Genomic DNA, 55,198 nt, shown 5'->3' on the forward strand with positions numbered 1-55,198 from the left:
GTGGGCCCCTACCTGGCGGTGGTCGACGGCTTCGACCTCGGCTCCTCCGCGCTTCACGAGCTCGACCCTCGCACGAGCTCGTGAGCGGTTTCACGGGGTGCCGGTCAGGGAGATCACGGTCGGCGAGAGTGCCTGGATCACCAGCCAGGTGATCCAGAATCCGGCGGCCAGGGCCAGCGGAATTCCCACGAAATTGATGAGCAGCTCTCGCTTTAGCCGCCCGCGCTTGAATGCCCCCATGGCGTTTCCCCCTTCGCTGGTAAGGAAGGTTTCCAGTCCCGCATTGACATGGGCGCAAAGACCTCCGTATAAATCCCGCTAAGGGGGTCCAAAGACGGGGGCGTCATGGATTTCAGGGTGCTCGGCCCTGTGGAGGCCGGCAGCCCGGCTACTCGGCTGTCGCCGAAGCCGTTGCTGCTGCTCGCCACGCTGCTGTGCGAGGCCAATACCCGCGTGGGGCACCACCGGCTGGTGGAGGCGCTGTGGGGCGCCAGGCCGCCGGAATCGGCGGCCAGCAGCATGCGGATCTACGTTTCGCAGGTGCGGCAGGCGTTACGCGATGACAGCAGGATCGTGGCGGAACGGGGTGGATATCGGATTCGCATAGATCCGGGGGAGCTCGATTCCCACGAGTTCGAGGAATTGGTGCGCCAGGCGGCCTCGGCCGACCCCGCCACCGCCGGGCGGTTGCTGGGCGAGGCGCTGCGGCTGTGGCGCGGTCCGGCGTTCGCCGACCTGGAGCACCACGGCAGCCTGAGTGCCACCGCGGTGCGGCTGGAGGAGCTGCGTGTCATGGCGACCGAGCAGTGGGTGGCGGCCGAGCTGGGTCAGGGGCGGCACCGCGAGATCCTCACCGAGCTGCAGACGCTCGTGCGCGCGCATCCGCTGCGGGAGCGGCTGTGCGGGCTGCTGATGCTGGCGCTGTACCGCTCGGGGCGCCAGGCCGAGGCCTTGGAGGCCTACGCGCGCACCGGTGCGCTGCTGGCCGAGGAACTCGGCGTGGATCCGGGGCCCGAGCTGCGGCGGGTGTACGAAGGGCTGCTGCGGGGCGACGAGGGCGTCGCCGCCGACCTGGGAATTCCGGGATCGGCTGCGGCTCCCGCCGCCCAGAGCCCGGTGCCGGTGGCGCCTGCCGTACCGAGGGAGCTGCCCGCTCCGGTGCCCGGCTTCACCGGCAGGCAGGCGGCGCTGGCGGCCCTGGACCGGCTGCTGCCCGGCGACGGCGCGAGCCCGCCGATGGCGATCTCCGCCATCGCGGGCGCGGTGGGCGTGGGCAAGACGGCCCTGGCGGTGCACTGGGCGCACCGGGTCGCCGGCCGTTTCCCCGACGGCCAGCTCTACGTCAACCTGCGCGGTTACGACCGCGCCCTGCCGATGCGGCCGCTCGACGCGCTGGCCGGATTCCTGCTGGCGCTGGGCGTGCCGCGGGAGAGCATCCCCGGCGAGGTGGAGTCCGCGGCGGCGCGGTTCCGTTCGGTGGTGGCCGGGCGCAGGATCCTGGTGCTGCTCGACAACGCCGGCTCCGCCGAGCAGGTGCGTCCTCTCCTGCCGGGCACGCCCGGCTGCCTGGTCCTGGTGACCAGCCGCGACCGGCTCACGGGCCTGCTGGCGCGCGAGGGGGCCAGCAGGGTGACGCTGGGCGTGCTGAGCCAGGACGGCGCCAGGGCGCTGCTGACCGAGGCACTGGGCCCGAGCCGGGTGGAGGCCGAGCCCGGAGCCACCGGCGAGCTGGCCGAGCTGTGCGGCAGGCTGCCGCTGGCCCTGCGGATCGCCACCGCCTACCTGTTCGACCATCCCGGCCAGACCATCGCCGACTACGTGCACACGCTGCGCACCGGCGACCCGATGACGGCGCTGGCGATCAGCGGCGAGCCCGACGCCGCGGTGCGGGCGGCCTTCGACCTGTCGTACGGCACGCTGGATCCGGCGGCGCGGCGGGTCTTCCGGCTGCTGGGCCTGGTGCCGTGCGACGACTTCGACCTGCGGAGCGCCGCGGTGCTGGCCGCGATGGCCGAGCAGGAGGCCGCGGGAGCGGTGGACCGGCTGGCCGACGCCCACCTGATCGAGTGGCACGGCGCCGAGGGCAGGGGCGGCCGCTTCGGCCTGCACGATCTGCTGCGCCGCTACGCGGGCGGGCTGGCGCGGCAGGAGGACAGCGACGCGGAGCGGGCGGCGGCCCGCCGTCGGCTGTTCACGTGGACGCGGGAGACCACGTCCACGGAGGCGCCGCCGTACCCGGGCTACACCGGCTGCCCGCGCTCGACCGCCTGCCGTCAGTGGACCTAGGCCCGCTGTCCATAGGATCACCCTTATGGGAGCTTTGAGTGGTATTCGGGTGATCGATGCGGCCACGTTGTTCGCGGGGCCGTCGGCGGCGATGATGCTGGGCGACTTCGGCGCCGACGTGATCAAGGTCGAGCACCCGCGCAGGCCCGATCCCTCGCGCGGGCACGGCGCCTCCTCGGGCGGGGTGGGCCTGTGGTGGAAGACGCTGGGCCGCAACAAGCGGGCCGCCGCGGTCGACCTGTCGAAGGCCGAGGGCCAGGAGATCCTCAAGCGCCTGGCCGAGCGCTCCGACGTGCTCGTCGAGAACTTCCGCCCTGGCACCCTGGAGCGCTGGAACCTGGCGCCCGAGGTCCTGCAGGAGCTCAACCCGCGCCTGGTGGTGGCGCGCATGACGGGGTTCGGCCAGGTGGGTCCCATGGCCTCGCGGCCGGGGTTCGGCACGCTGGCCGAGGCGATGAGCGGGTTCGCGGCGATGACGGGGGAGCCCGACGGGCCGCCGACGTTGCCGCCGCTGGCGATGGCCGACGGGATCGCGGGGCTGGCCATGGCGTACGCGGTCATGGTGGCCCTGCACGCCCGCGAGGAGACGGGGCGGGGCCAGGTGATCGACATGGCGATCATCGAGCCGATCCTGGGGCTGCTCGGGCCGCAGATGACGGCCTTCAAGGAGCTGGGGGTGGTGCCGCAGCGCACCGGCAACCGCTCCAGCAGCAACGCGCCGCGCAACACCTACCGCACCAGGGACGGGCGGTGGGTGGCCATCTCCACCAGCGCGCAGAGCATCGCCGAGCGGGTGATGCGGCTGGTGGGGCGCGAGGACCTGGTGACGGAGCCGTGGTTCGCCACGGGGGCCGGGCGGGTGGCCCACGTGGAGGAGCTGGACGCCGCGGTGGGCTCGTGGATCGGCGAGCGGGACGCGGCGGAGGTGATCGCGCGTTTCGAGGAGGCCGACGCGGCGGTTGCGATGATCTACAATGTAAAGGACATCGCTGACGACAAGCAGTATGAAGCGCTCAACACCTTCATCGAACTCCCCGACGAGGAGCTCGGCTCGGTGACCATGCAGAACGTGATGTTCCGCATGTCGGAGACGCCCGGACAGGTGCGCTGGCCCGGCGCGCCGCACGGGCGGCACACCGACGAGGTGCTGGGGGAGCTGGGCTACGACGCCCCGCTGATCGCGCGGCTGCGGGCCGACGGGGTGATCGCATGATCGTGACGTGGCTGTACGTGCCGGGGGACCGGCCCGAGCGTTTCGCCAAGGCGGCGGCGTCGGGCGCGGACGTGGTGATCATCGACCTGGAGGACGCGGTCGCCCCCGACGGCAAGGACGCGGCACGTGAGAACACGCTGGCCTACCTGGCGGCGCGTGAGGCGGGCGGGCCCGCGGTCCACGTGCGGGTCAACGACCTGGCGACCCCGCGCGGCCGCGACGACGTCGGGGCGCTGGCGGGCAGCGGGGTCGACGGGGTCCGGGTGCCGAAGGTGGAGGCGCCCGACGTGCTGGACCTGCTGGGCGACCTGCCGGGCTACGCGCTGCTGGAGTCGGCCAGGGGAGTGCTCGCGGCCTCGGCGATCGCCGCGCACCCGAACGTGGCGGGGATCGCGCTGGGGGAGCAGGACCTGGCGGCGGAGTTGTCGATCACGGCGGAGAGCGCGATGGACCACCTGCGGTTGCAGGTGGTCCTGGCCGCGGCGGCGGCCGGCCTCCCGCAGGTGCCGATGTCGGTCTATCCGGACGTGCGTGACAAGGCTGGGCTGCTGGCCTCGTCGGCGCGCGGGCGTTCGATCGGTCTGTACGGCAGGGCGGCCATCCACCCGCGCCAGCTTCCCGTCATCCGCGAGGCCTTCCGGCCGGGCGAGCAGGAGATCGCGCGGGCGCGGGAGGTGGTGGCGCTGGCCGGGCAGGGGGCGAGCGCGTTGCCCGACGGGCGGTTCGTGGACGCGCCGGTCATCGCCCGGGCGCGCCAGGTGTTGCGGCTGGCCGGTGAGGAGATCGAGATCTAGCCCTTGTAGACCCACCGCTGCTCGATCTCCTCGCGGGAGGGCGGTGGGCCGGGGAGAGGGATGGTGCCGGGCGCCTTGAGCGAGTCGAGGGCGAGGGCCAGGTAGCGCAGGCGCAGGTGGGCCGAGCGCTCGTCGTCGCCGAACTTGATCGACGACAGCTGTTCGAAGAGCGCGGCGAGGTCGTCGACGACGATGTCGGGGCGGATGGCGCCGGCTTGCTGGGCCCGGTCGAAGAGCTGGATGGTGAGCTCGTTGGCCAGGACCGAGGCGTGGTAGAGCTCCTCGGTGGGCTGGAAGGTGCCGGCCAGGGCGATGGTGAGGGCGTTGGTGTCGTAGACGACGACGCCGCGCAGGAACTCGGCGAAGCCGTCCCAGGGGTCGTCGATGGCCAGGCCGTCGTGGGCGGACTTGATGTAGAGCTGCAGGCCGTCGTAGCAGAGCTTGCGCAGGAGCTCTTCCTTGCTGGAGTAGCGGCGGTAGAGTGCGCTGATCCCGACGCCCGCCCGTTCGGCCACGGCGGCGATCGGGGCGCCCGGGTCGGCGGTGAAGACCGCGCGGGCGGCCTCGAGGATCAGCTCGTCGTTGCGCGCGGCCTGCTTGCGGCGGCCGCTCAGGGGTTGGGACGTCATGGACCCACTATACATGGAACAGATAATTCCGTTCTAGTCCCATCTCTCGTCAAGAGGTAAGTATGTCTTGACAAAGCGTTCACCGGACGTTCATTTTTGAGGCACCTCGGGGCACGCTCTGCCGAAGGAGCCCTACATGCGTACCGTTCCGGCCGTCTTATCGGCCCTGCTGCTGCTCACCGCCTGCGCCCCCTCCACCACGGGCGCCTCGCCCGCGCCGGCCGCGCCCAAGCCCGCCGCCTCGCAGGACCAGGCCTTCGACCTCAACCAGCTGATCACGGCGGCCAAGGCCGAGGGCAGCGTGGTCGTCTACGACTCCAGCGGCGACATCGAGGACGTCGCCAAGGCCTTCACCGCCAAATACGGCATCGCCATGGAGGGGGTCAAGTCCGACTCCCCCGAGACCGCGGAGAAGATGATCCGCGAGCACGCCGCCGACAACGTCACCATCGACGCCACCATGTACGAGGACGGCGGCGTGCTGGTCGGCCAGCTGCTGCCGCAGCAGGTCGTGCACACCTGGATCCCCGGCGACCTGGCCGGCGACATCCCGGCCGAGAACCGCAACCCGCTGATGGCCCTGGCCAAGGCGACGATCTTCGCCTACAACACCACGGCCTCGCCCGGCGGCTGCCCGGTCAAGAACATCTGGGACCTGACCGAACCCGAATGGCGCGGCAAGCTCGTCATGCAGGACCCGCTGGGCAAGCCGACCGTGCTGTCGTTCTTCACCCAGCTCGACGCGCACGGCAACCAGGCGCTGGAGCAGGCCTACCAGGCCAGGTACGGCAAGCCGCTGCAGACCTCCGAGAAGAGCGCCACCTTCGAGCTCATCAAGCGCCTGGCCGCCAACGACCCGGTGCTCACCGGCGCCGACGAGGACATCTCCGGGGCCGTCGGGCCGAAGGACGTCAAGGACGTGAAGATCGGCCTGATGTCGATCTCGAAGTTCCGCAACAACCAGGACAAGGGTTACACCCAGGCCGCCTGCACCGGCATGCAGCCGTTCGCGGGCTTCAGCTACCCGAAGTACGCGATGATCGCCACCAAGAGCAAGCACCCGAACGCCGCCAAGCTCTTCGTGCACTTCATCATGACCGAGGAGGGCATCAAGCACGAGATCGCCGAGGGCGGCGTCTCCGGCAACGCCACGGTCAGGCCCCTGGTCACGCCCGAAGGGCTGAAGGACTGGAAGAGCGACCTGTTCCACACCGACTCGGCGCAGTTGCTGGCCGACTTCCAGAACCGGCAGGTCGTGTCGGACTTCTGGCGCGTCAACCACGGGTGATGGGGTGGGGACTCCTCATCGCGGTGCCGTTCGTGCTCGTGTGCGGGGCCAACGACGGCGCGGTCCTGCTCGGCCTGGCCCTGCGCGCGGGGCTGGGCAGGACGGCGACGCTGCTGGCGCCGTTGACGCTGGTGCTGTCGCTGGTGGCGGTGCCGGTGCTGTTCGGGTACGGCGTGGCGGGCACGTTCACCGGCGGGCTGGCCGGGCTGACCGGCGGGCCCTTCCTGGGCGGGGTGATCGCCTCGCTGGTGGTGGTCGGCGTGCTCAGCCGGCGCGGGCTGCCGACGAGTCTGACGCTGGCCCTGGTGGGCGGGCTCACCGGCGCGGCGCTCGGCGGCGGGCTGGCGGTGTCGTGGGAGCGGGTCGCCGTGGTGCTGGCGGCCGGGCTGGGAGCCCCGGCGGCGGGGCTCGTGCTGGGCTACCTGCTGGGCGCGGGCTCGCACCGGGTGCCCGGCTCCTCCCGCATGCCGGCGGTGGCGCGGGTCCTCGGGGCGGGCAGTTACGCCCTGCAGTGCGCCGCGTACGCGGCCAACGACGGTCAGAAGATGTTCGCCGTGCTGGCGGTGGCCCTCGGCGGCACGCCCGGATGGGGGTGGCTGGTGGCGGTGGCGCTGGTGTTCTGCCTGGGGGCGCTGCCGTCGGTGGCCGGGGTGGGGGAGCGGCTGGGGCGCGGGCTGGCGTTGCTGCGGCCGGTGCACGTGATGTCGGCGCAGGGCGCGTGCGCGGCCGCGGTGCTGGCGGGGTCGGCGCTGGGGAGCCCGGTGAGCATGACGCAGTCGCTGTCGGCGGGCGCTGTGGGCGTGGCGGCCAGCGAGGGCGTGCGGCGGGTGCGCTGGCCTCAGGTGATGCGGCTCGGGCTGGCCTGGGTGCTCACCCTGCCCTCGGCCCTGGCTCTGGGTGTCCTGGCGGGCCTGCTCACCCGCACGGCCTGGTGACGGCCCCGGGTGCGACGGCCGCCCGGCCGGGTGGCGGGTGGGCGCCGTGAGCCGGGCACGGCGTTCCGGGCGGCTGAGGCGGGCATGGGACGACCTGCGCGGCGCCTCGGGCCCGCGGATCGTGGCGCTGGTGGCCGCCCAGATCGCCACCGCCCGTTCCGGCGCCGTCCTGGCGCTGGAGACCGCTCACGGCCGGGTGGCGCCCCCGGCGGCCAGGGCGCGCATGGCCCGCATCGAGCACGAGGGCGACGCGGCCAGGGCCGAGCTGGTCAAGGCCCTGCGCGGCAGCCTGGCCACCCCGATCGACCGCGAGGACCTCTACCGCCTGTCGCGCAGCGTCGACGACGTCCTGGACCACCTGCGCGACTACGTGCGCGAGGGCGACCTGTTCGGCCCCACCGGCCCGACGGACGGCACGGGTGCCGGTGGCGCCCGCTTCGCCGTCGAGCCTCTGCGGGCGATCATCGACGGTCTCGACGGGCTGGAGGTCGCTCTCGGGCGGGTGCTGGCCGACCCCGCCTCGGTGACCTCCTGCGCGCTGGCGGCGCGCAAGGCGGGTGGCCGGGTGCGCCAGCACTACCAGGCGGAGCTGGCCAGGCTGTTCGCCGGTCCGCTGGAGATGGAGGTGCTGCGCCGCCGTGAGTTGCTGGCGCGGCTGGACACGGTGGGCAGGCGGCTGGGCGAGGCGGCCGACGCTCTGGCGGACGCGATGTTGAAGAGGAGCATGTGATGTTCAAGTCCAGACCCCGCATCCGGTACCGGTTACAGGTGCTGCGCCACGATCCGACGGCGGCGATGGGGCTCGTCCTGGCGGTGCTGCTGGTGTACCTGGTGGTGGCGCCGCTGGGCGCGGTGCTGTCGGACGCCTTCCGGGTGCAGTTCGGCGACCAGGTCCATGCCGGCCAGCAGCCGGGGGAGTGGACCGGCTACTACCTGTGGCGGGTGTTCCGTTCGCGGATCGCCGAGCTGATCTTCTGGGAGCCGCTGCTGAACACGGTGGTGGTGAGCCTGGGCACGGTGGCGTTCGCGCTGCTGGTGGGCGGCGGCATGGCGCTGCTGGTGGCCAGGACCGACGTGCCGGGCAGGCGCTTCCTGGCCGGTGCGCTGGTCGTGCCGTACATGCTGCCGTCGTGGACGTTCTCGCTGGCGTGGCTGACGTTGTTCAAGAACGAGCGGGCGGGCGGGCAGCCGGGGGTGCTGCAGGCGGCGGGCGTCCGGACGCCGGACTGGCTGGCCTACGGCGCGGTCCCGATCATCGTGACGCTGGGGCTGCACTACTTCCCGTTCGTCTTCCTGCTGGTGGGCAATGCGTTGCGGCGCATCGACTCGCAGCTGGAGGACTCGGCGCGCATCCTGGGCGCCTCGCGGGCGACGGTGTTGCGGCGGATCACCGGGCCGCTGCTGCTGCCGGCGTTGTCGAGTGCGGTGCTGCTGGTGGTCGGGCGGGTACTGGGGACCTTCGGCACGCCGTACATCCTGGGGTTGCCCGCCGACTACCGGGTGTTGTCGACGGGCCTGTACCAGTCGATCCGTGACCGCAGCACCGGCGTGGCGTCGGTGCTGGCCGGGGTGATCGTGATCATCGGGGTGCTGGTCGTGCTGGTCGACATGCGGCTGATGCGTGAGCAGCGGCGTTTCGTGACCGTGGGCGGCAAGGGCGCGATGGACCGCGTCGGTCACCTGCGGCGCGGGCGCTGGCCGTTGTGGTCGGTGGCGGCCGGGGTGCTGATCCTGTCGGTGGTGGTGCCGATCATGACGTTGCTGCTGTCGACGGTGATGCGCACGCCGGGGGTGTGGCGGCTCGACAACTTCACGCTCGACTTCTGGCTGGCCGAATCCCTGCCGGGTGCGGTGGGGTTCCCGCACGGGGTGCTGCGCGGGGGCGAGTTGTGGGAGGCGGCCTACAACAGCCTGGTCATCGTGGGCCTGGCCTCGGTGATCTGCGGGGTGCTCGGGCTGCTGGTCGGCTATGTGGTGGTCAGGGGTACGGCGCCGCGGGTGGCGGCGTTCCTGCGGCAGGTGTCGTTCCTGCCGTACCTGATTCCGGGCATCGCCTTCGCGGCGGCGTCGTTGTCGTTGTTCGCGGTGCAGCGTGGTCCCGTCCCGGCGTTGTACGGCACGACGGCGCTGCTGGTGCTGGTGATGGCGGTCACGCACCTGCCGTACTCCTCGCGCTCGGGCATCGCGGCGATGACGCAGCTGGGGCGCGAGCCGGAGGAGGCGGCGCAGATCTGCGGCGCGTCGTGGCCGGCGCGGATGCGGCGCATCGTCTTCCCGATCCAGAAGGGCGCGCTGGTGACGGGGGTGGTGCTGCCGTTCGTCTCGGGGCTGAAGGAGCTGAGCATCGTGATCATGCTCACCACCACCGGCACCCAGCTGCTCACGACGTTGTCGATCACGCTGGTCGACTACGGCTACACCCAGCTCGCCAACGCGGTCGTGCTGATGATCGCGCTGGTGTCGTTCACCATGACCTACCTGGCCCAGCGACTGACCCGGAGCAGCCTGGCTTCCGGGCTCGGAGGATGAGTTGATCACTTTACGTGGCGTGTCGAAGAGCTACGGCGGTTCCGACCTGGCGGTGCGGGATCTGGATCTGGTGATCCCGACCGGTTCGTTCATGTGCCTGCTGGGTCCCTCCGGCTGCGGCAAGACCACCACCCTGCGCATGATCGCCGGGCTGGAGCAGCCGTCGTCGGGGACGATCGAGGTCGACGGCAGGGTCCTGGACTCGGTCGAGCGCGGCCTCTACGTGCCGCCGGAGAAGCGGCGGATGGGCCTGGTCTTCCAGAACTACGCGCTGTGGCCGCACCTGACCGTGCTGGGCAACACCGAGTTCGGGCTGCGCATGCGCAAGGTGCCCGCGGCCGAGCGGCGCGAGCGCGCGATCGAGGCCCTGCGGATGGTGCGCGTGGACGACGCCATGGAGCGCTACCCGGCGCAGCTGTCGGGCGGCCAGCAGCAGCGGGTCGCGCTGGCCCGCATGCTGGCGATCAATCCGTCGGTGCTGCTGCTGGACGAGCCGCTGTCGAACCTGGACGCCCGGTTGCGGCTGGAGATGCGCGCGGAGCTGAAGCGTATCCACGAGGAGTCGGGCACGACCGTCGTCTTCGTCACCCACGACCAGCTCGAGGCGATGACGATGGCGACCGACGTGGCGGTCATGGAGGCGGGGCGGTTGCAGCAGGTGGCGCCGCCGATGGAGATGTACCACCGTCCGGCGAACCGGTTCGTCGCCGAGTTCGTCGGCAGCCCGCCGATGAACCTGCCCTCGGGCGCGCTGGCCGAGTCGCTGCTGCGGTGCGCGGGCGCCGGCTCAGGGGTGGGTGTGCGGCCCGAGGCGCTGCGCCTGGGCGATCCGGAGCCGGGGGCCTGGCAGGAGGAGGCGGTGGTGGAGGCGGTGCTGCCCGCGGGCTCGTCGTGGACGGTGCGGCTGCGGGTGCTCGACGGGGAGCTGTTCGCCCTGTCGTTCCGTGAGCTGGACGTTGAGGCGGGCCAGAAGGTGCGTGTGTGGGCGCGCCGTGGCCAGGTGCACGTGTTCGATGCCGAGGGGGTGCGGGTGTGAAGGCGCTGCTGCTGGACTTCGGCGGGGTCCTGGTCCAGACCTCCAAGCGGCCGTCGTGGGCGGCCGAGCTGGCCAAGGAGGTGCACCAGCGGCTGGCGCGCGCGGGGTTCGGCGGGCTGGAGGCCGAGGAGATCGAGGTCGACATCAGGGCCGGCGCCGACGCCGACCGGTACTGGAAGGACGCCATGTCGCGCCTGGCGGCCCCGGTCGAGATGACCCATCGGGGGTTCTGGGGGGATTTCGTGGCCTCCGACTGGCCGGCGGCGGCGCGGGAGCTGGTGAGGGCCGAGGCAAGCGCGTTGTGCAGGCGCATGGGGGAGCTGCGGCAGGAGCGGGTGGTACGGCCGGGCATGCGCGCGTTGCTGGAGCGCTGCCAGGTGCCGGTGGCGGTGGTCAGCAACGCGTTGTGCGGTGCGGTGCATCGTGACTTCCTGGCGGCGGCGGGGGTGGAGGTGGCGTTGCAGGTGTACAGCGACGAGGTGGGGGTGCGTAAGCCGAACCCGGAGATGATCTGGATCGCGACGCGGGCGCTGGGGGTGGATCCGTCGCAGGTCTGGTACGTGGGCGACAACTACGACCGGGACGGGCTGTGCGGGGTGCGGGCGGGTGTGGGCACCACGGTGATCATGCGGTCGGACAGCACCGACACGATCCCCTACCGGGTGCGCCAGCGGCCGTCGGCCGTGGTCGACGACGCGGCGGGGCTGCTGCGGCTGATGGAGGCGTCATGAGCGAGGAGCTGATGCGGGTGGCCGTGGAGGCGGCGCTGGCCGTGGGGGAGCCGTTGCGCGCGGCCTTCCGCTCGCGGCCGGCGACGACGGCCAAGCGGGACTTCCAGGATCCGGTGACCGAGCACGACCGGGCGTGCGAGGAGATCATCCGCGGCGTGATCGCGGCCCGTGTTCCGGGGAGCGTCGTGGTGGGCGAGGAGGGCGGCACCACCGGCCCGGTCCCCGGCCCGGTCCCCGGCCCGGTCCCCGGCGCGGCTTCCGGCGCGGCTCTCGGCCCGGCTCTCGGGCCGGTTGCGGGTTCGGGGGCGGGTCTGGTGGCGGGCGCGGTCGACGGGCGGGTGACGTGGTTCGTCGATCCGATCGACGGCACCGCCAACTTCGCCGCCGGGCTGCCGTTCTTCTGCGTCTCGATCGCGGCGGCCGTCGGCGGCGAGCTGGTGGCGGGTGTGGTGTACGACCCGGTGCGCGAGCAGCTGTTCACCGCCGGCGGCGAGGGCGCGTGGTGCGACGGGGTGCCGCTGCGCAGCACCGGCGCGTCGGCCGATCGGGAGGCGATGTTGCTGACCAGCTTCCCGGCGCCGCGAACGCTGGCCGCCGACGGTCAGCATGCGCTGGACGGCTTCGCCCGGCTGCTGGCCTCGTTCGCGGCGTTGCGCCGGCCGGGCAGCGCCGCGCTCAAGCTCGCGCACGTGGCGGCCGGGTGGGCCGATGTCGCCTACGGCAGGCAGGCCAGTGCGTGGGACGTGGCGGCGGGCGCGTTGCTGGTACGGCGGGCGGGCGGGGTGTTCCTGGGCGACCCGCTGTCCGGCGGCGACTATCTGGCGCACGTGGCGGGCTTCGACCTGTCCGGCTCGGCGCTGGCCGAGGTCGCCGGGGACGTGCTCGGCCCGGTGAGGCCGGTGAGTCCGGTCAGTCCGGTCAGTCCGGTCAGTCCGATGAGTCCGGAGAGGCCGGTGAGCCGGTGAGCCGTGTGGTGGCGGGGCCGATCGAGTGGATCGTCACCGATCTGGACGGCACGCTGGTGGGGCGGGACCTGCGGATGGTGGAGGCGAGCAGGGCGGCGCTGGGGCGTTTCGCGAAGGCGGGTGGCCGGGTGGTCATCGCCACGGGGCGCAGCGAGGCGTCGGCTCGCCGCTACTACGACGAGCTGCGGCTACGTGGTCCCGCGATCCTCTACAACGGGGCCCGCACGGTGGATCTGGGCACGGGGGAGGTGCTCCACGAGCGCACGCTGCCGGCGCACGCGCTGCCGTACCTGGTGGAGAGCCTGCCGGAGGGGCTGTATCCGGTGGCGTTCGTGGAGGGGCGCGCCTATGCAGCCCACGACGTGCCGCAGCTGCGGGAGTACGCGCGGCGTGACGGGTTGCGGCTGGAGCGGGCGTGCTGGGCGGAGCTGGCGCGCCGGCCGGTGACGAAGGTGATGCTGATCGGCGAGCCCGGCGTGCCGCCGGTGGTGGAGGGCACGACGGCGGTGCGGTCGGAGCGCACCTACCTGGAGTTCCTGCCGGAGGGGACGAGCAAGGGCGGTGCCCTGCGGGAGCTGGCGGCGCGGGAGGGGGTGCCGATGGAGCGGGTGGCGGCGATCGGTGACAATCCCAACGATCTGGACATGATCGAGGCGGCGGGGCTGGGGGTGGCGGTCGGGGACGGGCACCGGGTGGTGCGCGAGGCGGCCGACAGGGTGGTGGCGGGCTGCGCGCAGGGCGCGGTGGCCGAGCTGGTGGCGCTGGCGCTCGACGGGTGAGCCGGCGAGGGACGGCCCCGGCTCGGACGTTCGAGCCGGGGCCGTCCACTGCCTGCCGGGGCCGTTCGACCGGGGTCGGCGGGTCGGCGGTGTCTCGGCGGCGTCGGTGGGCAGGGTCAGTCGTCGAGGTCGAGGGGGTCGCTGACCTCGTCCCAGTCGACGAACTTGAAGTTCGTCGACTCCCGCTCGCCCTCGCCCGGCGTGTCGGCGCCGTCGTGCACGACCAGCAGCCCGTCGGGGTAGCGCGAGCCGAGCGGGGAGGTGACGACCATCGCCCCGTCGCTGGTCTGGGCGCCGTCGATGGGGCCGCCGTGTACTCGGAACTGCGCCACGTAGTGGTTGCCGCTCTCGCGCTCGTAGACGGCGAAGGTGTCGTCGCCCTGGCTGGAGGCCAGCAGGTAGCCGTCTCCGTCGTCGCCGTAGGCGATGGTCAGGCCTTCAGCGTCGGCCGACAGGTGCTGTCCGCCGTAGCCGGGGTCGGGGCCGGGTGTGCACTCCTCGGTGTCGGGGTCGTAGGTGCCCGGCCTGCCGTACTCCTTGACCTTGTCCATGAGCACGGGTGCGCCGGTGAGGTCGGCGCGCATGCGCCAGACGCCGACGTCCTCCTGGGCGGCGTAGAGCACGTCGCGGTCGCGGTCGACGACCATGCCCTCGACCTGGGGCAGCTCGCCGGGCTCCAGGCAGGGGGTCCAGGGGGTGCCGTTGGGCAGGGTGAAGGCGGCGGGCAGGTCGAGGGTGCGCACGAGGGTGTAGGAGACGCGCCCGCCGGCGGTGGCGGTCAGCCTGGCCAGGCCGATGCGGGTCTGGTGGCGGCGGCTGACCAGGGCGAAGGTGCCGGTGCGGTCCTGCCATGTCGCCAGGCCGTAGGCGGTCTCGGCCTCGTTGACCTGCTCCTGGGTGCTGTTGAAGACGTACGGCACGGCGGGATCGGTGAGGTCGGTGAGCTGGCCGGTGGAGGGGTCGATGCGGTAGAAGCGCAGGTGGTCGCGGCCGCGGTCGGAGACGACGGCCAGGTCGGCGGCGGCGCCGGTCGACAGGCGGAAGCCGTAGACGAGGTCGACGTTGTTGAAGCGGCCGGGCTCGTCGTCGGGTCCGGGCGGGGCGGGGGCGGGGATGTGCTGGCGCTGGGCGCCGGTCAGGTCGTAGACGTACAGGCCGCCTTCCTTGGCGGTGGCGATGACGAGGCTTCGGCCTGGCCGGGTGGGGTGGACCCAGATGGCCGGGTCGTCACCGTTGGCGTTGCCTCCTGCCTCGTCGTCGAAGAGGGCGGGGGTCTCGGCGTCGGCGGGTGCCTCGGTGATGCCGCTGGTGGGTGATAACCAGGTGGTGATGGCCAGAGCGGCTGCTAACAGGGGGCGCATGGCGACTCCACGGGTTGGATGTGACGTCACGATGTCATGACATATGAGTGAATACAAGGTGAACAAATGAGCTCGCAGGTCCGCATGTCTATACATAGCGTTGACGAGCTCGTTAATCGGCGGTTACATCGGTTCATGAAGCGAACCCCGATCTTTGTGGCGTTAGCCCTGGTTCTGGCCGCGTGCAGCAGCGGGGGACAGGAACCGGCGGCCCAGCAGCAGACCCAGCAGTCAGCGCCCGCCGCGGGTTCGGCCGCGGGCGCGACCTTCGCCGTGATCACCCACGCCTCGGCGGGCGACTCCTTCTGGGACGTGGTCAAGAACGGCGCGGAGGCCGCGGGCAAGGCCTACGGCGACACCGTGACGTACCAGGGCGACGGCGACCCGGGCAAGCAGTCGCAGCTCATCGACCAGGCCGTCTCGCAGAAGGTCGACGGGATCGTGGTCTCCATGGCCAACCCCGACGCGCTCAAGGAGGCCATCGGCAAGGCGGTGGCCGCCAAGATCCCGGTCGTCACCATCAACTCGGGCGCCGACCGCTCCAAGGAGTTCGGCGCGCTGACGCACGTGGGGCAGTCCGAGGACGTGGCCGGCCGGGGCGCGGGCGAGCAGTTGAAGGCCGCGGGCGTGACCAAGCTGCTGTGCGTCATCCACGAGGCCGGCAACGTCGGCCTGGACCAGCGGTGCAAGGGCGCCGAGGAGACGCTGGGCGGCACGGTGGAGCGGCTGCAGGTCGACATCGCGAACCTGGCGGACGTGACCTCGAAGGTGGCGGCCAAGCTGCAGTCCGACAGCGCGGTGACCGGGGTGTTGGCGCTGAACCCGGGCGTGGCGGTGGCGGCGCGCGACGCGATCCGCGACGCCGGCTCGCAGGCCAAGCTGGCCACCTTCGACCTGTCGGCGGACGTGGTGACGGCGATCAAGGACGGGCAGATCCTGTTCGCGGTGGACCAGCAGCAGTACCTGCAGGGCTGGCTGCCGATCACCTTCCTGCACCTGTACAAGGCGAACCTGAACACGGTCGGCGGCGGGCTGCCGGTCAACACCGGTCCCGGCTTCGTCACCAAGGACACCGCGGAGCAGGTGGCCAAGCTGACCGAGGCCGGCACCCGATGACGGGTCCGTGGCCTGGCGGGGCGGGTTCGCGGTGACGGTCGCCGCGCCGGCGGACGAGCGGCTGGCCAGGGCCGGGGTGCTGCGCCGGCTGCTCATCCGCCCCGAGCTCGGCGCGGTGGTGGGGGCGCTGGTGGTCTTCGCCTTCTTCGCCACCCAGTCGCCGGTCTTCCGCTCGGTCGACGGGGTCGCCAACTGGCTGGATCCGGCGGCCACGCTGGGCATCATGGCGGTGGCCGTCGCGCTGCTGATGATCGGCGGCGAGTTCGACCTGTCGGCCGGGGTGCTGACCGGCACCAGCGGGCTGGTGCTGGTCACCCTGGCCACGCGCTACGGGCTGAACGTGTGGCTGGCGATGGCGGCCGGGCTCGTGGTGGCCCTGGCGGTCGGGCTGGTCAACGGGCTGGTGGTGACGCGCACCAGGCTGCCGAGCTTCATCGTCACCCTGGGCACCTTCCTGATGCTGCAAGGCGTCAACCTGGGCGTCACCAAGGCGCTGACCGGCACCGTGCAGGTCAGCGGCCTGGCCAGGGCCGACGGCTACGAGGTGGCGCGGGCGATCTTCGGCGGCACGATCGTGATCGGCGGCACCCCGTTCCGGGTGGCGATCCTGTGGTGGATCGGCCTGACGGTGCTGGCGACGTGGGTGCTGATGCGCACCCGCGCGGGCAACTGGATCTTCGCCGTGGGCGGCAACGACCAGGCGGCGCGCGCGGTCGGGGTGCCGGCGGCCCGGGTGAAGATCGGCCTGTTCATGACGACGGCGGTGGCGGCCTGGCTGGTGGGTTCGATGATGGCGCTGCGCTACACCAGCGTGCAGGCCAACATCGGCATCGGGCAGGAGTTCATCTACATCATCGCGGCGGTGATCGGCGGCTGCCTGCTCACGGGCGGGTACGGCTCGGCGATCGGTGCCGCGATCGGTGCGGTGATCTTCGGGATGGCCGACAAGGGCATCGTCTTCCTCGGCTGGGACGCCGACTGGTTCAAGTTCTTCCTGGGCGCGATGTTGCTGCTGGCCACGCTGGCCAACCGGCTGGTGCGCCGTTACGCCGAGCAGGTGAGGCATTGATCCTGGAGACGCGGGAGATCGGTAAGTCGTTCGGCTCGGTGCTGGCGCTGCGCGGGGTGTCGATGCGGGTGGAGCCCGGCAGCGTCACGTGCGTGCTGGGCGACAACGGGGCGGGCAAGTCGACTCTCATCAAGATCCTGTCGGGGGTGCACAGGCACGACAGCGGGGAGTATCTCCTCGACGGGGTGCCGACCGTGCTCGACAGCCCTCGCCAGGCCCTCGACCTGGGCATCGCCACCGTCTTCCAGGACCTGGCGATGATCCCGCTCATGTCGGTGTGGCGCAACTTCTTCCTGGGGTCCGAGCCGCGCAGGTCGCTGGGCCGGTTCGACGTGGCGGCGGCCAGGCGCATCGCGCGTGAGGAACTGCGCGCGATGGGCATCGACATCCGCGACGTGGACCAGCCGGTGGGCACGCTGTCGGGCGGCGAGCGGCAGTCGGTGGCGATCGCGCGGGCGGTGTACCTGGGGGCGAAGATCCTCATCCTGGACGAGCCGACCTCGGCGCTGGGGGTCAAGCAGGCGGGCGTGGTCCTGCGCTACATCGTGCGGGCCAGGCAGCGGGGGCTGGGAGTGGTGTTCATCACGCACAACCCGCATCACGCCTACCCGGTGGGGGATCGGTTCCTGCTGCTGAACCGGGGGGTGAGTCTGGGGGAGTACGCCAAGGAGGAGATCGCGCTGCAGGAGCTGACCACGCTGATGGCGGGAGGGGCGGAGCTGGAGCAGCTCGAGCACGAACTACGCAGTCAGTGATCTACATTGTAAAGGCGGGTGGCTTTTCTTAAAACTCCTGACGACAACCCCAAAAACCGGCTCCCTAGGATGAGAGCGTGGCCAAGCCGTACCTGACCTTGACATCGGTGTTCGAGCACGAGACGGAGGTGCGGCGTTCGCGGTTCGTGTGCGCCGTCGCCCCGGCGGGCAGCGTGGAGGAGGCGGCCGCGTTCATCGCCCGGCGCCGTGCGTCGCACGCGGGTGCGACGCACAACTGCAGCGCCTATGTGATCGGTGAGCGGGTGCAGAAGGGCGACGACGACGGCGAGCCGGGCGGTACGGCCGGTACGCCGATGGTGCAGGCGCTCGTGGGGCGGGGCTTCGCCGATGTGGTGGCGGTGGTGACGCGGTATTTCGGCGGGGTGTTGCTGGGTGCGGGCGGGTTGGTGCGGGCTTATGGCGGGGCGGTGACGGAGACGCTGGATCGGGTGGAGCCGGTACGGATGGTTCCGGCTCGGGTGATTCGCGTGTCGGTGGCGCACGATCAGGCGGGACGGGTGGAGAGTGATCTTCGGGGGTCGCGGTTCTCCGTGCGTGAGGTCGTCTATGGCGCTGACGTGCGGTTCGTGGTCGCGGTGGGGGTCGATGAGGTGGAGGGTTTCACTGATTGGGTGGCGGGGCTGACGGCGGGACGCGCAAAGGTGTGGGTGGAGGGTGACATCCACGTGCTATCGTGAACGCGATGCTTTGTTGTACCCATGAAACGTGCGAGCGCCTGGTGGACGAAGTCCCCTCGGGCGCTTTTTGTTTGCCGGTTCTGTCCGGATGTGGGGCACATAGCTCAATCGGGGGCGCGCACGGTGCACGCTTCCAAGTGCCCTATCAAAGGAGATAGACATGGCTACCGGAACTGTGAAGTGGTTCAACTCGGAAAAGGGCTTCGGCTTCATCGCCCAGGACGGCGGTGGCGCTGACGTCTTCGCTCACTACTCCAACATCGCCAGCTCGGGTTACCGCGAGCTGCACGAGGGTCAGCGCGTCTCGTTCGAGGTCACGCAGGGTCAGAAGGGCCCGCAGGCCGAGAACATCGTGCCTGAGTAAATAGTTGGGAAAAAGGGGGCCTTCGGGCCCCCTTTTTTTCATCCCTCCAGGGCGTACTGCATGACGCGGAATTTGGTCTGGGCTTCCGCGAGCTCGGCGGCCGGGTCGGAGTCGCCCATGATGCCGCAGCCGGCGAACAGGCGGGCGCGGCGGCCGCTGATGTGGCCCGAGCGCAGGGCGATGCCCCATTCGCCGTCGCCTGCGGAGTCGATCCAGCCGACGGGGCCCGCGTAGCCGGCGCGGTCCATGCCTTCGATGTCGCGGATGAGCTGGACGGCCTTGTCGGTGGGGGTGCCGCCGACGGCCGCGGTGGGGTGCATGGCGGCGACGACGTCGAGGACGGAGGCGCCGTCGGCCAGGCGGCCGGTGACGTGGCTGGCCAGGTGTTGCAGGTTGGGCAGGACGAGCAGTTCTGGTTCGTCGGGGGTGTGCAGGACCGCGCAGAGTGGCGCGAGGGTCTGGCGGACCGAGGCGATGGCGTATTCGTGCTCGTGGCGGTCCTTGGCGGAGGCGAGCAGGGCTTGGCCTCGGCGGTGGTCGTCGTCGGGGTCGGTTCCGCGGGCGGTGGTGCCGGCCAGGACGAGGGATTCGATCTCGGTGCCGGTGCGGCGGATGAGGAGTTCGGGGGTGGCGCCGATGAGTCCCGCGACGGAGAAGGTGTAGCAGTCGGGGTATCGGCTGGCCAGGCGGCTGAGCAGGAGTCGGGCGTCGATGGGGTGCTCGGCGGTGGCGACGAGGTCGCGGGCGAGGACGACTTTGTCGAGGTCGCCGTGGCGGATGCGGGCCGAGGCCTGGGCGACGATGTGCTGCCAGGCGGGTGCGGTGAGGCTGCCGTCGCCGTAGCTGATGCGGCCGGGCGTGGTGACGGGTGTGGCGTGGTTGAGTGCGGGGTCGCCGATGGTGGTGAGCCAGGTCTGGCCGTCGCGGCGGGTGAGGGTGGCCTGGGGGATGACCAGGACGGAGCCTGGGGTGGCGGGGTCGAAGGTGAAGCTGCCGAAGGCGGCGGGCCGGGGTGCGCCTGGTTCGGTGGGCAGGTCGGCGAAGGCGTCGGTGAGCCACTGCCGGGCCCAGGCGAAGCGGCCGGGTCCGGTGGGCACGTTCACGCGGGCGGCCTCGCCCCACCCGACCAGGCCCTGGCCGTGCCGTACCCAGGCGTATGGTGCCGGGGTCGGCAGTGCCTTGAGCAGGTCACCGGGGTCGCGGACCGTGGTGGTGCGAACCGGCAATGGGTGGGTTGTTCCCAGTGCGACACTCACTCAAGACACTCTATGCGGAATCTGAACACGTTCGACTTCCGGCCCCCGGTCTGTCAAGAAGCGATGCGAAGTGGGTTCGGCGCGTACGCGGGGGCTGGGGTGGTCTCTACCGTCGGATCATGTTCGCTCATCTGGCGGTCGCCGCCGTTGTCGTGTCGTCGTCCCTGCAGCCGCTTCCGTCGGCTCCTTCGGTGATGGCGGCGTTGGGGGATTCGATTTCCGCAGGGTTCAACGCGTGTGGGTGGTATGTGGCGTGTACGTCGCGGTCGTGGGCGGTGGGTGATGATCGTGAGGTGAACAGTCATTTCGTACGGCTGGGCATGCGGGAGGGCAATCTCACCTTCGCGGTGCCGGGGGCGACGTCGGCGGATCTGGGCGGTCAGGTGCGTCAGGCGGTGGACGCGGGTGCGGGATATGTGACGGTGCTGATCGGGGCGCAGGACGCGTGCGTGTCGAGTGAGCGGAAGATGACGCCGGTGTCGGTGTACCGGGATCGGGTGGCTCGGGCGTTGTGGGCGTTGAAGGGTGGGGCGCCGGGGGTGCGGGTGTTCGTGGCGAGCATTCCGGATCTGCGGCGGTTGTGGCAGGCGGGTAAGGACAACGTGGTCGCGCGGACGTTCTGGGCGGTGGGGCGGATCTGCCAGGCGATGCTGGCCGAGCCGACGTCGACGGCGCGGGTGGATGTGGAGCGGCGGGCGCGGGTGCGGGCGCGGGTGGTGGCCTACAACGAGGTGCTGGCGGAGTTGTGCGCGCGGTTCGGGCCGAACTGCAGGTTCGACGGGGGTGCGGTGTTCGCGTATCCGTACACGTTGAAGCACATCAGCAAATGGGATTTCTTCCATCCGAACGCGGCGGGGCAGAAGGCGCTGGCGGAGGTGACGTACAAGAGGGGCTTCGACTGGCTCAGCGGCATTGGCGCAGCATGACGCTCTTGTCGCCGGGGGTGACGGGGAGTTTGTACTTGAGGGCGACCTGGGCGAAGCGCACGGCGTAGGCGCAGCGGATGGCGCGGCGTGGTGGGAGCCAGGCGGCGGGTCCCGAGCCGTCCTTGTCCTCGTTGGCGGTGCCGAGGACGGGCAGGAGGTTGAGGGGGTCCTGGGCGAAGTCGAGGCGTTTGTTCATGCGCCAGGTGCGGGCTCCCATGTACCAGGCGTAGGACAGGGGGACGACGTGGTCGACCTGGATGTCGGCGGGGCGGGTGATGGTCTGGCCGGTGTAGGGGTCGTCGAGGCGGATGGCGGTGACGGTGCATCCGTCGCGGGTGACGTCGTGGCCGTCGCGGGCCAGGAGGTCGTCTCGGGTGCGGCAGCCGTTGTGGGCGTAGGGCACGCCGGGGGCGGTGTCGGTCCAGTTGTCGCCGTAGCGCAGGCGGTCGTAGCCGCGTCTGGCGCCCATGGGGCGGGTGCGGAGGGTGGCGATGAGGTCGGCGGCTTGGCGGCGTTCCGTGGTGGTGGTGAGGGGGGCCAGGCCTGAGCGGACGCCGTCGCCGTTATGCAGGGGGCTGGCGGCGGCGGCTTGGGGGCTGGAGTGGGACTGTCCGAGCAGTGAGGCGATGATGACGGCGCCGGCCAGGACGGCGACCGCGTCGCGGGTGCTCAATCGCGCCTCCTTCCTCCAGCAGTGTCGATGAGGTGGGCGATTCCGTCCAGCAGGCGGTTGAGGCCGTGGTCGAAGAGGCTGTCGAGGTTGTAGTCGAGGGCCGGGTCGGCGATGAGTGCGGTGAGGTTGGGGTGGTCGCCGTCGTCGAGGATGGCGTGGAGTTGTGGTTCCTGGCCGGCGAGCCATTGTTCGTCGTCGAGGCCGCTGTCCTGGGTGAAGGTGGCTTCTGTTTCGAGGTTGACGGCGACGCCGCGGACGTAGGTGGCCAGGCAGAGGGCGGCGTGGAAGGTGTCGTTGGGTGGCAGGCCGAGGTGGTTGAGGGCGCGCAGGGCCCATTCGGTGTGGGCCATGCCGGCGCGGGCGAACATGGGGCGGGTGAAGGAGATGACCTGGGCGAGCCAGGGGTGGCGGCGGTAGGTGGCCCATTGGAGGCGGGCGAGGGTGTCGAGTTGGGCGCGCCAGCCGGGTGGTGGGGGGTCGGGCAGGGGGATCTCGCCGAGGGCGGTGTCGGTCATGTGGAGGATGAGGGTGTCCTTGTCGCGGATGTGGCGGTAGAGCGACATGGTGGGCAGGCCGAGTTCGGTGGCCAGGCGGCGCATGGTGAGGGCGGCCAGTCCTTCGGTGTCGGCGATGTGGAGTGCGGTGGCGAGCAGGTGCTGCTTTTCCGCGGCGGGGCGTGGCGTGGCGTGGTGGTCGCTGACGACGGTGCCGACGCCGGGCAGGGCGTGGACGAGGCCCTGGTGCTGGAGGGTGGTGAGGACTTTGGTGGCGGTGGCCATGGCGACGCCGTAGTCCTTGGCGATCTGGCGGGTGGAGGGGATGCGGTCGCCTGGGTGGAGGCGGGCGATGTCGCGGGTGAGGTCGGCGACGATGCGCAGGTAGGGCGCGGTCACACTAGTGCACTGTAGCAGTGCACTAGTGCGCTTAGCCATTTACCGCGCTCGTTGGGCGTTTGTACGTTGTACGCATGGATGTTGTGATCTCGGGGGCCGGGATAGCCGGTCCGGCGCTGGCGTGGTGGCTGGCGCGAAGCGGGCATCGGGTGTGCGTGGTGGAGCGGGCGGCGTCGCTGCGTTGCGGCGGTCAGGCGGTGGATTTCCGCGGCCGGGTCCAGCTCGGGGTGCTGGAGCGGATGGGGCTGCTGGAGGCGGTGCGCGAGCGCCGGACGCGCATGCGGGCGATCACGATCGTCGACGCGCGGGGGCGGAGGGTGTCGTCGCTGCCGGTGGAGTTGTTCGCCGGGGATGTGGAGATCCTGCGCGGCGATCTGGTGCGGGTGTTGTACGAGGCGACGCGGGACGACGTCGACTACGTGTTCGGTGACGTCATCGTGGAGATCGGTGGGGGGCGGGTGCGCCTGGCGTCGGGGGGTGAGCGGCCGGCGGACCTGGTGGTGGGCGCCGACGGGCTGCGCTCGGGGGTGCGGAGGCTGGTGTTCGGGCCGGTGGAGCCGTGGCATCTGGGGATGTACAGCGCGTTGTTCACGGTGGCGGGCTCGGGTGAGGCGGGGACGGCGACGATGTTCAACGCGCCGGGGGTGGGGGCGGCGCTCTTCCACTACGAGGGGCGCAGCGTGGGCGGCCTGGACTTCGCCTCGCCGGTGGTGGCCGATCCGCGTGCGGTGCTGGCCGAGCGGCTGGCGGGGGCGGGGTGGCGGGTGCCGGAGTTGCTGGCGCATGCGTTGCGGGCGGGCGATCTGTATCTGGACGCGGCGGCGCAGATGCGGCTGGCGCGGTGGTCGGCGGGCCGGGTGGTGCTGGTGGGGGATGCGGCCTGGAGTCCTGGTCCCGGCGGGATGGGGACGGGGCTGGGTGTGGTGGGCGCCTACGTGCTGGCCGGGGAGCTGGCGCGGGGGGTGGAGGGGTTCGCGGGGCGCTACGAGGCGGCGATGCGGCCGTATGTGGAGGTGTGCCAGAAGCAGGCGCAGGGGTCGGCGGCGTTTCTGGTGCCGGGGACGCGGCGTGCGATCTGGGGGCGCAACCAGATGTTCCGCATGGTGCCGTACGTGCCGTGGCGGGGGGTGGTGCGGTGGATGGCGACGAAGACGGCGGAGAAGGTCTCGCTCGCCGACTACGCGCCGGGGTGAGAAAACCTGGAGCGAGTGGAGGGAAAGTCCGGAACGGGTGCAGTGATCGCAGTAACTTTGCGCCTATGCCTGGTGACGCTCAGAACGCCTCAAAAGCAACGTTGATCGCCGCGGGAATTGGGGCGTTGGCCACCGTTGCGGCCGCGATCATCGCTGCGGTCGCCGCCAGCGATGCCGACTCATCGCCCCCGGGCGCGGTTCCCACGTCGGTCGTTGGGAGCACGGCCCCTGCGACTTCGGCTCCCTCCGTTCAGCCGCCCACCGGCGATGAGCCCGTACGGTTTCAGGGCGCTGTACGGCTGACCGCGAGTGGTCTGGATCTCGACCATGTGCCGCCGAGCGCCAGCTGGGAAGAGCTTCGCTTCGACCCGGCCGGCAAGGGCCTGTCGGTCGGTCCTGCGGCTTCGTCGGCGGCCTGGAGTGGGACGTCTCCTGCGACTCGACGGCATTGCACGCAGGCACTTGCCTTGAATCCGCACGAGCCCGGCTTTTCGTTCGGCGCGCTCCAGGCGGGAACGGCTTTCTGCCTGCGAACCAACGTCGGGCGTGTGGCCTTCCTGCGAGTTCGGCAGGTCATCGAGGACGTTGCCGTGCTCGACGCCTTGATCTGGGAGCAACGGGACTAGTCACCGTGTTGCTGGCTGCATCCGGGTGGAGTCGCCGGGGCGCATCGCGCAGAGCTTGCAGTGTCTGGGGTTCGCCGAGGCGATCGGGCGGCCGTTGCCTGTCATGGTGTTCCGCAACGGCCGCCCCTGGGTGTGGTCGCCGAGCCGGTGGCGCTGTGGGGGGTGGCGCTGAGGGTTCAGGCCTGGGTGTCGGAGGTCTCGGCGGGTTTGGCGGGCCGTACGTAGGTGCCGTTGCGGCGGGCCAGGAGTTCTTCGAAGAGCGCCTCCCATTGGGCGCCGACGGCCTCGACGTCGTAGGTCTTGGCGGTGTCGAGGGCTCCGGCGGCCAGGTCGGCGCGTAGTTGCTCGTCTTCGATGACGCGGTTGAGCGCGGCGGCGAGGTTGTCTTCGGTGCGGGGTTTGACCAGGAGCCCGTCGAACTCGTGGGTGATCATTTCCTTGGGTCCGTGGGGGCTGGCGAAGCTGACGACGGCCAGGCCCTTGGCCATGGCTTCGAGGATCGTCATGGGGAAGCCCTCGTGGCGGGAGGACAGCACGAAGACGGAGGCCTGTTCGAGGGCGGCGTAGACGTCGGGGGTGGGGCCCATCATCTCGACCTTGCCGGTCAGGCCCTGTTCCTCGATCTGGGCGCGCAGGTTCTCCTCCTGCGGGCCGGCGCCGTAGATGCGCAGTTTCCAGTCGGGGTGGACGGCGGCGACCTGGCGCCAGCAGCTGATGAGGCGGTGGAAGCCCTTGAGCCGGGTCAGGCGGCCGACGGTGACGACGGTTTTGCTGTCGAGTTTGGCCAGGCTGCCGGTCATGGGCGGGACGGCGTTGGGGATGCGGGTGAGCTTCTTGGGTTTCTTGGTCAGGGCTTCGCGGTAGTCGCGCAGGTCGGCCTTGGTGAGGGTGACCAGGGCGTCGAAGCGGCGGTAGCGCCACTTGATGAGTTCCTGGATGGGTTCGGCCTGGGTGCGGAAGGCGACGTGTTCCTGTCCGATGGTGATGACGCTGGGCGGGGTGAGCTGGGCCATGGCGAGGTTGAGTCCCGGCCGGGTGGCGATGAGCACGCCGGTCTGCAGGGAGCGCAGGTAGCGGGCCAGCTGGATGTCGGTCCAGACGTTGAAGCGGTGGAAGGCCGTCTCCTCTTCGGGGATCAGGAGGCTGGGCAGCTTGGACAGCTGTCCGCGCAGGCCCGTGCGTTCGGTGAGGCGGTCGTCGAGGAAGCGGAACTTCACGCGCGGGTCGATGGGGAAGAACGGCTCCTCGGCCTCTTTGAGGATGGAGACGATCTCCACGTCGTGGCCGATGGAGGCCAGGTGGCTGGCCTGGTTGAAGACGGTGCGGATGGTGCCGCCCATGCCGTGGGCGTGCAGGAGCAGGAAGCGTACCTCCTGGATGGAGGGGGGTGGTGCGTTGCGTGCCCGTCTGCGGTTGATGCCGTTGTAGAGCCGTCTGACCGCTGCTTTGCCCTTGCGTGCCACTCCGCGCACCGGTGGAGTCCCCCTTGGTCTGGACACTGTGTGGAGCCGGAGGGTGTGCTCCGGCTGCTCCCGTGGTCGGCGGGTCGGTGGCCGGTCGTTCCCCGTGGCCTGCTTCCCCGCCTGTGCCCCTTTAGACGCGGAAATGTCGGTCAAGGTTGCATGCGCGGGCGAGGTGAACGGTCGGGTGTGTGCGGCGGGCGGCGTTCCAGGCGTTCGAGTGCGACGCGGATGGCGGTCTCGAGCTGGGTGTCGATGCCTTGGGCGTAATCCTGCGGGGTGATGTCGACTTCGATGTCGGGGTCGGTGCCGTGGTTCTCGACCTGCCAGCCGCTCTCGTCGGGGTTGTCGCCGAGGTTGTCGCCGGGGTTCTTGTCGAAGGTGAAGGAGAATTCCGGCTGGGTGGTGAGGGTGCCGTCGGCCAGGGTGTGGCGGGGCCAGATGCCGACGACGCCGCCCCAGGTGCGTTTGCCGACCAGGGGTCCCAGGCCGAGGAGTTTGAAGGTGTGGGCGAAGATGTCGCCGTCGCTGCCGGCGTATTCGTTGGCGACGGCGACCAGGACGCCGCGTGGTGACTGCGGCGGGTAGGGCTCGGGGTCGCCCCAGCGCGGGTAGTCGTAGCCGATGCGGCGGCGGGAGAGTTTCTCGATGAGCAGGGCCGAGACGTTGCCGCCCGCGTTGAAGCGCACGTCGACGATGAGGGCCTGGCGGTCGTATTCGGCCAGGAAGCCGCGGTGGAATTCGGCGAAGCCGTCGGTGCCCATGTCGGGCACGTGCAGGTAGCCGACGCGGCCGCCGGACTGCTGGTGGCAGCGCAGGCGGTTGAGGTTGACCCAGTCGCGGTAGCGTCCCGGGCGTTCGTCGGCGATGGCTTTGACGCAGACGTGGAAGATCTCCTGGCCGCGCTGGAGGGTGAGTTCGACTTCCTGTCCGGCCTGGTTGACCAGGCGCTGGTTGGGGGTGATGCCGTCGCCGCCCGGCTGGGCGCCGATGGGGGCGCCGTTGATGGCCAGGACGGCGTCGCCGGGCCGTACGCTGACGCCGAGCCGGTTGAGGGGTGAGGTGGCCTGGGGGTCCCAGGGGTCGCCGTGGACGAGGGCGCCGATGTGGTAGCGGCCGTCGTGGTAGTCCCAGTCGACGCCGAGTTTGCCTTGGACGTAGTCGGGTCCTGGCCGGTATTCGCCGCCGCTTTCGTAGGCGTGGCTGGTGCCGAGTTCGCCTTGCAGTTCCCACAGCAGGTCGGAGAACTCGCTGCGGGTGGTGACGTGTTCGAGCAGGGGGCGGTAGCGGTCGTGGACGGCTTCCCAGTCGAGTCCGGACATGTCGTGGCTCCAGAAGTGTTCGCGTTGCAGGCGCCAGGCTTCGCGGAACATCTGGCGCCATTCGGCTTCGGGGCATACCGAGACCTTGACGCGGTCGAGGTCGAGCCAGCCGCTCTGGCGTCCGGGGGGGTCGTCGTCGTGTTCTGGGACTTCGCCGGCTTTGACGACGCGCAGGCGGTCGCCGGTGCGGTAGAGGAGGGTCTTGTGGTCGCGGCCGAGTTCGAAGTCGGTGACGTCGTCGGCGAGGGTTTCGGTGGTGGCCTTGTCGATGTCGTAGAGCTGGAGGGTGGATTCGTCCTGGTTGAGGGCGCTGGTTTGGAGGATGGCCTTGCCGCGCAGGGCGGCGATGCGGTCGTAGCGGGCTTCGGGCAGGGGGAAGGCGGTGACGCGGCGGGTGAGGCCTTCGGTGTCGATGACCAGGCCGTCGGGTTCGGACGGTTCGGCTGGTTCGCCGGGTTCGGTGTCTTCGTCGTCCTTGTGGTCGAGGGGGCGCGGTTGGGGGACGAACGGGTCGGGTGCGTCGGCCTGCAGGGAGATCGCGTACGGCTTGGCTCCGAGGGGGAAGCCGAGGTCGAACTGGAGGGCGTCGTGGACGGGGCTGAAGCATCGGCGGCCGATGAAGTACAGGTAGCGGCCCTGGGGGTCGAAGGTGGGGGCGGCGTCGCGCAGGACCGGTTCGGTGGCGTGCAGGGTCTGGCCGGTGGCCGGGTGGTGCAGCTTGATGACGGTGGTCTGGGCGGTGGTGGCGGCGGCGTAGGCGAGCCAGGTGCCGTCGTGTGACCAGGCCAGGTCGGCGGGGCAGGCGTGCGGGTTGGCCTCGACGAGGGTGGTGGCTTTGTCCCTCTGGCCCGTCGGGTGGGTCAGGTCGACCAGGTGGAGTTCGTTGCGGTGGTTGGTGACGGCCAGCCGGTCGTGGACGGGGTCGGGGGCCAGTTCCACGATGCGGCCGAGGGTGGCCAGGACGGTGTGGCCGTGCTGGCGTCCGTCGAGCAGGACCAGGTGCTCGTCGCCGGTGTCGCCGCTGGCGGCGGCGACCAGGCGGCGGCCGTCGTTGAGGAAGGTGAGCAGGCGGTAGCGCTCGCCGTCGTTGTCGCCGTGCTGGCGGACCGGGCCCTCCCAGTTGGCCAGGGTGTAGGCCTTGCCGCGGGTGGTGAGGGCGACGGCGGTGCCGTCGGGGGCCAGGGTGGCGCTGTCGAGGTAGTCGGCGGCCTCGACGAAGCGGCGGTTGCGCTGGGTGCGCGAGCTGGCCAGCCGTACCTCGACGTGGTGTGGCCCGCTGTCGCAGTCGAGCAGGTACAGCTCGCCGCCGGCGTGGTAGACCAGGCGCCGTCCGTCGCTGGACAGGTTGCGGGCGTAGAAGTCGGTGTGGTGGGTGTGCCGGCGCAGGTCGTCGCCGTCGGGGGTGCAGGAGTAGACGTTGCCGACGCCTTCGTGGTCGGACAGGAAGCACACGCGCTCGCCGGCCCAGCAGGGGGCGGCGAGGTTGCCGGGCAGGGAGATGAGGCGCCGGAAGGTGCCTTCGCCGCGGGTGTCGATCCACAGGTCGCCGACGGTGCCGCCGCGGTAGCGTTTCCAGCGGGCGGGGTCGGCGGTGTTGCGGCCGAGCACGATCATGTCGCTGGGGCCGTGCGCGATGGAGTTGGCCGGGCCGTACGGCAGGCGTTCGGGGTGGCCGCCGGGCACGACGCGGTGCAGCCATTTGCGGCCTTCGAAGGGCTGGCACTGGTCGCTGGCGTACAGGACGGCTCCTGCGGGGTCCCAGCCGGTGACGGTGCAGCGGGCGCCGTGGAAGGTGACGCGTCGGGCGGCTCCGCCTTCGGCGGGCATGACGTAGACCTCTTCCGGGCCTTCTTCTCGGCCGACGAAGGCGATCTGGTCGCCGCGGGGGGAGAAGCGCGGGTAGGCGGCTTCTGCCACGCCGGCGGTCAGGCGGAAGGCGCGGCCTCCCGTGGCGGAGACCATCCAGAGGTCGTCCTCGGCGGTGAAGACGACCACGTCGCCGAGGATGGCGGGAAAGCGCAGGTAGGCGGGCATGAAGGTTCCGTTTCGACGAGCCGGCAGCCGGGGTTGTACCCCGGCTGCCGGTTCAATCCGCCTGAATCAGACCTCGGGCTCCTTGCGGGCCTGCTTCTTGGCGCTCTTGGCGGCGCGGGTCGACTTGATGGCGGCCTTCTTGGCCTTGCCGGACTTGGCCGCGGGTTTCTTCCTCGCGTCTGTCATGGTGCTTCCCCCGATGATGAAGAATGCCCTGTTTGGGCATCCGTGAGTTGAATACCCACTATGTCGCGATGTGTAGCCAGGGAATTGGCCGAAAGGATGACCGCTGGGGCCGCACAACCCTGCTTTCGGTTCAGGGGCGGCCCCGGCGGGCTTCGCGACGATGTGGCGCATGCTTCCCCTCCACCACGCGCCCTCCCCGCAGACGCCGGCGCGGCTGCACTGGCTCGACGTGATGCGCGGATTCGCGCTGTGCGGAATCCTGCTGGCCAACGTGCGGCCCATCGCCAACGCCGGCGAACTCGTCATCGCCGGCGACCCCGCCCCGGTCTCCTTCGGGCAGCTGTGGCCCGGACTCTTCGTCGACCAGCGCTTCTACCCGATCTTCTCCCTGCTGTTCGGCATCGGCTTCGCGCTGCTGTTCGGCTCGGCCCAGACGCGGACCGCGCGTCCCCGGCTCGTCCTGCTGCGCCGGCTGCTGGTGCTGCTCGCGCTCGGCCTCGTGCACATGTTCCTGCTGTGGCGCGGCGACGTGCTCACCATCTACGCCGTGGCGGGGCTGGTGGCGCTGCTGCCGTCGACCTGGCTGCCCCGCTGGGCGGTCGCGGCGCTCGGCGCGGCCGTCGTGGTCGCCTCGCTGGCGCTGTCGGGCGGTGCGTTCACGCTCGTGCCGGGGCTGTTCCTGGTGGGCGCGGCACTGGTGCGCTACGGCCTCGTCGAGGCGGCCGAACGTTCGCCCCGCGCGGCCGTGGCGGGGGTGACCGGGGCGGCGGCTTTCGCCGTGGCGGCGGTGCCGCTGCTGGTGTGGCAGGTGTCGCTGGACCCCGCCGACCCCGCCTTCTCGCGGGCGTTCGCACTCGCCGGGCTGGCGGTGGCCGGGGTGTACGTGTGCGCGGTGGTCGCGCTCATGAACACGGGGGCGCGGCGGGTGCTGGAGGCGGTGTTCGCGCCGCTGGGGCGGATGGCGCTCACCAACTACCTGAGCGCCACCCTCATCGTGCTCGCCGTACGCCCCCTGGTCGGCGGGACGGCCGACCAGTGGGGGCAGGGGACGGTCGTGGTGATCGCGGGCGCCGTGCTGGCGGCGCAGTGGGCGTGGTCGAGGTGGTGGCTGGGACGCTATCGGCAGGGGCCGCTGGAATGGCTGTGGCGCTGGGCCACCTGGGGCCACCGCCCGACCTTCAGACGAACGGCACCGGCCACCACACGCTGACCTCCCCGCGTGCCAGACCGCCGCGTTCCTGACGTCCTCGTGCTGACGGCCGCGTGCTGGCTCCGCGTGCCTGGCCGCCTGCCTGACGGCCGAGTGCCTGACGGCGGCGTGGCTGGCTGCCTACCACCGGCCCGCCTACCACCGGCCCGCCTACCACCGGCCACGCTCGGCGGCCATACTCGGCGGCCCGATGGCCTCACCGGCGCAACCAGTGGTCACACCCGGCGCAACCAGTGGTCACACCCGGCGGACGGTGATGCGCCCGTAGCCGGTGCGGGCGCGCAGGCGGACGGTCTGCGCGCCCTCGGGCGGCGACGTGGCGGCAGGCCGCGGCACCTCCACCTCGCCGTAACTGGAGCTCACATCCAGCCACGCGGCGCTCCCGGCCTCGATGCCGACGTCCAGATCCCCCGAGGCGGTCTCCAGCGACACCGTCCCCCGCACCACCTGCCCGACTCGGATGCTGCCGTGGGCGGTCTTGGCCGTCAGCCCCGCCAGGGCGCGCTCGACGTCGATGCTGCCCGAGGCGGTGTTCAACCGCAGGTCGCCGGCGGCGGTGCCGATCTCGATGTCGCCGTTGGCGTTCTTGGCCACCGCCGAGGAGGCCAGCTCGCCTGCCCGGATGCGCCCGTTGTGGGTGGTCAGGTCGGCGTGCCCGGTCGCCCGCTCGATCTCGATGTCGCCCGATGAGGTGCTCAGCCGCGTCTTGCCGCTCTCCTCCACCAGGATCGCCCCGTAGGCGGTGTCGAGCACGCACTCGCCCAGCGCCCCGTCGGCGCGGATGTCGGTGGTGGCCTGGGCGTTGACCCGCGAGCCCGCCGGGAGACCGACCGTCAGCTCCACCAGCGAGCCCCAGCCGAACCACGATCGGGACTTGGGCGACTTGACGCGCAGGCGCCCCCCGATGAACTCCACCCTGGTCTGCTCCACGGCCAGGAGGCTGCTCTTGTCGCCGGGGTCGGCCGGCCGTACCTCGACCACGGTGTCGCCGCGCTCGGAGGCGCTCAGCCGGATCGAACCGGAGCCGATCTCGATCAGGGCGGAGATCGGGCCCGGGGTGTCGAACGTGGTCATCGGCCTCAGCCCACCCAGCCGGTGTAGCTCTGGCCGCCGCGTTCGCGCCGGGACTGCTTGGGCGGGCCGCTGTCGAGCGCGGCCGACACCACGCGTACCAGCCAGGAGTTGACCGACAGGCCCTCGCGTCCCGCGGCCTCGTCGATGCGGGGCTTGAGGTGCTCGGGCACGCGCAGCGCCACTCGCACCACCGCCCCTTCCTCGGCCTCCGCGCTCGCGGCCGCCGGCGGGGTGGGGGCGGCTGTGCGGGGGGTCGGCTCGTCGAAGGCGTCGTCGGCTCGGGAGGTGGGGGGCGGGGTGACGACGAAGTGCGGGTCGCGCCCGCGCAGCCGTACGTCGACGGAGCCGGGGGCCAGGTCCCGGGTGATCTCGTCGGCGGCGGCCGACAGCGCTTCCAGCAGGGCCAGGCGGGTGGCGGACTCGATGGTCGCGGCCAGGCGCTCGGCCAGCGCCCGGGCTTCCTCGCCGGTCGCCTCCGCTGCCAGGGCCAGTTCGCGGCGCAGGCTGTCGATGTACGGCGAAAGGTCCATGACACCAGTATGACGCCACCCGGCACCACGCGCCGGATCACGCGCCCAGGGCACGCGGCTGAGCCGCCGCGCCCCGTCCCCTTCACAACAACGTCAGCTGCTCCGGCCCCGCCGCCGCCACCGCCACCGCCGGCGGTGTGATGCGGTGGGATCCGCTGCGCCGATGACGGCCGATCCCGTGGCGGGCGGCCGCCTCCCGCACCTGGGCCGCGATGCGCTCCTGGTAGGCCTTGGGCGCGTACGCCCCGCGGCCGTACAGCTCGAGGTAGCGGGGCACGAGCCGCGGGTGGGCATGCCCCAGCCATCCGAGGAACCATTCCCTTGCCCCCGGCCGCAGGTGCAGCACGATGGGTGAGACGTGGGTGGCTCCCGCCTGCGCGATCGCCCGCACGGTCTCCTCCAGCTGCGCCGGGGAGTCGGTGAGGTACGGCAGGACGGGCGCCATCAGCACCCCGCACGGGATCCCGGCGGCGTTGAGGGTACGGCACGCCTCCAGGCGGCGGAGGGGATGCGGGGTGCCGGGTTCGACGGCCCGCCACATGTCGGCGTCGACGAAGCCGACCGACACCGCGGTGCTCACGTCTGTCACCGCCGCGGCGGCGGTGAGCAGGTCGAGGTCGCGCAGGATGAGCGTGCCCTTGGTGAGGATCGAGAAGGGGGTCGCCGTGTCGGTGAGCGCCTGGATGATGCCCGGCATCAGCGTGTAGCGGCCTTCGGCGCGCTGGTAGCAGTCGACGTTGGTGCCCATCGCGATGGAGCGCCCCTGCCCCCGCCATCGGGGTGAGGCGAGCTCGCGCCGGGCCAGGTCGGGGGCGTTGACCTTCACCACGACCTTGGAGTCGAAGTCGAGCCCGGCGTCGAGGTCGAGGTAGGTGTGGGTGTTGCGGGCGAAGCAGTTGTGGGAGACGACGCCGTCGGCGATGAAGTCGCCGGTGCCGGTGGTGATGTCGTAGAGCGGCAGCACCAGGCCGAGGGGTTCCACGGCGACGACCTGGAGATCGGCGGACGTCTTGACGGCGGCGCCTTCGAGGGAGCGTCCGCGGGTGACGGCGGGGTCGACCGTGTGCAGGAAGCGCAGCCGCTCGGGCAGGCCTCCCCGCAGGCGGAGGACGCCTGGCCGCTCGCTGACGTGGGCGAAGCCGAACGTGTCGAGGCACTCCGCGATCTGGTCGAGGAGGGCGGGATCCGAGGCGGTGATCGTGAGGTCGTCGATCGTGAGGTCGGCGTCGGGCGCCCGGCCGAGGCCACCGTCGGACGCCCGGCCGAGGCCGCAGTGCGCAGAGCCAAGATCACCGCCCGCCGGGCCGAGGTCGCCGCCCGCGTCGAAGGCGCCTGCCAGGAAGCCTTTCCTCCAGCTGCTGGTGGGGGAGCCCAGGTCGTGGGGCGCGTCGGCGTGGCGGAGGAAGGCCGCTGCGCGCTGGAGCGCCTCGGCGTCGGTGGGGGCCAGGCGCGTCGTGGCGTGCAGATAGCCGCGGCGGTAGTCGTCGTCGATCTTCGGCCGCTCGGCGAACCGGCCGCTGCCCATCAGGTGCTGGCCGCTGGTCAGGAACGGGCGCCGGTGCCGGGGCGAGTCGGTGACGTAGGACCAGCCGTGGTCGGTGAGGAAGCGGTGGTCGGCGCCGGCGACGAGGCGGGTGCCGTCGGCCAGAGTGACGCGGTGGGCGAGCTTCTGCGTCGACCAGTGGGCGAGCACTTCGGTGATGACGTAGCGGCGGTGGGCGCCCTGCTGTCGCGTGCCGTAGATGCGGTCGCCGACCTTCAGTTCGGCGATGGGCGCGGTCCGGCCGTCGGCCATCAGGATGGGGGTGTCGCCCTGCAAGCAGTAGGTGCAGGCGTGTCCGCATCCCCGGTAGGGGTTGATCGTGTAGTCGAAGGGGACGTGGCTGGCGGCCGGGACGCGGTTGATGATGGAGCGTGCCCGGATCTCGTAGAAGGTCATCCCGCGGAAGGCGGGCGTGTCGAAGGTGCGCGTGACCGCGCCGAAAAGGGGCACGGCAGGGGTGTCTGCCGCGCCGTCGGGTCGGAGGTTGTCCCAGCGCACGCCATGATTAGAACAGGCGTTCGACGATGATCGCAACTGAAAAGGTCGCGCAATTACCTGACCATGGAGTGGCTAATGATCTTCATGGTTGGGCAGAACCTCGGCACAGTGCTTGCGTTCCGGAGGTGCACCATGGCCTGGTCGCAGGACGAGGAGCGGTTGCTCGCGCAGATCGAGCAGCGCCTCGTCGATGAGGATCCACGGCTCGTCGCGCGGCTGGAGTCCTTCAACAGGCGTGCCGGGAAGAGCGAGACCCGCGCCAAGGGGCCGCGCCGCCGGCTGAGGCGCTCGACCGTCATCATCGCGGTGAGCTGGTTGCTGATCGCGACCCTGGTGGCCACGCTGCTGATCCTGGTGCTGCGGCACGAGGCCGCGGCGATGGCCCTGCTGTAGAACGGCGGGACTGCGGCGATGGCCCTGCCGTAGGCGGGACTGCGGGCCGGCTGCGGGCCCGACCGGGCCGGCGCTGTAGGGCGGGCCTGACGGGCCGGCCTCGCCTGGAACCTGCCGACAACCTCGCGGGGCCCGGTTGGCATCCCCGGACACCCGCCGACAGCCTCGCGCGACCTGATTGGCGTCCTCAGGCGCCTGCCGATAGCCTCGCGCGCGTGGACCTGCGCGCGGTGGTGTTCGATCTCGACGGCACGCTGCTCGACACGATGGCCATCTCGCCGCGCGTCTACGTCGACACGGTCTCGGCTCTGGGCGGCCCGCGCTTCACTCCTGACGACGTGGTGGCGATGTGGCACATCGGGCCGAGCCCGGTGGTGCTGGCCCGGCTGCTGGGCCGTACGCTGCGCGAGGGCGATATGGAGTGCTACTACGCCCACGTGGAGCGTGCCGTACGGCAGGCCAGGGCCTTTCCCGGGGTGCCCGAGGCGGTGGCGGGGCTGGCCGCGCGCGGGGTGCGCACGGCGGTGTACACGGCGGCCACGCGCCGGGCGGCGGAGCTGAAGCTGGCGGCGGCCGGCATGGGCGGCGCCTTCGACGTGATCGTCTGCGGCGACGAGGTGGCCGCGCCGAAGCCGGCGCCCGACGGGTTGTGGCGCGCGCTGGAGCTGCTCGGGGTGGAGCCGGCGCGGGCCGCCTACGTCGGCGACGGCGCGGTGGATCTGGGCTGCGCCAGGGGGGCGGGCGCGCACGGGGTGCACGCCTGCTGGGGTACGGCACAGCAGGGCGAGTGCGGGTTGCCGGAGCCTGGCGCGCACGCGGGCTCGCCCGCCGCGCTGGCCGATCACCTGGCCGATCATCTGGGCGGGCCACACAAGCAAGACACAGCCGGCTGAATCACGACAGCAAGGCACAACCGGGTGAACCACGCCGGCAAGACGCGGTAGCCCGTGCTGGCAAGACGCAACGTTGCGTATAGTCGCTCCATGACTCCGAACCCGGCCCGTCGCAGCGAACGTTCCCGCATCGCCATCCTGGCCGCAGCGCTGGAACTGGTGCGCGAGGTGGGCTACGGCAAGCTGACGGTCGAGGCGATCGCCGCCCGGGCGGGTGTCGGCAAGCAGACGATCTACCGGTGGTGGCCGTCGAAGGCGGCGGTGATCTTCGACGCCTTCCTGCAGCACAACCAGACCCCCGCCGCCGGCGAGGTCGTGCTGCCCGACACCGGCGACTTCGCCGCCGACATGCGCCTGGTGCTGCACGCCACGGTCGCCGAGTTCAACGACCCGACCTTCGCCTCGGCCTACCGCGCGCTCAACACCGACGTCCAGGACGACCCCGAGCTGGCCGAGCAGATGCTGGCCCGGGTGCTCAAGCCGACGCTGGAGGCCGTCGGGGAACGTTTCCGCGCGGCGCAGCGCGCCGGCCAGATCGCCGGCGGCGTCGACCTGGAGGTGGCGGTGGAGGCGCTGTTCGGCCCGATCTACTACCGCTGGCTGCTGCGCACGGCGCCGCTGACGACCGGCTACGCCGACGCCGTGCTGGAGCAGCTCCTGCGGGGCTGGCAGGCCTACAGGCCGTGAAGGAAGCGGGCCCCCACCGGCGCGGCGACCTTGCCGCCGCCTCCGCCTCCCTCGACGATGACCGCGAAGGCGACGTCGCCGCGGTAGCCCATGAACCAGGCGTGCGATCCGGCGACGGGGTTGCCGTATTCGGCTGTGCCGGTCTTGCCGTAGGTGCTCGAGGGCAGCCCGGCGTCCTTGGCGGTCCCCTTGACCACGACCGCCCGCATCATCTGCCTGAGCGCCCGCACGGCGTCGGCGGGCAGCTCGTGCGGCTGGGCCTCCTGCTTGCGCCCTTCGACGAGGGTCGGCGGGCGCCAGGTGCCGTCGGCGATCGCGGCGGCCACCGAGGCCATGGTCAGGGGCGTGGCCACCAGGCGGGCCTGGCCGAAGGAGGAGGCGGCCAGCTCGGCGTCGGACTCGGGGGCCGGGAAGCTCGGCTGCCGGGCGGGCACGCCGATCTTCAGCGGCTGGTTGAAGCCGACGCTCTCGGCGGCCGCCTTGAGTTTGTCGCCGCCGAGCTTGTCCTGGGCCAGCGGGGCGAAGCTGGTGTTGCAGGAGTGGGCGAAGGAGTCGGAGAAGCTGAGCGAGCCGAAGGAGGCGTGCTCGGAGTTGCGGATCTTCAGCCCGCCGACGGTGGCGTACTGCGGGCACTGCACGGTCTCGTCCGCCTTGACGCCTTCGGTGAGCAGGGCCAGCGCGGTGACGGCCTTGAACGTCGAGCCGGGCGCGTACTGTCCGTCGAGGGCGCGGTTCATGTCGCCGCGGTTGTTGACGACGGCCAGGATGCCGCCGGTCGAGGGCTTGATCGCCACGATGGAGGTGGGTTTGTCCATCTGGTCGACGGCGGCCACGGCGGCTCGCTGCACGCTCGGGTCGAGCGTGGTCTCCAGGGGCTTGCCGGTGGCGCCCTTGAGGGTGGACAGCGTCTTGTCGCCGAGCTTGATGTCGGTGGCCGGGGTGCCGGCCAGGCGTTGCTGGAAGGTGGCCTGCAGTCCGCCGCGCCCGATCGCCTGGCCGGTCTTGTACGGCGGGCCGTACTTCTTGACGTCGTCGTCGGTGGCCTTGTCGAGGAAGCCGACGAGTTGCTGGATGGAGCCGCCCGCGCTGCCGTCGTCGATGCGGCGCCCGTCGGCGTCGGTGATGGCGGCGCGCTGCGGCCAGCGGCTCTTCAGGGAGAAGCCGGCGCCGGGGGTGAGGTCGGGGTGGAGGGTGGAGGGTTTCCAGTCGACCTTCCAGGCGCGTTCGTGCACGACGAGGTCGATGGTGCCCTGGTAGCTCCACTGGCCGGCGTTGGCCAGGGTGAGGGTGGCGGTGTACGGCACGGCGGCGCGGTCGTCGCCTTCGCGCACGGCGCCGAGGGTGACCTTGGTGGCGGTGACGCCCAGGCCCTTGCGCAGCTGGTCGTAGGCGGCCAGCGACTGCGGCCGGGCCAGCTCTGCGCTCATGGTCGCGGTGTTGCCCGCCTGCCATCCGGCGGCGAAGCGGGCGGCGCTCTCGGCGGGTGTTCCCCGGGTGTGCAGCAGGTAGTAGGCGCCGCCCGCCGCGGCGCCCACCACCAGGACGCTCGTCGCTGAGACGAGCACGATCGTACGGCCACGCGCCACTGGTCGCCCCCTGACAAGTGATGGCTGGGACCAGAAGCTTAGCCGTGACAAATCATGACTTGTCTGGATTCGCCTTGACTGACGTCGCGTACTGCGCCACGTACTCCTGACCGGACAACTTCTGGATCGCCGCCATGATCTCGTCGGTGACGCGGCGCCGGTCGCGGGCACTGGTGTGCTCGCCCTCGAAGTGCAGCGGCTCGCCGATCTTGATGCCGATGGTCACCGGCCGCGGCAGCTTCGACCCGGCCGGCATCGCCCGGTCGGTGCCCGACAACGCCACCGGCAGCACCGGCGCCCCCGTCTTCAGCGCCAGCCACGCCACGCCCACCTTGCCCCGGTACAGCCGTCCGTCGGGCGAGCGCGTGCCCTCGGGGTGGATGCCGAACAGCTCACCCGACTCCAGCAGCTCGGCGGCGCCGTCGAGCATCGCCTGGGCCGCCCCCGCGCTCTCGCGGTCGATCGGCAGGCTGCCACCCAGGCGCATGAAGAACTGCGAGAGCGGGTTGCCGTTGAAGTACTCGTTCTTGGCCGTGAAGGTCACGTGCCGCGGCAGCAGCGCCGGCAGCAGGAAGGAGTCGATGATCGACAAGTGGTTGGCGGCCAGGATGCCCGGACCCTTGGCCGGCACGTTCGCCGCTCCGGAGATGTGCGGACGCCACAACACGTGCGCTGTGGGCGCGGCGACGAACTTGACCATCTCGTACAGCAACGCATCTCTCCCGGGGTTCGTGGGGACGGCGCACCCACCATAAAGCGCAGGGGTCCCGTCGTGTGACGGGACCCCTGCGATGCCTTAAGGCCGCTGTGGCGGTCGCCTCCTCGGCGAGAGGCACAACACGGCTCCAGCCGAACGGTATTCCGTGAAGGCGGTAATTTGCGGCCCGGGGGACACAAACCACAGCGGCAGAATTGAGTTAAGCACACGGTTCGCCGAGAGAGGTAATCATGCCCCCCGCCTTGCCGCCCCTTGACTCTGCCCCTCCACCGGTGGCAGCCATCTACGACCGCGCCAGCAAAGACAGCCGCCGAACCCAGAAATCGGTCACCGACCAGCACGACGCCAACGTACAAACCTGCGAGCGTCACGGCTGGACCGTGGGCGAAACCTAAACCGACAACCACCGCAGCACCTCCAGGTTCGCGACCTGTTGATCAACCACGAGCACGAGGGCGGGATCGCGTTCTTCGCGCGCTGCCCAGCGGTGCGCACCGTGGCGGCGTTCTGGCGCTATGCGCGCGCCTTCACCGACTGGCTCGTCCTGCGCGGCATCACCCGGTTCGGCCAAGGCACCGCCGGGGACCTGGACGAGTACGCCAGCCATGTCAAGAACGCTCCGATCTCCCACTCGATGCGCGAGGACATGCCGGCTGCGGTGATACGCACCTGGACGATGCGTTACCTGATGCCCGAACACGACCGGCTGCCACCCGCACCGCCCTGGGGAGGCGAACGTGTCGGTGATGTCCTGGAAAGACGCCGCGTCTTCGAGGAGAACAAGACTCCGCGCATCCACCCGGCACCATGACCGCCTTGCTGGCCTGGTGCCTGCGCCTGGTGGAGGACTTCGCCGACGACATCATCGCCGCCTTCAACGAGTACAAGTTCCTATCCACCCGCAACCAGGTCAGCCGCCTGCGTACCTCCAGACCGGTCAACCCCGCCAATCGGCGGGCCCCGACACCCTTCCGCTCCTGCTGTCCGACCTTCTGGAGGACTACCGCGCCCGTGGCCAGGCACTGCCCGGCCGCACCACCGCCGACGGCCGTCTGATCGTCAACACCTACTTCCTCGGCCTGCAACTGGACGCGCAACTGTCGACCAAACGCACCGCGGAGATCGCCACCGCCTCCGGGCTACCTATCGATGACGACGCCTACCTGACCACATCGTCCTCCACGACGGTGTGGTTCTACGGGCCGGCGGTTATGTGGCAGGTCACCGACGAGGGCATAGAAGCCGCCTCTTCAGTGTGCGTTTCCGCTTGCTGAAGTTCTACGGTGACTATCAGCTGATCAAGACATCGAAGGGTTCCGCATGAAACAAGCAGGAGTTCGTCACCGAGTTGCACGCTCGCCTCGTGGCTTCCCGGGGTGGAGGTGCCGAGCAAGGTAGCGGCCATGCGTGCGGCGGAGCAGGTGCTCGACCTCTTCGTCGTCGAGCTGGCCGCGAGGTCCGGATCGACGGCTGGAGCTCGTTCAAGCCGGTGCTTCAGTACGGGCGTGACCACCGGAATCCCGTCAACGGGGAGCGGGTCGTCACCGAGGACAGGATCGTGCAGCGCTTCAAGGCCGGGAAGGCGTTCAAGGAGGCTGTGACCGCCCGTGAGAGCGGCGTGGTCTAGGGGGCGCGGCTGGTGGCGGCTTGCGCCCCCTTGGCATCTCGTGACTCTCTCGTTAGTAGCGTTCAGGTAGCGCCTAGCCACCATCCGGGTATGATCCGGGTATGACCTCTCAGGACCTCGCGCCCGACGCCGAACCAGAAGTCACCACCCGCAAACCAAAGATCGCCATCACGGTCACACCCGAAGTGAAAAGCTACGTAGACCAGCTCGTCCAAGCAGGCAGCGCCGAATCCGCCTCTGCCGTCTTCGAGGCCGCCGTCCGCGAATACATGCACACCCGCCGCCGACGCCACACCCTCTGGCAGGAGCGCGCCGCCGCAGCCAACCCAGACCGTGTCCAACGCATGATGGCCCACGTGGAGAGCCAGCGCGACCAGTGAGCCCCCACAGGCCGACCCCCTACATCCTCGCCACCGACGTCCTCGTCGAGATCGCCCGCGGCGACAGCGACCTCATCGGCCTCGTCCAGGGCTACGACGCCATCGGGCAGCCGATGATCGCCCCCGCGCTCGCCATCACGGGAGCCTCCCTCGATGTCCGCACCGAGGAAGGCGACGACCTGCTGGCCAGCCTCGACCTGCTCCCCCAGGTGCTCGTCGCCCCCCTCAAGGGCGCCGAGCAGGCCACAGCGCTCGCGTCCATGATTGCGCGTACCAGCCTGTCGCCGTGGGATGCGCACGTCGCCGCCATCGCGGACGTGGCCGTGTGCCCGATCCTGACGCTCGACGCGATCCGCTGGGCCAACGCGTCCGAGGCGCTGGAGGAGCCGCTGCACACGCTGGAGATCCGCGACCCGGAGGAGTAGGGCCGCTGGGTCGCTACCTGAAACGGAGTGTCATGTCTGACAAAAAGCTTCACTGCCACTTATGCGACGCGATGAGAGACCACGTCGCGATGTCTACGAGCGAAGTGATGGCGTTGGAGCCGAAGCAGTCCGCTGGCTGGACATTTGTAGCGCGATTCCTCGACGTGGGCAGTGTCGTCACCAGCGGCCTCTCAGACGCTCTCAGCCATGGAGGGTTCTTCCGGTGCGTGGAGTGTGCGCACATCCGGCTCGGCTATGACCCTTGCCAGTACAAGAATTCCAAGTGCCCGCAAGCAGGGAGCTGAAGAGGATGGCTATGGCGGAGCTCATCCAGCACAAGGTGGAGCCGCTCACCCTCAGCCAGCTCCGCGAGCTCATCAAGGCCCTGCCGGACAGCCTGGTCATCACCGTAGCCCCCTCGGTCGGCCCAACAGGCCCGGCGACCAAGAGCAGGTCGTCACCCACGCCGGCTACGAGTACGGCGGGCCGCCCGCTGGACGGCTGACTCTGCTGGCGGACTGACCGCCCGGTGAGTACTACCGAGCGCGGCAGTGAGCGCTCGACGCCCGAAGCTTCGGATGCGAACGCGTTGGCGTAAAGCGAAAGGCCGCCTCCTTCCGACAGAGGCGGCCCTTCCAATCCCCATCACGGGATCACCAGCAGTCTACGGCGATCACTCCTGCGCCGGAGGCGCGTTCAGCTTGTCGAGGTAGTCGGTCAGCATGTCCTCGATGACGTCGTACGCGTACCGCTGCTCACGATCGACGGCGGCCACGAGCCGCGCCCTCGTGTTCCGCGAGAGCCGGATGGAGATGAGCGGCCGGTCTTGCCGTCCTGGTTCGCCTGTGCGAGCCGGTAGGTGACGAGGCATCTTGAGGTCACTGCCGGGCGGCATCTGCTCCGGGATGCCGAGTTCGTCGCAGCTGCGGTTGATGGCGGCTTCGACGAGCTGCTGTGGGCCGAGGCCGGTTCGCTCGTTGGCGAGGGTGAGCCGGTCTTCGGCTTCTTCGGTGAGGCGGAAGCCGGTGGAGATGCGTTCGGTCCAGACGGGCTGCTTGGTACGGCGGGCGCGGCCGGTGGGCGGTTCCGCTGACTGAGCGGGTTCCTGCGGTTCGAGGGGATGGAGCTCGGTGGGGTCCGCCTGGTCCGGCGTGCGTTTGCGTGGGGGTGGCATGGGGCGGGCTCCGTGGCGTGGCGGTGGGCGTCCAACGCTACGCGTTGATCTTCGTTTTGTCGCGTTGTCGCAGGTCGTACACGCTCCTGAAACGGCCACTGGCGCACCCACCGATAGAGGCCATAATGAGATCGCGAACTCTCGCCAAAACCGCGTGTGGTGTCGGACGTGGAAGAGCGCGGCCTGGTCGTGGAGGAGGCCCGGTAGGTCACACGCAGCCAGAGAGACTCTTCACTGTCTGTGCTGCAGCGAGCGCACCTGGCATGTCTTGCCACAGGCCATCCAGGAGGACCTGCTTCGTCTCCTCGGAGAGTGGCCCTGCTGGAAACTCCGGATCGAGTCCGACACTCCACCAGCGGCCATCGAGCGGGTTATACACCGAGGCTCCCTGACCGAAGGCAGTGCTGCCTTCCCATGTGTCTACCTCGTCCGGGATCCGGTACGTGATCTGCGAGCAGCCTGGGATGGTGGCTTTGACGAGGACCTCTTTGTTGTGGGTTTTGTCGTGCGCCGACACGCTCAGTCGCAGCTCGATGGCGAGTGTGTTCGCGTTGACGACGACGAGATCGCCTCCTTCAAGAATTGGTTCCGCGAAGTACTTCGGCTGAAGCATGATGCGCCCGAGGAAGGCGGTTTGAACGTCCGTCCTCTGCTGCTCACTGATTCGCACGCCATCTTTCGAGGCGCTGTACGCGAGCGCGGCGACAACTACCGCTGCGATGGTAGCGAGCGCGGTGATGATCGTGCCCCATCGGATTGCGCGGCCTTCGCGCTGCTTCGGCAATGCAGAGGTCTTGGTGGTGCTTTCTGAGGCTCGCCCAGCTTGCTTGTCTTGGAGCTGTTGCAGCTCGACGTGAAGCCGCTCGATCTCGGCCGGGTCTCGGCGTCCGCGCGCCCGCTCGGCTGCTCGCGTGGTCGTCTTCGCGGTCGACCGCGGGTGTATCGGGTTGAGGCGGACCTTCGCCGGTTGACGCGGCGCTGTGGTGTCGGCCAGGCGTTGGAGTAACCGGGCGAGTCGTCTGCGTGCGCGCGGCATGCTCCCATAGTGCCCTGGCTGAGTTGACGGTGGCTTGCACACGACGAAGGAGGCGAGGAGCCCGCCTGTCGGCGGAGGACCTCGGGCGGATCACGCGCACTGAGTGATGACCTTGCTCTGTCTCGGCTTTCGATGCGTGTGGAGCGAGACGTAGTCGTCGGCGGTCACTGTCATTTCCACGAGACGCGCTTGCTGTCCTGGGTCAGGGACGGACCAGTGGCGGCCGTCGAGCGCGTTCTTCGTGTAGAGCTGCACCTTCGCATGATCAAGTTGACGTTCTGAACCGGCGATTTCGAAGACGCCCTCCGTGCAGGCAGGGAGATTCAGGATCAGGAATTCGGGCTCAAGAAACGGGCCCCCGGCGTCCACGGTCTCTTGAATAAGCCCTTCCACGACGACCGGCACGCTGTTGGCGTTGCGAATACGGACAGGGAAGAGCACCTGGCCGTCGTCGTCGCGAACCCCAGGAAGAGTGGCCATGTGCTCGAACCCTGGCCGGACAAACGACAGGGATGACGGTGGGCTTGTGACGCGGTTCGCCAATTGCTGCGCTGCTTGTGCCGCTTGCTGTTCGCTGACCTGGAGCGCCTTGATAGAGATGCCCAGTGCAGGGACAGCCATGACCCCGGCAATGACGCTCACGATGGCTGTCATCCGGGGGAGCAGCGATCGTTCTTGAGGCTGGGTCCGCTCGTGCTCCTCGTCGGCTCGGCGTCGTTTCCGGTAGGCGCGTTCGGCTGCGAGTCGCGTACTCATCGCCGATGATCTCGGAGACCTCGTCCGCACCCGTGCGGGCGGCTTCGACTGGCGCGGCTCGGGCGCGGGTGCAGGTGCGGCGGCTGGTGGCGGTTCGAGCTCGTTGGCGAGGCGGTGTAACAGCCGTGCGAGAGGCGTTCGCGGCATATGTCCATGATGTCGCCGCCGCTGGTCCGGGCGCAGGCGGACGTGGGAGAGAGGCTCGTGGTGAAGTCCACGGTGGAGGCTAATTCGGCGTTCCGGTGTGCGTGCGGGTTACGCCTGTATGGCCCGAAGTCGATGCTGCTGCCGGAGATGGACCGGCACGTCTCGGACGTGGACGCCCACGACGGTCGCCGGCCGGAGTATTCGCTGGCGTTCGGCCCGGATCCGGAGGCCGGCCACGGCTTACTGGTCGTGCGGCCGGACTCGAGCTCCGACGAGGAGGTGGTGGTGTCGCCGCACCCGCTCGGCTGGTTCGCCGACTACGACGAACGCTCCGACGAGTGGAAGCCGTACTTGCAGCTCGACGGGTGCGCGCTCCCGCTGATGATCTCGTTCCGGTCGGAGTCGGACTGCGAGACGTTAATCCGCGACGACGTGCTCGGCCGAGGCCTCATCGAGGAGCCCAGGTGACGGCGCTGATGTGCCCGAGATGCGGCCAACCTCGACTAGATGGCGCTGAGTTCTGCTGTCCCGCGTGCTGGAATCGTGCCGAGATGGGGTGGGGCGAGGTGGCGCACTCGAAGCGGTGCGACGAGACGTGGGCTCGTCGGCAGCGTCGTGCCCACGAGTGTGATGACCGGTGCGTGTGCGCTGTCCACGACCAGCCGCTGCTGTTCACGCCCGAGACTGGCGAGCACGCATGCCAGCACCCTGCATGCCAGGCGTGGCGCAAGCAGGAGCCCGAGGTGACGTTCGTGGAGCCGAGCCCGACGCCGGCGAGGCCGCGGTGGCGCCTCCTGCTCGACGCCGGGTCGTTGAAGGTCGGCGGCACGTGGCTGCACGAGTGCCGGAAGCCGGACTGCGACCGTGCCGTGCCGGTGAGCATGCTGTTCTGCTGCCCGGCGTGTAGTACGGCTGACGCTGGACGGTTCGCGATCGACAAGCATTCGGACGGGTGCGACGAGACGTGGGCGAAACGTCGGCGGCAGATCCGCCTGCTGGGTCTGGACGCCTGAGAGGTGGGTCCGATGGACGAGCTGGTCGAGGTTCTGAGGCGCGGTCTCGACGACGAGGCGTGGGCGACCGCCTGCCGTGGCGAGCACTGGCAGGTGGGCGCGCGAGGCGTGGTGCGACATGACGCTCGCCTGGGCGGCCGACCAGGTCGGCTTCCTCGACGTCGTCGGCGACTTCGCGTGGACGCCGGGCATGCGGCCTGGTTCAAGGCGCATGGCCAGTGGGGTCAGACCCGCGCAAGGGCGCGGTCGTGTTCTTCGACTGGGCCGGGAGCCGCAACATCCCGGCGATTGATCACGTCGGCATCGTCGAGGCCGTCAAGGGCGGCGGCCGGACGATCGTGACGCTGGAGGGCAACACCGCCAACCAGCTGAAGCGGCGCGAGCGCAGCCTGGGCCACGTCGCCGGGTTCGGCTATCCGGCCTACCCCGCGGTGAAGGCCCTGGCCAAACCGAAGCCGAAGCCTGAGCTGAACTGGACGGAGGTCATGGTGAAGAAGCTGCCCGAGCTGCGCCCCGGCGTGAAGGGCTGGGACGTGAAGACGGCCTACGGCCTGCTGTACTCGCGGGGCTTCCCGGTCGCGGCCGGCGCCGACGAGACCATGTTCGTCGGGCCGCTGGGGGAGGCGTTGCTGGCGTTCAAGAAGTCAGCCGGTCTGCCCGCGACCGAGAAGATCGACGAGGACACCTGGGCTGCGCTTCTGCGCGTCGCCTGACTCCTCTTGGGGGATGTATGGCAGCACCTCGTCGGCTACATTGATCACCGTGAAGCGCGCAGCTGGTGCGGCGATCTTAGGTGGGCTTCTCGGTGCGGGGATCTCACTGGACTATGACTGGGCGGTGGCCGCTGGCCGCCGTGAGTGCCAGGGAGTTGGGGCCCTCTGCATCGGGACGGGGCCGGTTGTCGGCTTCGCGGCGGCGGTGATCGCTGTCGTCCTAGTTTGCTCGATCGGTTTCGCTGTTCTCCGGGTACGCCCGCTGCTCCTCACCGTCCCGGCGGGGATTGTGTTGATCGCAGTTGCGACATACGTGTATCTGCGAATAGGCAGGCCGCTGCTGTATCCGCAGCACAGAGATCTGCACCCGTTGCCCGCGTACGCACTGCTGACCGCTGCGGCCTTGGCACTCCCGGCGACGCTGAGCCGCACAGGTCCTCCGAGCAGGTCGTAGTTCCCCGCCGATGTCGGGGACTCCTAGGGTGTGAGCCGCAGCGCTCTGAGCGGCTGATCTCCGCCGTGTTCTGGCGGCACCCGCTCTTCCCATGATGGCCAGCCCGAGGTGGCTGGCCTTTCGCATGTCTGGAGGCAGTCATGAAGATCGGTAAGTTCGCGAAGACGGTCGTGGCGGGCACGTACGCCGCGGCGGTGGTGGCGGTGTCGGCCGTGACGGACGACGTCTACACCCCGAACCGAGATCATCAACACCCGTGCTGGCCGTGCTGACGGCGATCGGCGTGTACGCGGTCCCGAACGCGGAGCAGTCTGAGCCGCGCCGCGCGGACTACTCACGCTGAGGCGCCCAGAACCTCACGACGAAGCCCCGCTCGTCTCCTTCGGGAGGCGAGCAGGGCTTTTCGCGTTCTACCAGCCGCCGGTGTGGTTTCGGCGGCTGGCCCATCCGCCCGTGTTATCCATGATCACCATGGCGGCCGATGCTGCGACAGACCACGTCAAAGCGTGAGGCTCGGCACGTGACCCGACCGCCGTCTCGGCCTCATCCAGCCACTCCCGGACCCGCAACCAGGCCCGCTGCGACGTCGAGCTCATCGGCCCGCTGGACGACAGCAGCTCCTTGAGCGAGCCCCACGCCTCCCGCTCGCCGCAGTCAGCCCGCAGCCGCATCAGCATGGGGGTCACGTCGATCGCGTAGCTGCCGGTCGATTCGGTGTCGTCGAGGCCGTCAGCAGGAAGGAACACCGTGACCACACCCTGGCGAGGAAGCCCAGGGGCGTGAACCTCCGCCATCGCATCGTTGTGGCGGGGCCGGTAGGCGGCCTCGCACCACCAGCTCGTCGCCGTGTCGATGCCGTGGTGGTCCGGGCCGTGGTCCCAGCCGTTCGAGGTGCCGGTGACGATGGCCACGGTCTCGGGGATCGGCGGTAGAAAGCCTGTCGCTAAGGAAGCTGTCACCAGGTAAACGCGATTGCGTGATCCCTGCTCGGAGTTGGTTCACCGCGCGGTCAGGCTCGTGACGAGCGAGGCCACGGCCAGCACGAAGTACACGGCCCACGGGCCGATCCGCAGGGGGCGCGCCCGCACCTCAGGGACGAACGCAACCACGAAATAGGCGACGAGGCAGGCGGCGGCCACCGTCCCGAGTACTGGCACGGCCAGCCCCACCAGCAGCCCGAGGGCCCCGGCCCCGAGCACGAACCCGAGCGGGACCTGCCAGGAGACCGGAACACCTTGCCTTTCGGCCTGCGCCCGCCCGTAGGGGTGCCGGGCGAGATTGGCGACGGCGGCCATGCCGACGACCGCAGCCGTCAGCAGCGTAATGGCGACATACATGCCACAAGGACGATCCAGCACGCACAGTTGTGACATCCCGGGCATGTGTTTCGTCGTCCGGCCCGTAGAAGTTCGATGGGTCGAGCCATGGGGATGTGCTCCCTGGAGTGTGGCTGCGTGGAAGCGCCGAACGGGGACCCTTTCTGCGGGTCAACCCGCATGCGGGGGGCACTCCTGCAGAATCGCGCCGCCTCACGATCAAGGGGTCAATGCTGGCAGAGCGCCTCAAGAAGTCGCGTCTGCTCCGCGCCGGACAGCGCCCGGAACTCGTCGCTGGCGAAAACTCTTGCCGGGCCTGCTCGCATGGCGTGGAAGGGCATTACGGCGTTCCGGTCCCACCGCAGGTCGGCCTCCTCTTCTCGAACATCTCCCCTGGCCCAAGCGGAGCGCGGTCGCAGAGGGTTCGGCGATCGTGTCAAATCGGGATGTAGTGGCCACGGCTCCGGCTAGCCTCGGCCGGAGAGTTTCCGCTCCATTTCGATGAGGACTCTTCGTGCCTCCTCGAGGACGCCAAGGCTGAGCTGGCGGGACGGCGGATGGGCGATCCAGTCACGGACACTCTTGGCGAAGGCCACTTGAAAACGCTCCATCCCGGTCACCTCGCATAGCCAGGCGAGACGGTCGCGTCGAGATCGAGGCTGCCGCCGCACCAGGCGCTCCCATTTCTGAAGGATCTCTCCTTCCAGACGTAGAGCATTTTCGGATCGCTCCCGTTGGAACTCGACCTCCTCGGCCTTACGGCGCTCAGCCCACGCCGCCGCAACCCCGCGAGGCACGCGCCAGGCCCAAGTGGTGATCTTGGGCCCCGGCGCTCCGTGTCCGCGCATTTCCTCCTCGGACAGAGGCGGGAGCGGCGGGCGGGGCAAGCCGGCGATCCGTGCGGTCAACTCTGCTCTGAACTCGGCCACCATCTCTTCATCGAGAACACATCTTTTCGTCAGGGCCTTCACGCCGATGTAGTCCAAGGCAGCCCAGATGAGGTTGTCATTCCTAAGACTGAACTCTTGGGCGATCTTTTCGACGGCAATCCCCTCGTGTAAGGGACGTCTGGCCACAGCATCCTCCGCTCCGGCACTGAACGGCGAATTCTGAATCGAAATCGTGATCACTCGCATACCTACCTTGAGGCAGGGGGCACCTTCCGGAGCGGATAGCCAGGTCGGGCAGTTCGCCGCCGCTTAGGCAGCCGCCCACTCCGGCTCCGGCACCTTGGCTGCGACCTTCCAGATCACGCGTGGCTTCTCGCCGCGACTCCACGTCGCGGCGTGCACGTACGACCCGAACTGGCTTCCGGGCGGCTCCGCGACCAGCTTCGACAGCTCGATCCACGCCTGACGCGCGTCCTGGCCAGGGCACGTGAGCACGCGCACCCAGCCTTCGCCGGTGCTGACCATGATGGTGGCGCGTCTCGACATCGTCAGTCGGCGCGACGGGTGGATGCGTGCCAGGTCGTTGGGGTCGCCGTCCGGGACCACCTCGATGTCGGCGATTCGGCTCAGCCGTACCAGGCGATGCCCGTCTTCTGCCACTAGCCACGTAGCAGACACAGTGCGGCATCGGCGGCCGGTACGGCAAGCCGTATGGCGCAGGCGAACGGATCAGAACCGGTCGGCCGGGGCCGTCTGCCCGATGTGGAAGATCGTGCGCGAACCGGGACAGATGGTCTCCAGCGCGTGCATCGGCTCGCCTTCGGTGGAGTAGCTGGTGCGGATGATGTGCGCGACCCACTCGCCTGGTTCGGTGTCGAGCGTGTGCGCCTCGATCGGCGTGGTCGGCCGCATGATCATTTCTTCGTCGGCGTGACCGAACTCGTGACCGAGCTCGACGAGGTAGCCGTGCAGGGCCGCCAGCTCGAAGCCTGGCTTCGCCGCGCGGGTGGCGTCGAAGTCGGCGGGGAGGAAGGAGGTGATGAGCTGGACCGGAACGCCGTTGGCGCGCTGCATCTGTCGGCGGGCGAGGACCTGGCCGCCTTCCTCCAGGCGCAGCGCGGCGGCGATCCGGTCGCGGGCCGTTTCGAGGCCGAGATAGACCAGGCTCAGGCCGGTGTTCGAGTTGATGGCCGTGGGGAGCTGGCGCTCGACGCGGATGTCGGCCGGCGGGCTCGTTCTGGCGGACGGGGGCCGGGGTGCGCCGACGGTGATCTGCGAGATGCGGCCGCGGGTGCGGCCGGTGCGGTTGGCGATCAGATCCACCTTGTAGATCTTGCGCGCCTGGATGAGTGTCTGCCGGAGCAGCTCGCCGACTTCGTCATCCTGGGCCATGAGGGCGTCGCGGTACTCGAACAGCAGCCGTGCTCGGGTGATGAGGTCGGGCTCCTGGCGGATGTCGTCGAGCTGCGGGGAGTTCACGGTGACGCCTCTCAAGGGATAGCGTTAGATATCTAACGCTATCCTCCTGCTGAGAGGAGACTTGCGTCAACTTGCTGGAGGCGCTACCTGGGCAGCTCGTGCGCAGCCGAGACGATCAGCTCCCTGGCGTCCTCGCCGACGACGGCGTGCTCCCGCAGCGCCTCCATCACTCGGCCGTACAGGTCAGCCACCGGGCCGGTGTGCACGGTCTCAGTTGGGCCTCGCACCACCACCCACAGCGAGTCAGCTCGCCTTGCTGCGGCGACTCGTGGTCTCCACCGCCAACCGCCGCAACGTCCTAGCGTCATAAACGTGGGGGCTAACGGACAACCGGGGGTTGCTATTCCACCTGACCCAAAGATTGCGCTCGCGTGATGAGGAACTCACGTTCCAGCGACGTCCCCACCTGCGCGATCGCCTCCCGGTAGGCCTCCATGGCCGCTTCGAATCGGCCCAGCCTCCGCAGCAGCTCGGCCCGGGTGGCGGGCAGCAGGTGGTAGCCGGGCAGCTCCAGCCCCTCCAGCAGCCGCAGCCCCTCGGCGGGCCCGTCGGCCTCGGCGACGGCCACCGCGCGGTTGAGCCGCACGATCCCCGACCCCGTCAGGTGCTCCAGCACCCCGTACAGCTCGGCGATCTCGCGCCAGTCGGTGTCCTGCGCCCGGGCGGCGATGGCGTGCTCGGCGGCGATGGCCGCCTGCAGCAGGTAGACGCCCGGCGCGCCCGGGACGAGGACGGCCAGGGCCTGGCGGATCTCCTCCTGGTGCCAGCGGGTGCGGTCCTGCTCGGCGAGGGTGACCAGGCGGCCGGCGGCGTCGGTGCGGGCGTCGCGGCGGGAATGATGCAGCATCATCAGCGCCAGCAGCGCCAGCACCTCGGTGTCGGCCGGCATCAGTTCGGCCAGCATGCGGGCCAGCGCGATGGCCTCCTCGGCCGGTTCGCCCGCCAGGTTCTTGTAGCCCTCGGTGAAGATCAGGTAGATGACCGCCAGGACCCCGTCGCGCCGTTCGGCCAGTTCGGGGCCGGAGGGCACCCGGTAGGGGATGCCCGCCTGGCCGATCTTCTTCTTGGCGCGCGTCAGCCGCGCGGCCATGGTCGCCTCGCCGACCAGGAACATGGCGGCGATGCGCGGCGTGGGCAGGCCCGCCACGCAGCGCAGCGTCAGCGCCACCCTGGCCTCCATCGACAGGGCCGGGTGGCAGCAGGTGAAGATCAGCCGCAGCCGGTCGTCGGGAACCTCGTGCAGCTCGGGCTCGTCGACGACCAGCAGCGGCAGCTTGCGGGCCGCCACCGCCGTACGGCGCAGCCTGTCGAAGGCGCGCCGGCGGGCCGCGGTCAGCAGCCACGCCGGCGGGTTGGACGGCACCGGCGGCCAGGCGCTCACCGCGGCGGCGTAGGCCTCCTGCAGCGCCTCCTCGGCCAGGTCCAGGTCACGCAGCTCGGAGGTGAGCAGGGCGAGCAGGCGTGCCCAGTGCTCGCGGTACGCCTGCTCGACCGGGTTCATCCCGTGTACTCCACCACCGGCCGCACCTCGACGATGGGCTCCGGCACCGCTTTGGCCAGCTCGATCGCCTCGTCGAGATCCTTGGCGGCGATCTCGTAGTAGCCGCCCATCTGCTCGGCGGTCTCGGCGAAGGGCCCGTCGGTGACCAGGACCTCGCCGCCCTCCTTCTTGCGCACCGTGCGCGCGGTGCCGGTGTCGTGCAGGGCTTCGCCGGAGATGTAGGCGCCGCGCTCGCGCAGCATCTCGGTGAACTTCCAGTGCGCCTGGGCCGAGGCCTCCATCTGCTCGGGCGTGGCGTTCTGCCACACCGACTGGTCGCCGTAGAGCAGCAGGGCGTACTTCAGGCCCTGCGGCGTCTGGGCGGGCGGCTCGGAGGGGTACTCCATCACGGGCCTGATCTCCACGTCGCCCGGCTGGGCCTTGGCGAACTCCAGCGCCTCGGCGTCGTCCTTGGCCTCCACCAGCATGTACCCGGTGATCTGCTCGGCCGTCTCGGCGTAGGGCCCGTCGGTGACGATGCCGTTGCGGATGGTGGTCGCCGTGTGCGACAGGGCCAGCTCGTTGCCGCCGCGCGCGGCCCCGCGCTGGTCGAGCATGGCGCTGTAGGCGCCCCACTCGGCGTAGACGGCCTCGCGCTCGGCCTGACTCGCGTTCTGCCAGGGCTTCTCGTCGCCGACGACGAGCAACACGTATTTCATGTCGAAACCTCCTTGGCACCATGACGCGCGGGCGGCTCGGGAATCGACAACGCTCGCACGAAACTTTTCGGATCGTCGGCGTGCACCCGGATGAGGCTGGCGGTGCCGGTCCTGCCGAGCGGCCGGGTGACCGTCACCGGCTCGCTGAGGCGGATGGTGACGTTCGTCTGCGAGGAGACGACCACATCCAGGCGGTCGTCGGCAAGCTTGACCACGCCGCCGTCGTGGATCTTGGCGTCGGTGCGGGCGCTCTCCACCAGGTGCAGGGGGATGCGCAGGTCGAAGGCGGCGCCGTAGCGGATGCGCAGCTCGCCGTCGCCGACCAGGTGGGTGCGGGTCTGGCAGGCGGCGATGACGCCGAGGATGAGGACGACGGAGTACACGTGGAGGACCACCATGGCCTGGTGCAGCCACGGCCAGGGGATGAGGAAGTAGAGGGCGACGCCCTCCAGCGTCATGGCGAACAGCCACACCAGCAGCGTGGAGGACTGGCCGCGGAAGTAGCCGAAGGGTGTCACGCCCGGCCCGGCGCCGTGCTTGAGCCCGCGCGCCCAGAAGTACAGGCTCGTGGCCGCCCTCAGCTCGTGCATGAACAGCCTGCCGATCACCGGGTGTCCCTTTCTCCGAGCAGCTGGAAGGCGTGGCGGACGATGGCGGCCTGGCCGGGGGTCAGGTCGGCCAGGAAGGCCGCGCCGAAGGGGCTGTCGAGCATCTCCTGGCCGTCGCCCGGCAGCACGCCCGCCGGGAACAGGTCCAGCAGCTCGCGCGCCACCCGCGCCACCCTCGGGTCGTCGGGGTCGCTCACCTCGTCCATGGCGGCGTAGACGTCGGCGACCCGCTGGACGAAGGCGGGATCGTCGGCCATCGGGCCGAGCATCGCGACGATCTCGTCCTTGACCTGCGGGCTGGCGGCGGTGTCGAGCATCGCCAGCCACTGGCGCTCCTTGGCCAGCAGGCCCTGGGCCTGGGCCGGGATGCGGGTGAACAGCGCCGCCATCTCCGGCGAGACCGGGTCGTCGGGGTGCAGGTCCCGCTGCGCCATGAGGGCAGCCAGCCGCTGGCGGCGGCGCCGCAGGTCGGCCTCCTGGCGGGCCAGGTCGGCGTCGAGCTCGCCCAGCACCTCGCGCAACTCCCGGCCGTAGTCGTCGGCCAGCACGTCGCGCACCTCCTCCAGCGACAGGCCCAGCTCGCTCAGGCGCCTGATCCTGGCCAGCTCGACCGCGTCGCGCAGGCCGTACACGCGATAGCCGTTGGCCCGGCGCCGGGGCTCGGGCAGCAGGCCGAGCTGGTGGTAGTGGCGCACGGCCCGCGTGGTCACGCCGGCCAGGGCGGCCAGTTCTCCGATCCGCATGCTTCCATGAAAAACGTTGACGCTACGGCAAGGTCAAGTTGATCTCCGTGCTCACGCCAGGGGGCGGGCCTCGGGCAGGCGCAGGCGGTCGACGGCTTCGCGGCGCGTGCGCTCGGGCCGGCGGTCGTAGCGGGCGGTCGTGGCCGGAGAGGAGTGCCCGACCAGCGCCTGCGCGGTGGCCAGGTCCACCCCCGCGTCCAGGAGCTCGCCGATGAAGGTGCGGCGGAAGTCGTGGGCGGTGCGCCGCGGCGCGCCCGCCTCGCCCAGCCGCCGGGTGAGGATGTCGGCGATGCCCTGCCCGCTGAGCGGGCGCGGGCGCAGGCCGCCGGTCTTGGTGAAGGGGGAGAACAGCGGCCCCGGCGCGTCGCCGCGCACCGCGATCCACCGCTCGACCAGGCCGATCGCCTCCCGCGTCAGGTACACCATGCGCTGCTTGTCGCGCTTGCCGCGCACGCGCAGGCTGCGCCCGGCGCTGTCGTAGTCGGCCAGGGTGAGCCCGGCGATCTCGGCGCGGCGGCAGCCGGTGGAGTACAGGACCGCGATGAGCGCCGCGTCGCGCACCCCGGCGGGCGTGGCGTCGCACTCGGCCAGCGCCGCCCCGACCACCTCGGGCGGGACGTGGTGGCCGGTGGGCAGGCGGCTCTGCCGTACGGGAGCCAGGTCGGTGGCGCGGGCGTGCTCCTCGGCGGTCAGCTGCCCCAGCCGCCAGGCCTCCTTCAGCACCCGGCGCAGCGCCACCAGGTGCTTGTTGACGTAGGCGGCCGACCAGCCCTGCTCGGTCAGCAGGGTGCGGATGCGCACGGTGTGCTCGTAGCGCAGCAGGTGCCAGGGCAGGCCGCTGCCGGTGACGGCCTGCTCGCCGCTGATCAGGCGGGCGATGCGGTCGAGGCAGCCCTGCATGGTGCGGCGCGACTCGGGGCTGGTGAGGGAGTCGAGATAGACGTGGTACGGATCACGGACCGGTTCCACCTGCAGCGCTAGCTCACTCACTCTCCCGATCATGCCAGAATACGGCTAGGTTATACGTATAAACGATCCTCTCGGAGGCCCCCTGTGCAGCTGAACATCCACGAGCGCGGCGACGGCGACAGGCTCGCCCTGCTCATCCACGGCGGGATGAGCGACCACCGCACCTGGCACGCGGTGGAGGACGAGCTCATCGCCCGCGGCTACCGCGTCATCGCCCCCGACCTGCGCGGGCACGGGCTCAGCCCGCGCGGCGGCTACAGCCCCGAGGCGCTCGGCGCCGACCTGGCCGAGAACCTGCCGACCGGCGCCGACGTCGCCATCGGCCACTCGCTCGGCGGGCTCTCGCTCGGGCTGGCGGTCGACAAGCTGCGGCCGAAGAAGGCGATCTACTCCGACCCCGGCTTCAAACTGGGCAACGTGCCCGCCGAGGCGACGGCCTTCATGCGCAAGATGGTCATCACCGCCACCGCCGAGTCGGTGCGCACGATGAACCCGCGCTGGTCCGACGCCGACATCGAGGCGGAACTGGCCGGATTCGCCCTGTTCGACCTCGACTTCTTCGGCGGGGTCGTGGACGGCGTGGCAGCCGACCACACCCCGCCGCTCGTCGTGCCCTCGCTGGTGCAGCTGGCCGATCCCAGCTTCACCGTCACCCCGCAGGACGCCGTCGAGCTGGCCGGACTGGGCTTCGAGGTGCGCACCGTGAAGGGGGCCGGGCACTGCATCCACCGCGACGACTTCGCCGGGTTCATGGCCTCGCTGGAGGGCTGGATCTGAGTTCGGCCACCCCGTCGAGCAGGCGCTGGACGTCGTCGCGGCTGTTGTAGTGGACCAGACCGGCACGTACGGCGCCGCCGCCGTCGCGCACGCCGAGCGCACCGGTCAGCTCCCAGGCGTAGTTGTGGCCCGACCAGACGTTGACGCGGCGCCGCGCCAGCTGCTCCGCGACCTCGCGCGGGGACAGGCCGGAGACGGTGAAGTAGGCGGTGGCCGTACGGCGGGCGGGCTTGCCGTACAGGG

General features: G+C 70.4%; 61 protein-coding genes (2 of these 61 running past the window's edge). 35 read left to right on the forward strand and 26 right to left on the reverse strand.

Features of this window, described 5'->3' with window-relative positions:
* From HNR30_RS38520 to HNR30_RS38535, 4 genes are all read left to right on the forward strand, one after another.
* Positions 1-84: the end of an inositol monophosphatase family protein gene (locus HNR30_RS38520; protein WP_181615059.1), read on the forward strand. Its footprint begins 702 nt before the window's first position; only the last 84 of its 786 coding nucleotides appear in the window; the start codon falls outside the window, past its left edge; its stop codon occupies positions 82-84.
* 261 nt (positions 85-345) lie between these two features.
* Positions 346-2,286 carry an AfsR/SARP family transcriptional regulator gene (locus tag HNR30_RS38525; RefSeq protein ID WP_181615060.1) on the forward strand — a complete coding sequence of 647 codons (1,941 nt, stop codon included), beginning with the start codon at positions 346-348 and terminating at the stop codon, positions 2,284-2,286.
* Between the two features lie 25 nt (positions 2,287-2,311).
* Positions 2,312-3,499 carry a CaiB/BaiF CoA transferase family protein gene (locus tag HNR30_RS38530; RefSeq protein ID WP_181615061.1) on the forward strand — a complete coding sequence of 396 codons (1,188 nt, stop codon included), beginning with the start codon at positions 2,312-2,314 and terminating at the stop codon, positions 3,497-3,499.
* Entirely contained in the window at positions 3,496-4,293 is a 798-nt protein-coding gene (locus HNR30_RS38535; RefSeq protein ID WP_181615062.1) for an HpcH/HpaI aldolase/citrate lyase family protein, read from the forward strand. The genes HNR30_RS38530 and HNR30_RS38535 overlap by 4 nt, the downstream gene beginning before the upstream one ends.
* Here HNR30_RS38535 and HNR30_RS38540 read toward each other — a convergent pair.
* Positions 4,290-4,922, reverse strand: a complete 633-nt coding sequence (locus HNR30_RS38540) for a TetR/AcrR family transcriptional regulator (RefSeq protein ID WP_246380023.1) — start codon at positions 4,920-4,922, stop codon at positions 4,290-4,292. The genes HNR30_RS38535 and HNR30_RS38540 overlap by 4 nt on opposite strands.
* 136 nt (positions 4,923-5,058) lie before the next feature.
* Between HNR30_RS38540 and HNR30_RS38545 the strand changes: the two genes are divergently transcribed.
* From HNR30_RS38545 to HNR30_RS38580, 8 genes are read left to right on the forward strand one after another with little or no spacing between them, the layout of a single operon-like run.
* On the forward strand, positions 5,059-6,210 hold the full coding sequence (locus tag HNR30_RS38545) for an ABC transporter substrate-binding protein (RefSeq protein WP_181615064.1): 1,152 nt from the start codon (positions 5,059-5,061) through the stop codon (positions 6,208-6,210).
* Positions 6,210-7,145: an inorganic phosphate transporter gene (locus HNR30_RS49685; RefSeq protein WP_181615065.1), complete on the forward strand. Its 936-nt coding sequence runs from the start codon at positions 6,210-6,212 to the stop codon at positions 7,143-7,145. Before HNR30_RS38545 ends, HNR30_RS49685 begins: the two co-directional genes overlap by 1 nt.
* A gap of 46 nt (positions 7,146-7,191) precedes the next feature.
* Positions 7,192-7,875, forward strand: a complete 684-nt coding sequence (locus tag HNR30_RS38555) for a DUF47 domain-containing protein (protein ID WP_181615066.1) — start codon at positions 7,192-7,194, stop codon at positions 7,873-7,875.
* Entirely contained in the window at positions 7,875-9,674 is a 1,800-nt protein-coding gene (locus tag HNR30_RS38560) for an ABC transporter permease (RefSeq protein WP_181615067.1), read from the forward strand. Before HNR30_RS38555 ends, HNR30_RS38560 begins: the two co-directional genes overlap by 1 nt.
* Before the next feature lie 19 nt (positions 9,675-9,693).
* On the forward strand, positions 9,694-10,710 hold the full coding sequence (locus HNR30_RS38565; RefSeq protein ID WP_312894952.1) for an ABC transporter ATP-binding protein: 1,017 nt from the start codon (positions 9,694-9,696) through the stop codon (positions 10,708-10,710).
* Positions 10,707-11,441, forward strand: a complete 735-nt coding sequence (locus HNR30_RS38570; protein WP_181615068.1) for an HAD family hydrolase — start codon at positions 10,707-10,709, stop codon at positions 11,439-11,441. Before HNR30_RS38565 ends, HNR30_RS38570 begins: the two co-directional genes overlap by 4 nt.
* A complete protein-coding gene (locus HNR30_RS38575; RefSeq protein WP_246380025.1) occupies positions 11,438-12,406 on the forward strand; it encodes an inositol monophosphatase family protein in 969 nt (322 codons plus the stop codon). Before HNR30_RS38570 ends, HNR30_RS38575 begins: the two co-directional genes overlap by 4 nt.
* A complete protein-coding gene (locus HNR30_RS38580; protein WP_220134457.1) occupies positions 12,403-13,185 on the forward strand; it encodes an HAD family hydrolase in 783 nt (260 codons plus the stop codon). The genes HNR30_RS38575 and HNR30_RS38580 overlap by 4 nt, the downstream gene beginning before the upstream one ends.
* Before the next feature lie 116 nt (positions 13,186-13,301).
* Here HNR30_RS38580 and HNR30_RS38585 read toward each other — a convergent pair whose 3' ends face one another.
* Positions 13,302-14,546, reverse strand: a complete 1,245-nt coding sequence (locus HNR30_RS38585) for a phytase (protein ID WP_181615069.1) — start codon at positions 14,544-14,546, stop codon at positions 13,302-13,304.
* Between the two features lie 135 nt (positions 14,547-14,681).
* Between HNR30_RS38585 and HNR30_RS38590 the strand changes: the two genes are divergently transcribed.
* From HNR30_RS38590 to HNR30_RS38610, 5 genes are all read left to right on the forward strand, one after another.
* Positions 14,682-15,662 carry a sugar ABC transporter substrate-binding protein gene (locus tag HNR30_RS38590; protein ID WP_181615070.1) on the forward strand — a complete coding sequence of 327 codons (981 nt, stop codon included), beginning with the start codon at positions 14,682-14,684 and terminating at the stop codon, positions 15,660-15,662.
* A 7-nt stretch (positions 15,663-15,669) separates the two neighbouring features.
* Positions 15,670-16,731, forward strand: coding sequence for an ABC transporter permease (locus HNR30_RS38595; protein ID WP_312894953.1), 1,062 nt, complete (start codon positions 15,670-15,672; stop codon positions 16,729-16,731).
* On the forward strand, positions 16,728-17,486 hold the full coding sequence (locus HNR30_RS38600; RefSeq protein WP_181615071.1) for an ATP-binding cassette domain-containing protein: 759 nt from the start codon (positions 16,728-16,730) through the stop codon (positions 17,484-17,486). Before HNR30_RS38595 ends, HNR30_RS38600 begins: the two co-directional genes overlap by 4 nt.
* A 77-nt stretch (positions 17,487-17,563) precedes the next feature.
* On the forward strand, positions 17,564-18,184 hold the full coding sequence (locus tag HNR30_RS38605; RefSeq protein WP_181615072.1) for an IMPACT family protein: 621 nt from the start codon (positions 17,564-17,566) through the stop codon (positions 18,182-18,184).
* 160 nt (positions 18,185-18,344) lie between these two features.
* On the forward strand, positions 18,345-18,548 hold the full coding sequence (locus HNR30_RS38610) for a cold-shock protein (protein WP_181615073.1): 204 nt from the start codon (positions 18,345-18,347) through the stop codon (positions 18,546-18,548).
* Between the two features lie 38 nt (positions 18,549-18,586).
* Here the strand turns inward: HNR30_RS38610 and HNR30_RS38615 are convergent, their stop codons facing one another.
* Entirely contained in the window at positions 18,587-19,804 is a 1,218-nt protein-coding gene (locus HNR30_RS38615; protein WP_181615074.1) for an isochorismate synthase, read from the reverse strand.
* Positions 19,805-19,923: 119 nt separating this feature from the next.
* Here HNR30_RS38615 and HNR30_RS38620 point away from each other — a divergent pair, with 119 nt between their 5' ends.
* Entirely contained in the window at positions 19,924-20,730 is an 807-nt protein-coding gene (locus HNR30_RS38620) for a GDSL-type esterase/lipase family protein (RefSeq protein WP_181615075.1), read from the forward strand.
* Here the strand turns inward: HNR30_RS38620 and HNR30_RS38625 are convergent.
* The gene (locus HNR30_RS38625; RefSeq protein ID WP_181615076.1) at positions 20,708-21,403 is read right to left on the reverse strand and encodes an HNH endonuclease family protein; all 696 of its coding nucleotides are present in this window, start codon (positions 21,401-21,403) and stop codon (positions 20,708-20,710) included. The genes HNR30_RS38620 and HNR30_RS38625 overlap by 23 nt on opposite strands.
* Positions 21,400-22,296: a TetR/AcrR family transcriptional regulator C-terminal domain-containing protein gene (locus HNR30_RS38630; protein WP_220134458.1), complete on the reverse strand. Its 897-nt coding sequence runs from the start codon at positions 22,294-22,296 to the stop codon at positions 21,400-21,402. Before HNR30_RS38630 ends, HNR30_RS38625 begins: the two co-directional genes overlap by 4 nt.
* Positions 22,297-22,370: 74 nt before the next feature.
* Between HNR30_RS38630 and HNR30_RS38635 the strand changes: the two genes are divergently transcribed.
* Together HNR30_RS38635 and HNR30_RS38640 are read left to right on the forward strand one after the other, a co-directional pair.
* Positions 22,371-23,489, forward strand: a complete 1,119-nt coding sequence (locus HNR30_RS38635; protein WP_181615078.1) for an FAD-dependent monooxygenase — start codon at positions 22,371-22,373, stop codon at positions 23,487-23,489.
* A gap of 65 nt (positions 23,490-23,554) precedes the next feature.
* Complete coding sequence (locus tag HNR30_RS38640) at positions 23,555-24,115, forward strand: hypothetical protein (RefSeq protein ID WP_181615079.1); 561 nt, start codon at positions 23,555-23,557, stop codon at positions 24,113-24,115.
* A gap of 176 nt (positions 24,116-24,291) precedes the next feature.
* Here the strand turns inward: HNR30_RS38640 and HNR30_RS50460 are convergent, their stop codons facing one another.
* Entirely contained in the window at positions 24,292-25,587 is a 1,296-nt protein-coding gene (locus HNR30_RS50460; RefSeq protein ID WP_181615080.1) for a glycosyltransferase family 4 protein, read from the reverse strand.
* A gap of 140 nt (positions 25,588-25,727) precedes the next feature.
* On the reverse strand, positions 25,728-28,931 hold the full coding sequence (locus tag HNR30_RS38650) for a S41 family peptidase (protein WP_181615081.1): 3,204 nt from the start codon (positions 28,929-28,931) through the stop codon (positions 25,728-25,730).
* A 355-nt stretch (positions 28,932-29,286) separates the two neighbouring features.
* Here HNR30_RS38650 and HNR30_RS38655 point away from each other — a divergent pair, with 355 nt between their 5' ends.
* The gene (locus HNR30_RS38655) at positions 29,287-30,327 is read left to right on the forward strand and encodes a DUF418 domain-containing protein (protein ID WP_181615082.1); all 1,041 of its coding nucleotides are present in this window, start codon (positions 29,287-29,289) and stop codon (positions 30,325-30,327) included.
* Between the two features lie 237 nt (positions 30,328-30,564).
* Here HNR30_RS38655 and HNR30_RS38660 read toward each other — a convergent pair whose 3' ends face one another.
* The 3 genes from HNR30_RS38660 to HNR30_RS38670 form a co-directional block, all read right to left on the reverse strand.
* Positions 30,565-31,401, reverse strand: a complete 837-nt coding sequence (locus HNR30_RS38660; protein ID WP_181615083.1) for a DUF4097 family beta strand repeat-containing protein — start codon at positions 31,399-31,401, stop codon at positions 30,565-30,567.
* Between the two features lie 5 nt (positions 31,402-31,406).
* A complete protein-coding gene (locus HNR30_RS38665) occupies positions 31,407-31,931 on the reverse strand; it encodes a hypothetical protein (RefSeq protein WP_181615084.1) in 525 nt (174 codons plus the stop codon).
* A gap of 82 nt (positions 31,932-32,013) precedes the next feature.
* Positions 32,014-33,972 carry an intein-containing Rv2578c family radical SAM protein gene (locus HNR30_RS38670; RefSeq protein ID WP_181615085.1) on the reverse strand — a complete coding sequence of 653 codons (1,959 nt, stop codon included), beginning with the start codon at positions 33,970-33,972 and terminating at the stop codon, positions 32,014-32,016.
* A 132-nt stretch (positions 33,973-34,104) separates the two neighbouring features.
* On the opposite strand from HNR30_RS38670, the gene HNR30_RS38675 reads away from it, so the two are divergent.
* The 3 genes from HNR30_RS38675 (at position 34,105) to HNR30_RS38685 (ending at position 35,945) form a co-directional block, all read left to right on the forward strand.
* Complete coding sequence (locus HNR30_RS38675; protein ID WP_181615086.1) at positions 34,105-34,365, forward strand: DUF3040 domain-containing protein; 261 nt, start codon at positions 34,105-34,107, stop codon at positions 34,363-34,365.
* 215 nt (positions 34,366-34,580) lie between these two features.
* Positions 34,581-35,258, forward strand: coding sequence for an HAD family hydrolase (locus HNR30_RS38680; RefSeq protein WP_181615087.1), 678 nt, complete (start codon positions 34,581-34,583; stop codon positions 35,256-35,258).
* Positions 35,259-35,348: 90 nt separating this feature from the next.
* Positions 35,349-35,945 carry a TetR/AcrR family transcriptional regulator gene (locus HNR30_RS38685; protein WP_181615088.1) on the forward strand — a complete coding sequence of 199 codons (597 nt, stop codon included), beginning with the start codon at positions 35,349-35,351 and terminating at the stop codon, positions 35,943-35,945.
* Here the strand turns inward: HNR30_RS38685 and HNR30_RS38690 are convergent.
* Both HNR30_RS38690 and HNR30_RS38695 read right to left on the reverse strand, forming a co-directional pair.
* A complete protein-coding gene (locus HNR30_RS38690) occupies positions 35,933-37,531 on the reverse strand; it encodes a penicillin-binding transpeptidase domain-containing protein (RefSeq protein WP_181615089.1) in 1,599 nt (532 codons plus the stop codon). The genes HNR30_RS38685 and HNR30_RS38690 overlap by 13 nt on opposite strands.
* A gap of 52 nt (positions 37,532-37,583) precedes the next feature.
* Positions 37,584-38,243 (reverse strand): lysophospholipid acyltransferase family protein, encoded by a 660-nt coding sequence (locus HNR30_RS38695; protein WP_312894954.1) that lies wholly within the window; start codon positions 38,241-38,243, stop codon positions 37,584-37,586.
* 439 nt (positions 38,244-38,682) lie between these two features.
* Here HNR30_RS38695 and HNR30_RS38700 point away from each other — a divergent pair, with 439 nt between their 5' ends.
* From HNR30_RS38700 to HNR30_RS38725, 6 genes are all read left to right on the forward strand, one after another.
* Positions 38,683-39,060 (forward strand): hypothetical protein, encoded by a 378-nt coding sequence (locus HNR30_RS38700; RefSeq protein ID WP_181615090.1) that lies wholly within the window; start codon positions 38,683-38,685, stop codon positions 39,058-39,060.
* Positions 39,057-39,305, forward strand: a complete 249-nt coding sequence (locus HNR30_RS38705; RefSeq protein WP_181615091.1) for a hypothetical protein — start codon at positions 39,057-39,059, stop codon at positions 39,303-39,305. The genes HNR30_RS38700 and HNR30_RS38705 overlap by 4 nt, the downstream gene beginning before the upstream one ends.
* A 307-nt stretch (positions 39,306-39,612) precedes the next feature.
* Positions 39,613-39,876, forward strand: a complete 264-nt coding sequence (locus tag HNR30_RS38710) for an HU family DNA-binding protein (RefSeq protein ID WP_181615092.1) — start codon at positions 39,613-39,615, stop codon at positions 39,874-39,876.
* A 101-nt stretch (positions 39,877-39,977) separates the two neighbouring features.
* On the forward strand, positions 39,978-40,256 hold the full coding sequence (locus tag HNR30_RS38715; RefSeq protein ID WP_181615093.1) for a hypothetical protein: 279 nt from the start codon (positions 39,978-39,980) through the stop codon (positions 40,254-40,256).
* Entirely contained in the window at positions 40,253-40,681 is a 429-nt protein-coding gene (locus HNR30_RS38720) for a hypothetical protein (RefSeq protein WP_181615094.1), read from the forward strand. The genes HNR30_RS38715 and HNR30_RS38720 overlap by 4 nt, the downstream gene beginning before the upstream one ends.
* Positions 40,682-40,997: 316 nt before the next feature.
* Positions 40,998-41,186, forward strand: a complete 189-nt coding sequence (locus tag HNR30_RS38725; RefSeq protein WP_181615095.1) for a DUF6225 family protein — start codon at positions 40,998-41,000, stop codon at positions 41,184-41,186.
* Positions 41,187-41,354: 168 nt separating this feature from the next.
* On the opposite strand, the gene HNR30_RS38730 is transcribed toward HNR30_RS38725, so the two are convergent.
* The 3 genes from HNR30_RS38730 to HNR30_RS38740 form a co-directional block, all read right to left on the reverse strand.
* Positions 41,355-41,855: a hypothetical protein gene (locus tag HNR30_RS38730; RefSeq protein ID WP_181615096.1), complete on the reverse strand. Its 501-nt coding sequence runs from the start codon at positions 41,853-41,855 to the stop codon at positions 41,355-41,357.
* Positions 41,856-42,063: 208 nt separating this feature from the next.
* Complete coding sequence (locus HNR30_RS38735) at positions 42,064-42,891, reverse strand: hypothetical protein (protein ID WP_181615097.1); 828 nt, start codon at positions 42,889-42,891, stop codon at positions 42,064-42,066.
* Between the two features lie 90 nt (positions 42,892-42,981).
* Complete coding sequence (locus HNR30_RS38740; RefSeq protein WP_181615098.1) at positions 42,982-43,545, reverse strand: hypothetical protein; 564 nt, start codon at positions 43,543-43,545, stop codon at positions 42,982-42,984.
* Between the two features lie 255 nt (positions 43,546-43,800).
* Here HNR30_RS38740 and HNR30_RS38745 point away from each other — a divergent pair, with 255 nt between their 5' ends.
* The 4 genes from HNR30_RS38745 to HNR30_RS49690 all read left to right on the forward strand — a co-directional run bounded on the left by HNR30_RS38745 (position 43,801) and on the right by HNR30_RS49690 (position 46,246).
* A complete protein-coding gene (locus HNR30_RS38745) occupies positions 43,801-44,262 on the forward strand; it encodes a hypothetical protein (protein ID WP_181615099.1) in 462 nt (153 codons plus the stop codon).
* Positions 44,263-44,537: 275 nt separating this feature from the next.
* Entirely contained in the window at positions 44,538-44,807 is a 270-nt protein-coding gene (locus HNR30_RS38750; protein ID WP_181615100.1) for a hypothetical protein, read from the forward strand.
* A 218-nt stretch (positions 44,808-45,025) separates the two neighbouring features.
* A complete protein-coding gene (locus HNR30_RS38755) occupies positions 45,026-45,520 on the forward strand; it encodes a CHAP domain-containing protein (RefSeq protein WP_181615101.1) in 495 nt (164 codons plus the stop codon).
* 594 nt (positions 45,521-46,114) lie between these two features.
* Positions 46,115-46,246, forward strand: a complete 132-nt coding sequence (locus HNR30_RS49690; RefSeq protein ID WP_281389927.1) for a hypothetical protein — start codon at positions 46,115-46,117, stop codon at positions 46,244-46,246.
* A gap of 138 nt (positions 46,247-46,384) precedes the next feature.
* Here HNR30_RS49690 and HNR30_RS38760 read toward each other — a convergent pair whose 3' ends face one another.
* From HNR30_RS38760 to HNR30_RS38805, 10 genes are all read right to left on the reverse strand, one after another.
* The gene (locus tag HNR30_RS38760) at positions 46,385-46,885 is read right to left on the reverse strand and encodes a hypothetical protein (RefSeq protein ID WP_181615102.1); all 501 of its coding nucleotides are present in this window, start codon (positions 46,883-46,885) and stop codon (positions 46,385-46,387) included.
* Positions 46,886-46,972: 87 nt separating this feature from the next.
* On the reverse strand, positions 46,973-47,311 hold the full coding sequence (locus HNR30_RS38765; protein ID WP_181615103.1) for a DoxX family protein: 339 nt from the start codon (positions 47,309-47,311) through the stop codon (positions 46,973-46,975).
* A 446-nt stretch (positions 47,312-47,757) separates the two neighbouring features.
* The gene (locus HNR30_RS38770; RefSeq protein ID WP_181615104.1) at positions 47,758-48,420 is read right to left on the reverse strand and encodes a hypothetical protein; all 663 of its coding nucleotides are present in this window, start codon (positions 48,418-48,420) and stop codon (positions 47,758-47,760) included.
* A 69-nt stretch (positions 48,421-48,489) separates the two neighbouring features.
* Positions 48,490-48,840, reverse strand: coding sequence for a hypothetical protein (locus HNR30_RS38775; protein WP_181615105.1), 351 nt, complete (start codon positions 48,838-48,840; stop codon positions 48,490-48,492).
* A 69-nt stretch (positions 48,841-48,909) separates the two neighbouring features.
* Positions 48,910-49,659 carry a UTRA domain-containing protein gene (locus HNR30_RS38780; RefSeq protein ID WP_312894957.1) on the reverse strand — a complete coding sequence of 250 codons (750 nt, stop codon included), beginning with the start codon at positions 49,657-49,659 and terminating at the stop codon, positions 48,910-48,912.
* Positions 49,660-49,999: 340 nt separating this feature from the next.
* The gene (locus HNR30_RS38785; protein WP_181615106.1) at positions 50,000-51,160 is read right to left on the reverse strand and encodes an RNA polymerase sigma factor; all 1,161 of its coding nucleotides are present in this window, start codon (positions 51,158-51,160) and stop codon (positions 50,000-50,002) included.
* The gene (locus HNR30_RS38790) at positions 51,157-51,858 is read right to left on the reverse strand and encodes a YciI family protein (protein WP_181615107.1); all 702 of its coding nucleotides are present in this window, start codon (positions 51,856-51,858) and stop codon (positions 51,157-51,159) included. The genes HNR30_RS38785 and HNR30_RS38790 overlap by 4 nt, the downstream gene beginning before the upstream one ends.
* Positions 51,855-52,466 carry a hypothetical protein gene (locus HNR30_RS38795; protein WP_181615108.1) on the reverse strand — a complete coding sequence of 204 codons (612 nt, stop codon included), beginning with the start codon at positions 52,464-52,466 and terminating at the stop codon, positions 51,855-51,857. Before HNR30_RS38795 ends, HNR30_RS38790 begins: the two co-directional genes overlap by 4 nt.
* Complete coding sequence (locus tag HNR30_RS38800) at positions 52,463-53,209, reverse strand: MerR family transcriptional regulator (protein ID WP_181615109.1); 747 nt, start codon at positions 53,207-53,209, stop codon at positions 52,463-52,465. The genes HNR30_RS38795 and HNR30_RS38800 overlap by 4 nt, the downstream gene beginning before the upstream one ends.
* 51 nt (positions 53,210-53,260) lie before the next feature.
* On the reverse strand, positions 53,261-54,199 hold the full coding sequence (locus HNR30_RS38805; RefSeq protein WP_312894958.1) for a tyrosine-type recombinase/integrase: 939 nt from the start codon (positions 54,197-54,199) through the stop codon (positions 53,261-53,263).
* A 63-nt stretch (positions 54,200-54,262) separates the two neighbouring features.
* Between HNR30_RS38805 and HNR30_RS38810 the strand changes: the two genes are divergently transcribed.
* Positions 54,263-54,955 (forward strand): alpha/beta fold hydrolase, encoded by a 693-nt coding sequence (locus tag HNR30_RS38810; protein ID WP_181615111.1) that lies wholly within the window; start codon positions 54,263-54,265, stop codon positions 54,953-54,955.
* Here HNR30_RS38810 and HNR30_RS38815 read toward each other — a convergent pair.
* A protein-coding gene (locus HNR30_RS38815) for a cysteine desulfurase-like protein (RefSeq protein ID WP_181615112.1) crosses the window boundary here: on the reverse strand, positions 54,927-55,198 show its final stretch. Its footprint extends 1,000 nt past the window's final position; only the last 272 of its 1,272 coding nucleotides appear in the window; its start codon lies off the right edge, out of view; the stop codon is at positions 54,927-54,929. The genes HNR30_RS38810 and HNR30_RS38815 overlap by 29 nt on opposite strands.

Source organism: Nonomuraea soli (assembly GCF_013761175.1).
Lineage (GTDB): Bacteria > Actinomycetota > Actinomycetes > Streptosporangiales > Streptosporangiaceae > Nonomuraea > Nonomuraea soli.

Bases quoted from the DNA above. Each gene is read 5' to 3' on its own strand.
- HNR30_RS38735 (WP_181615097.1), bottom strand. From the start codon at position 42,891: ATGCCGCGCGCACGCAGACGACTCGCCCGGTTACTCCAACGCCTGGCC.
- HNR30_RS38665 (WP_181615084.1), bottom strand. From the start codon at position 31,931: ATGGACCTTTCGCCGTACATCGACAGCCTGCGCCGCGAACTGGCCCTG.
- HNR30_RS38590 (WP_181615070.1), top strand. From the start codon at position 14,682: ATGAAGCGAACCCCGATCTTTGTGGCGTTAGCCCTGGTTCTGGCCGCG.
- HNR30_RS38740 (WP_181615098.1), bottom strand. From the start codon at position 43,545: ATGACAGCCATCGTGAGCGTCATTGCCGGGGTCATGGCTGTCCCTGCA.
- HNR30_RS38715 (WP_181615093.1), top strand. From the start codon at position 39,978: ATGACCTCTCAGGACCTCGCGCCCGACGCCGAACCAGAAGTCACCACC.
- HNR30_RS38575 (WP_246380025.1), top strand. From the start codon at position 11,438: ATGAGCGAGGAGCTGATGCGGGTGGCCGTGGAGGCGGCGCTGGCCGTG.
- HNR30_RS49685 (WP_181615065.1), top strand. From the start codon at position 6,210: ATGGGGTGGGGACTCCTCATCGCGGTGCCGTTCGTGCTCGTGTGCGGG.
- HNR30_RS38705 (WP_181615091.1), top strand. From the start codon at position 39,057: ATGACCGCCTTGCTGGCCTGGTGCCTGCGCCTGGTGGAGGACTTCGCC.
- HNR30_RS38640 (WP_181615079.1), top strand. From the start codon at position 23,555: ATGCCTGGTGACGCTCAGAACGCCTCAAAAGCAACGTTGATCGCCGCG.
- HNR30_RS38790 (WP_181615107.1), bottom strand. From the start codon at position 51,858: ATGAAATACGTGTTGCTCGTCGTCGGCGACGAGAAGCCCTGGCAGAAC.
- HNR30_RS38785 (WP_181615106.1), bottom strand. From the start codon at position 51,160: ATGAACCCGGTCGAGCAGGCGTACCGCGAGCACTGGGCACGCCTGCTC.
- HNR30_RS38545 (WP_181615064.1), top strand. From the start codon at position 5,059: ATGCGTACCGTTCCGGCCGTCTTATCGGCCCTGCTGCTGCTCACCGCC.
- HNR30_RS38675 (WP_181615086.1), top strand. From the start codon at position 34,105: ATGGCCTGGTCGCAGGACGAGGAGCGGTTGCTCGCGCAGATCGAGCAG.
- HNR30_RS38685 (WP_181615088.1), top strand. From the start codon at position 35,349: ATGACTCCGAACCCGGCCCGTCGCAGCGAACGTTCCCGCATCGCCATC.
- HNR30_RS38530 (WP_181615061.1), top strand. From the start codon at position 2,312: ATGGGAGCTTTGAGTGGTATTCGGGTGATCGATGCGGCCACGTTGTTC.
- HNR30_RS38535 (WP_181615062.1), top strand. From the start codon at position 3,496: ATGATCGTGACGTGGCTGTACGTGCCGGGGGACCGGCCCGAGCGTTTC.
- HNR30_RS38635 (WP_181615078.1), top strand. From the start codon at position 22,371: ATGGATGTTGTGATCTCGGGGGCCGGGATAGCCGGTCCGGCGCTGGCG.
- HNR30_RS38730 (WP_181615096.1), bottom strand. From the start codon at position 41,855: ATGCCACCCCCACGCAAACGCACGCCGGACCAGGCGGACCCCACCGAG.
- HNR30_RS38655 (WP_181615082.1), top strand. From the start codon at position 29,287: ATGCTTCCCCTCCACCACGCGCCCTCCCCGCAGACGCCGGCGCGGCTG.
- HNR30_RS49690 (WP_281389927.1), top strand. From the start codon at position 46,115: ATGAAGATCGGTAAGTTCGCGAAGACGGTCGTGGCGGGCACGTACGCC.
- HNR30_RS38800 (WP_181615109.1), bottom strand. From the start codon at position 53,209: ATGCGGATCGGAGAACTGGCCGCCCTGGCCGGCGTGACCACGCGGGCC.
- HNR30_RS38540 (WP_246380023.1), bottom strand. From the start codon at position 4,922: ATGACGTCCCAACCCCTGAGCGGCCGCCGCAAGCAGGCCGCGCGCAAC.
- HNR30_RS38585 (WP_181615069.1), bottom strand. From the start codon at position 14,546: ATGCGCCCCCTGTTAGCAGCCGCTCTGGCCATCACCACCTGGTTATCA.
- HNR30_RS38650 (WP_181615081.1), bottom strand. From the start codon at position 28,931: ATGCCCGCCTACCTGCGCTTTCCCGCCATCCTCGGCGACGTGGTCGTC.
- HNR30_RS38610 (WP_181615073.1), top strand. From the start codon at position 18,345: ATGGCTACCGGAACTGTGAAGTGGTTCAACTCGGAAAAGGGCTTCGGC.
- HNR30_RS38725 (WP_181615095.1), top strand. From the start codon at position 40,998: ATGGCGGAGCTCATCCAGCACAAGGTGGAGCCGCTCACCCTCAGCCAG.
- HNR30_RS38560 (WP_181615067.1), top strand. From the start codon at position 7,875: ATGTTCAAGTCCAGACCCCGCATCCGGTACCGGTTACAGGTGCTGCGC.
- HNR30_RS38765 (WP_181615103.1), bottom strand. From the start codon at position 47,311: ATGTATGTCGCCATTACGCTGCTGACGGCTGCGGTCGTCGGCATGGCC.
- HNR30_RS38620 (WP_181615075.1), top strand. From the start codon at position 19,924: ATGTTCGCTCATCTGGCGGTCGCCGCCGTTGTCGTGTCGTCGTCCCTG.
- HNR30_RS38660 (WP_181615083.1), bottom strand. From the start codon at position 31,401: ATGACCACGTTCGACACCCCGGGCCCGATCTCCGCCCTGATCGAGATC.
- HNR30_RS38525 (WP_181615060.1), top strand. From the start codon at position 346: ATGGATTTCAGGGTGCTCGGCCCTGTGGAGGCCGGCAGCCCGGCTACT.
- HNR30_RS38745 (WP_181615099.1), top strand. From the start codon at position 43,801: ATGATGTCGCCGCCGCTGGTCCGGGCGCAGGCGGACGTGGGAGAGAGG.